We start from the raw sequence: 57,671 nt of genomic DNA, 5'->3' as shown, positions 1-57,671 counted from the left end.
TGCTATCTTCAGGGGGAAAAAATCATGAGCCGTCCAATTATTCTTGGTATTGTTGGTGACAGTGCTGCTGGTAAAACTACGTTGACAAGAGGGATTGCTCAAGTACTCGGCCCAGAAAATGTCACAATCATCTGTACAGATGATTACCATAAGTACGATCGCAAGCAACGTGCAGAAATTGGCATTACGGCTCTCCATCCCGACTGCAACTATCTAGATATCATGCAGCAGCACCTATCGCTGTTACGGACTGGGCAACCCATTCTTAAGCCAGTTTACAGCCATAAAACTGGTACTTTTGAAGCTCCAGTGTATATTAAACCCAATAAATTTGTAATTATCGAAGGATTACTCGGCTATTCTACCCGTGCTGCTCGCGATTGCTATGATGTGAAAGTTTACCTTGCACCCCCTGAATCACTACGCGCCAATTGGAAAGTCAAGCGAGATACCCAAAAGCGCGGTTATACAGAAGAACAAGTGTTGGCAGAACTAGAGAAACGAGAACCTGACTCAGAACTGTTTATCCGTCCGCAACGGCAATGGTCAGATATAGTAGTGAGTTTTTATCCACCTAGCGATGATGTTAATAACACCAATGGATATTTAAACGTGCGTTTGGTACTGCGTCCAACAATTCCTCATCCAGACTTTACCAAAATTCTTGATTTTTGTGATAATACTGTGTCTGCCATCCGTTTAGGACTAGACCGCGACATGGGTAAACCAGTTGATGTGCTAGAAGTAGACGGTCATGCAAATCTAGAACAAGTCAACAAACTCGAACATTTGATTTGTTCAGACATGCCTTATTTAAAGAACGTATGTAATCGCGAAGTTAATCCAGAGTTAGGCAAAGTAGCTGGTACTACTGGCGAAACAATCCAGAGTTACCCCCTAGCTATTACTCAGCTTCTCACTACCTACCACATACTAAAAGCAACACAGATTTATCAATAACTTGGTTGTTGGTTGTCAATCAGTTAACAGTGGACAGTGTAGACGCGCTCATAGGCTTCCCGTAGGGTACAGTTATCACCTTAGGAATTACCTGATAACTGATAACTGATAACTGATTGATGGTTGGTTGAGTGTCAATCCAAAATCCAAAATCTAAAAACTAAAATCAGATGACTTGTGCCAAACAACCAACTTTAACTTTAGACACCAAAATTTTGAAAATTTTATCAAAAAGACATAGATTTTGAGAGCTTACAGGGGATAACTAGAGTATATGTACTCCTTTGTTGTTATTTCCTTAAGCTATGACCTATTGCCTAAGAATTGCTGATATGCCAGAGACTGAGCGTCCACGAGAACGCTTGTTAACTCATGGTGCAAAAGTTCTATCTACAGCTGAATTAATAGCAATTCTGCTTGGCACTGGTCAAGGTCCAGGAAAACTTTCTGCGGTGGGTTTGGGACAATATATCTTACATGAATTGAGTAAATGCGATCGCGAACCTTTAGCAGTTCTACGAGATATTAGTGCTGCTGAACTCATGCAAATACCTGGTATTGGCCCAGCCAAAGCAACAACAATTTTAGCAGCCATTGAATTGGGTAAACGCGCCTTTCAATCGCGCCCTGCAGATCGTACAGTTATAGACAGTCCAGCAGCAGCAGCTGCTGCTCTCAGTCAGGACTTGATGTGGCAAAACCAAGAACGTTTTGCAGTTCTGTTATTAGATATCAAAAATCGTTTACTAGGAACGCAAGTCATTACTATAGGCACTGCTACCGAAACCCTTGCATCTCCCCGTGAGATTTTTCGAGAAGTGATTCGCCAAGGTGCAACACGGTTAATAGTTGCCCATAACCACCCTTCTGGTAACATTGAACCCAGTGGCGAAGATATCGAACTCACTCGCCAGTTACTAGCAGGAGCTAAATTTTTAGGTATTCCCTTGCTTGATCATTTAATTTTGGGAAATGGCAATCATCAGAGTTTGCGGGAAATTACAACTTTGTGGGAAGAGTGTCCCCAAGGAGATTAGACTTTTTGCACAAATATCTTTTGCCCCACCCTAACCTTCCCCGTTTGCGGAGAGAGAACAAGTGGTCTATGTCATTAGTTCTGAGGGGTTGCGAGGGGCCAGATCCCCAACTTTTAAAAAAAGTCGGGGATCTCACAGTCTATCAAAATCAATGTGGTTGAGAACTAAATTCAAATACTGAGTCAACGTAAATGCATCAACTCCTAATTCTGTGCGTTCTTGGGCTGCTAAAATTCCAGCTTGAGCGTGCCACCAAGCAGCAGCTGCTACCATATCTTCGGCAGGTATTTGATGGGTAACAGCCTGAGCAATTAATCCACCTATTAATCCAGTTAACACGTCACCACTACCACCCCGCGCCAAAGCAGGAGTACTTTCAGGAACAATCCACACTCTACCTTGGGGATTAGCGATCGCTGTTCTTGCTCCTTTCAACAATACTACTGCCCCGCTTTGTACTGCTGCTTCTCGCACTGCTTCGATTCTATTGTGTTTGGCATCTGGTAAATCAGGAAATAAGCGTTGGAATTCGCCTGCATGGGGTGTAAGTACTGTTAATGCTTGTCGTATTCCTCCGTTAGTAAGGGACACCCCCCCTTTCGTCCCCCCCTTAGTAAGGGGGGGATTAGGGGGGGTTGCTATTTCCGCCAAAATATTTAAACCATCAGCATCAAGAACTAAAGGGTTTGTGCTTTTTAACACCTGTTGAATAATTGGGCTAGCATCTTTGGTTAAACCGGGGCCACAGGCGATCGCATCAAAGGAATTTAAGTCTGTGTTTTCGGGTAATTGTAATTGAGCGATCGCACCTGTTTGTGTCTCTGGACATCCGACAATCAGCGCTTCTGGCAAATGACTCACCAAGATTGGTTTGAGAGATTCTGGCACAGCGATCGACAGCATACCAACTCCACTTGCCCTTGCTCCCAATCCAGTCAAAATTGCGCCTCCAGCATAGCGACGCGAACCGCAAATTAGCAGTAAATGGCCTTCTTTGTACTTATGGGTGACAGCAGGACGCGATAGAGGCAGAGTTGAAAACACACTATTTTTAGTGACACGTTTAATCCTGGGTGTCTGTTCTAATACTGCTTCCACATCCGCCAAAGGAATATCAAAATCTATTAACTCTGCTTTGCCCACATATTCTAAAGCCTGGTCTTGTAATAAACCTAATTTCCACAAACCCAAACAAAAAGTGTGGCTAGCACGGATAGCAGTTCCTAAAACTTCGCCAGTATCTGTATGCAAGCCAGACGGCATATCGATACTAATAATTGGTACAGACTTGTCATTTAACTGATTAATCGCACTAGCAACAGGATCTTTGAGTTCTCTTTCTAACCCAAATCCAAACAGCCCATCAACCAACAAATCACACTCCGGCAACTCCTCAATTGATTGATAACAGGGAATACCCAGACTCTGAGCATACTGTAAATGCTGTGCAGTTAATTCTTTGAGTTTGCCAAAAGGACTGTATATATAGACACTGTACTCGCGAAAGTGCAATTCACGGGCAACTACCAAAGCATCCCCACCATTATGACCGGGGCCGACGAGAATTCCGACTTTGTGTGGACGCACAGACACAGAGAAATTTTCTGTCTCCGCGTCTTCAGAAAGATAAAGCACCTGAATACGACGGGCAATCAGTCCTGCGACCTTTTCCATCAAAGCCGCTACAGGCATACCTGCTGCAAAGATACGCGCTTCAATCTCGCGCATCTGTTGTGCTGTCACTACAACTTGCGAAATTTGGATTCTTTGTTGGTTGTTGGGTGTTGGGTGTTGGGTGTTCATGGTTGATAGCTAGTCTTCTTATAACCATTAACCACTGTACAGCCACACAGTTGTACGCCCCTACGGATGTATTTGTATCATCGAAAAAGGGGAATGGGACGAGAAGTTTCTTGTTTGGGATGAGAAGTTTCTTGTTTCAAGTAAGAACATTTTCATTTCAAATGAGAACATTCCTGTTTCAAGTAAGAACTTTCTCATTTCAAGTAAGAACATTTTCATTTCAAATGAGAACATTCCTGTTTCAAGTAAGAACTTTCTCATTTCAAGTAAGAACTTTCCCGTTTCAAGTAAAAAAATTTTCAATTGTAGAGTGTGATACGCCGAAGGCTAACACATCATCCCATGATTTGCGGTGCGTTAGGACTAATGTCCATAACGCACGCTACCAAATTCAGTTAACTGTTCACTGTTAACTGTTAACTGTTTTTGACCAAATCCGAAAAATTGTAGCGGGAATTTGTATACAATCTCAGCAATCACCTCTTTCTGAGCCTGTTATGCGGCTAGATTACTCCGGTCAAAATCTCCGAGGTCGCTCTTTTAAAGGTCAAAACCTGACTGGGGCAGACTTCAGCGAGACAGATATTCGGGCAGTAAACTTCACCAATGCCAATCTCAAAACAGCAAAGTTTGTCGATACGAAAGCAGGGGTACCACCTTCCTGGAAACTTGGATTTGCCATCCTATCTTTTCTAGGATCAATCATTACCTTCATTGTTGCCTTCTCTTTGATTCATGGTGGATGGTTCCTCTGGCAAGCTAACCTGGAACTTAACTGGATAGCCATTGTCCTATTTGTTCTCGTTTCTGCTGTTATTGTTTATCAAGGCCTAGAGACAGGTTTTACCATAATCGCGATCGCGATCGCTGTTTCACTACTCCTAATGGGTCTTGCAGCGATCGCAGGAAACGAGGTCATCCCTTTCACAATTGTTGTAATATTGCCAGTCATTTTGTCTCTAGGCGGCTCTGATCTGGTTGCTGGTTCAATTGTTCTAGTAACAATTGAACTGGGGACAGTTGCTGGATTTCTGGTTGCACCTGCCTATGGAATCACCATGTTCGCTGGAGCCTTAGCTGGGAAACAGTATGGCAACACACCTAATCTTGAAAGTGTTCCCGGTAGTGTAGTTATCCCCTTGTTTACAGTTTGGATTGTGGCTCAAACCTTATTAGGTAGCTACATGGGGTGGCGAACCCTAAAACGTGATGAAAGATTTGCTTTGATTTACAAGATTGCTGTTAACTTTGCTGCTACAGGTGGAACTAGCTTTCGCAATGCCGACTTAACCAACGCTGATTTTACTGGCGCAACCCTCAAAAACACAGATTTCAGAAAAGCAAACCTGACACGCACTCGTTTTTATGAAGCCAAAAAACTTGACTTTGCCAGAGTCGGCGATACCATATTAGCTAAACGAAATATCCTCAATTTACTTGTCACTGGCAATGGTCGAGGAAAAAGTTACTTTGGTGCAAACCTCAAAGGTGCAAACCTTATCGGTGCTGATTTAAAAGAAGCAAATCTCAAAGATTCTGATATTAGTCAAGCTACCTTCCAAGGAGCAAATTTAGAATGGGCAAACCTAACTCTCACTCAAGCTGTGGGTACTGATTTTAGTAGCGCCCAAATGACTGGTGTTTGTGTAGAAGCGTGGAATATTGAAAGTACAACTAACTTAGATAACGTCGATTGTCGCTTTATTTATCTTCTCGAAAACCCCAAGCCTGGAACCGATGACAGAGAACGCCGTCCCGGCAGTGGCGAATTTCAACCAGGAGAATTTACTAAACTATTTGAAGAGGTTTTTAATACCGTTGATTTAATTTTCCGCAACGGCATTGATTGGAAAGCTTTTGTGGCAGCTTTCAAACAAGTGCAAGTCGAAAATGAAGACACAGAATTAGCTATCCAGAGTATTGAAAATAAAGGTGATGGCGTAGTTGTTGTTAAAGTTGCTGTGCCTGTTGATGCTGACAAAGAAAAGATTCATAGTGATTTCACACATAATTATCAACTAGCACTGCAAGCCGTAGAAGAAAAATATAAAGCCCAATTACAAGCAAAAGAGCATGAGATAGTCATCTACCGACAACAAAGTGCCGAGATGACTGAAATTGTGAAATTATTAGCTAATAAACCTATTAATGTTCAAGTAGATAACAAATTAGAAAATAAAAATATGACTAACAGTAATGATTCCAGCCGCAAAGTAGAAATTCACGCTAAAGATATTAATGCTAGCGGACAAGCTTTTAATTTAGGTGATATTAGCGGTACAGTGACAAATACGATCAACGAATTACCTGCTTCACCGGAACCAGATAAACCAGGAATCAAGGAATTATTAACAAAGTTGCAAGAGGCAATTGAAGCTGATGCTAATTTAAGCGAAGAAGACAAAGCCGAAGCGCTAGAACAAGTCAAAACCTTAGCTGAAGTTGGTCAAAATCCCCAAGAAGCAGGAAAGCAAAAAACAGGCAAAAAGGCAATCACAATGTTAAAAGGTTTAGTTTCTGGCTTACCTGCCACAGCCACATTAGTTGAAGCATGTAGTAAACTTTTACCATTGATTTCCAAGTTACTAGGTTTAGGCTAGTACAAAAAGGCTGAAGTATAAAGTATGAAGTATGAAGTATGAAATGAAGAAACCCGTACAGTCAGTATTTGAGCGATTTGCACTCGTTTAGTAAAAAAGATAAAGGATAAGGGTACGTTGTGAGATTAGTTCGACAAAAAAAACGGTCTCAGAGGCGACTACAGCGTTTACTCCCGAAAGTCCATATCAAAATCCAGGATGGACGGTTTGAAGTCTTGGGCATGAATGTTTGGTATTCCTACTGGCGTGATCCTTACCATTTGCTTTTGACAATTCCCTGGCCTGGCTTCTTGGGGTTAATTGCTCTATTTTATTTAACTACTAATGCCTTATTTGCCTTAGCATACCTCGCAGGGGGAGATTGTATTGCTAACGCTAGACCTGGGTCTTTTCTCGATGCCTTTTTCTTTAGCGTCCAAACTCTGGCTTCTATTGGCTACGGGGCAATGTTTCCTAAAACAACCTATGCCAATGTTGTTGTCACTATTGAAGCAATGATAGGTTTGGTGGGAATTGCGGTGCTGACTGGTTTAGCATTTGCCCGTTTCTCTCGACCTACGGCCCGTGTCATTTTTAGCCGGGTAGCAGTAATTGCACCTCACAATGGTGTACCTACTCTCATGTTTCGCGCAGCAAACAAGCGCCGCAACCAGATTTTGGAAGCGCAGTTACGGGTTTACTTGATGCGTGATGAAGTGACTACCGAAGGTCAATTTATACGTCGGTTTCACGAACTCAACTTGCTGAGGAATCAGACACCAAGTTTCACGCTAAGTTGGACAGCTATGCATCCAATTGATGAGTCAAGTCCTTTATATGGCATGACACCAGAATCTTTAATGGCAACAAAAACTTCGATTGTGGTTTCCCTCAGTGGAATTGATGAAACAGTCGTACAGGTTCTTCACGCCCGTCAAACCTACGCTGCTCATGAAATCTTATGGAATAACCAATTTGTAGATATTTTTTACCACACCTCTGATGGAAATCGCTACATCGACTACAACTACTTCCACGATGTCATGCCATTAGAGTAGCTGTTTTCACTACAACCCGACCATTTTCAACGACGGTGCATTTTTTAGAAGTTGTGCTTTGCTCACAGTTGACTGGGGTTTTAGCACACTGCTTGTGATGATGAATATTTTCCTCCTGTTGCTGTCTGAGAATCGCGGCACAACAGGCAGAAGTGGAGACTGACATAATTTTGGATACTCTTTGCTCTATTTCTATTATCTCTCGATTCAGAGATGGTGACGCAGCCAATACTTGTAATTTAATTTTTGATTTTTTTATGAGTTTTAATGATCTGCCCAATCTTTGGGTTCCTTTGGCACTGTTAGGTTTAATTATCATGGCTGCTGTATTTTTTAGCCGCAATAGCTGAGTTGTGACAAGCGATCGCGCACTCACCCGCCCTATCAGACACCCCTCTGGTGAACTCGCAAAGAGGGGCTGTTCTTGTGAGGTTTTTCATGGCATAGCTTGTGAAATCTTTTCATCGGGACTACCTTTTTTTATAGATGAAAATCCCTGCCCTTCACCCTTCACCCTTCTTTTATGACTTAATGACTAATTTCTCCCTTTGAAGGGTACAATAAATGCCGATTGTCTTCCAAACTTTGAAAGCTTCATGATCTCCAGTAACGACTTTCGACCTGGTGTCTCAATTGTTTTAGACGGATCTGTATGGCGGGTAGTGGAATTCCTCCACGTTAAGCCCGGAAAAGGTTCCGCTTTTGTACGCACAAAATTAAAAAATGTCCAGAGTGGAAGCGTGGTAGAAAGGACGTTCCGCGCCGGGGAAACTGTACCACAAGCGACTCTGGAAAAAAGCACGATGCAGCATACCTATAAAGACGGCGATGAATACGTTTTTATGGATATGGAAACCTATGAAGAAGGTAGATTAAGTGCAGCCCAAATTGGCGATCGCGTTAAATATCTCAAAGAAGGTATGGAAGCTAACGTCGTCCGTTGGGGTGAACAAGTACTAGAGGTAGAACTACCTAACTCTGTAGTATTAGAAGTGGTGCAAACTGACCCTGGTGTCAAAGGTGACACAGCTACTGGTGGCAGTAAACCTGCGACGCTAGAAACTGGTGCAGTTGTGATGGTTCCTCTGTTTATTAGTCAAGGAGAACGCATCCGTATTGACACCCGTAATGACACATATCTTGGCAGGGAGTAAATTATAACTCAGCAAAGATGGAAATCTATATTTCTATCCCTAGCGGGGATTTCCATCCCTGCCTCGCTTAATATTTATCTTTACCAAAAAGTCTATCTACCACTACACTCGTCATCAACTGCGTACACCACAACGCACGGAAAAGGTAATTGGTAATGGGTAATTGCTAATGGGTAATTGGTAATTGGAAATAAGTAATAAAAAATAATATTTATCTTATGAAATTTCTGCTGCCTTCTGCCCTGGTGCCTTCTGCCTTCTGCCCTCTTTAAAGCATTATGAGGTAATCAAAGCTGTGCCATTGGACTTTAATGAAATTCGTCAATTGTTAGAAACCATTGCTAAAACAGACATTGTAGAAGTAGCGCTCAAAAGCAACGATTTTGAAATCACAATACGTAAAGCTGTTAGCGCCACTCCTGGAGTGTTACCAGCAACCGTAGCGACTCCAAGCGTTGCTACTGGCGGCCCCGGATTACCGCTTGTAAGTGCAATGCCATCAGTAGCATCTACTCCGACAACAGATGCAACTACAAGCAGTACAGTTAATACTCCTATTAGTACAGGTGTAAAATCATCAGCTACTTCCTCAGCGCTTGAGCAAAAAAAATTTACAGATGTTACTTCCCCAATGGTGGGAACATTTTATCGTGCCCCTGCACCTAGTGAGCCACCATTTGTAGAAGTGGGCGATCGCATCCGTAGCGGTCAAACTGTGTGTATTATTGAAGCCATGAAGCTAATGAACGAAATTGAAGCGGAAGTATCCGGGCAAGTGGTCGAAATTCTGGTTCAAAATGGCGAACCTGTAGAATATGGCCAACCTTTGATGCGAATTAATCCAGATTAAGTATTAATCTATATAACTAATGTCTAAATTTGTAAAATTTCTCAGTTCAGTTCTTCCGGGACAATCCTGATGAAACAAACGTTGCCTGTACCGCCAGAAGTTGTGCAACAAGTAGCTGAATACTTCAGCCTGTTGAGTGAACCAATGCGCCTGCGATTGCTGCATTTATTGCGGGATGAAGAAAAATGCGTACAAGAGTTGGTAGAGGCAACCCAAACGTCACAAGCAAATGTGTCAAAGCACCTGAAGGTAATGTGGCAAGCGGGAATTCTTAGCCGTCGCAGCGAAGGAACTTGTGCCTACTACCGGGTGGAAGATGATATGATTTTTGAATTGTGTAACCAAGTTTGCGATCGCCTTGCCAGCAGGTTAGAACAACAAGCCCGGAGTTTTCGTGTATTGAATACTAAGTAATTTAGTCATTGGTCATTTGTCCTTAGTCATTAGTTATTAGTCCTTTGTCATTTGTTATTTGCTCTACCCAAAGCGAAGCTTAATCAAGAACGTTTATACTATTAAGATTTTATCAATGACCAATGACCAATAACCAATGACAAATGACCAATGACCAATGACCAATGACCACTGACTAAGGTTGAAAATTTTCATTAAAGTTTTGACGTGTGAGTGGCTGTTCCAACTCCAAACCTTCACCGCCTAACACATCTAGTTGCTTGCCATCTACATCAATGTATACTTTGGCGTTTGGATTTAAACTAGTGGCAGTGTAAACAATTTGACCCACACGCCCTTGCATAGAAGTGCTACCGCCGCCACTGGTAAATTCTCCAGATAAGTTGACACGGACAGTATCACCTTGAACATCTACACCCAGCACTTTTGTTCCTTGAGGAATTGTACTCGAACCACTACTTCCTTCTGTAGGTCCTTCTAACAAACGTTGGAATGCTGCTGTTAAAAACTGGTTGGGTTGGTTACGATTTGCTTGCACTTGGATTGATTGAGGAACCAATTTAAAATTTGTGCCAGTGTCTTGCAACCAATAAATTTGGGTAGTTTGTTCATTTCCTACCTGCGATGGATTCCCTGGTACAAGGCGTTCTGATGGTGTAGGATTGGTGTTCTGATTAGAATTCCAAGTTAACCAGCCTACCCCCCCTCCTACCAACACAACTGCTGCTGAAATAGCTGCTACTACACCAGAAGAAACCCGTTTAGATCCTTGTTGTTGACTCATATGCAAAACCTTCCTTAAGCTTTTGATGCTATCTGTATGAAGAGAAGTTTGGTTAACGACGAGACTTACTAACGACGAGTTTCCAAAAACTTAGAAGATGGTTCTAACTTTACAAATGCTGCCATTTCTAATTTCCCTGGTTTCATTTTCCATTTTAGAATTCGCATTTGCAGTCCGTCACCTTCCAAATTACGTAAATCTAATTGCTGATTTATGTTACTAATAATCATATTGAGAAATTCTGCTGGAAACTCTTGTCCGTCTAATGATACTTTTGGATCAACTAGTTGAAATTGTCTGCCACCAACTATATTTAACCCAGAATTGATTTTAATTAAAAGGGGTATTACCTCCTGGTCGTTTTGTAACTCTACCTGAAAACTAAAGCGATTATTGGGTAAAAATTCTACCTTAGGATTAGCGAAATTAGAGGCTTCGGTAAACTCAAGACCAGAAAAATTCCCTTTATTCAATTCTCGCAGTCGCTTCAGAAATTGTGGTGATTGTAAAAGTTTATTGATATCTTGCTCTGTTACAACTAACCGTACTCCAGCCTGTAAAGGTTGTTTTAATTTGGGTAAGTTTTGCCTCAAACTAGTTGGATCAAATTCTATTTCATCGGTCTCCAATTCTAAAACTGCAATGCGGAAATCTTGTTGTTTTAATTGCAAAGAACGCCCTGCAATTAACACTCTTTCCACCTTACCTTGGAGTAATTGATAACTAGGAGCATTATCCACTCTTACTTGTAGTTGTTCCACTGTTGAAAATTGTGAACGGATGGTATTTTCAGCAGTCTGATCAATTACTACTCCTACAGGAGCAACTACACCCAATAGGCTAGATATAAGGATTGCGAGAAATTCCATTTTATTTTGAAGGGAATTGGGAGGTGGGAGGTGGGGAGATGGGGAACTGGGGGTCCCCACTCCCCCAAGGGAGTGGGGATTAGGGGCAATGGGGAGATAGGGGGAGTGTGATATTTCCTTTGTCCTCCTTGTCCCTCTTGTCTTCCTTATCCCCTCTATCCCCTATCCCCGGTTCCTAAGTTACTGCTTGCGAGATCCACCCTTTAAGAGTAGATACAACTTCCGTGATCGGGATTTCGTGAGAATTGCGGCTTTTTCTTTCGACTACTTCGACTTTGCCATTGGCGATCGCTCTTCCTGTAACAATTCTATAGGGTATGCCAATCAAATCTGCATCCTTGAATTTTACTCCTGCTCGTTCGTTGCGGTCGTCGAGGAGGGTTTCAATTCCAGCTTGATTGAGTTGTGTGTAAAGTTGTTCGGCAATTTCTACTTGTTGCGCGTCGTTGATGTTAGGGATTGTAACGATGGCATGATATGGTGCGATCGCTACAGGCCAAATAATCCCGTCTTGATCGTAAGATTGCTCTACTGCTGCTTGTGCTAATCGTGACACTCCCACACCATAACAACCCATCACAAGTGGTTTTTCTTCTCCCTGTTCGTTGGTATAAGTTGCTCTCATTGCGATTGAGTATATTGTACCCAACTGGAAAATATGCCCGACTTCAATCCCCCGGGCGCTTTTTAAAGTTTGTTCGGGGTTATGCATGGCGCGATCGCCTGGTCTGGCTTTGCGTATATCTACTATTGTTTCTGGTAGTTTAAATTGCTTTTCCCAATTAGCACCTACTACGTGATAGCCAGACTCATTGGCACCCGTGACAAAGTTCTTTAAATCAAGGGCTGTTTTATCTACCAAACGCAAAAACTTCGGTGCAACATCTTTAGTAGATTGAATGTAATCATCAGCAATATCAGGCGCAATATAACCCAAAGGTAAAGTTTTCGCCGCCCATTTTTTCTGGGCGTCTGCATCAGGTACTGCTAACTTCAGAACCGCATTTCCACCATATTGAGAAGCTAGTTTTGTCAACTCATTATGTAACTTGACTTCGTTAACTTCCTGATCACCCCGAAGACTCACCAGTACCAAAACCGTTGTGCCGTTATCGTATAGTGCCTGGTAGAGGACATTTTTTACAACTTGAGTCGGAGAACATTTGAGGAAATCACAAAGTTTTTCAATTGTCTCAGTTCCCGGAGTTTCCCGTTTTTCATAACTTGTAAACGCCGAAGATTCCGCATCTACTGGTAGAGAAACAGCTTTTTCCACATTGGCAGCATACTTGCCATCTTCGGTGTAGAGGACTTCATCTTCGCCAGCTTCCGCCAAAACCATAAATTCCGTGGAACCAGTACCACCAATCGCCCCAGAGTCAGCATCTACAGCACGAAAAGCCAAACCAGAACGCCGCAGCATATTGCTATAGGCTTGGTACATATCCTGGTAAGTTTTTTTCAGGCTTTCTTCATCCGCATTAAAGGAATAAGCATCCTTCATAATGAATTCCCGTCCACGCATCAAACCAAAGCGGGGACGAATTTCATCGCGGAATTTAGTTTGAATTTGGTAGAGGTTCAGGGGTAGCTGTCGGTAAGAGCGAATCATATCACGAGCGATCGTCGTGATCACTTCCTCGTGAGTTGGACCTAATGCTAATTCTTGTTCGCGACGATCACTGAGGGCGAACATAATACCCTCAGCTTTGGTGTAAGTATCCCATCTGCCAGATTCACGCCATAGTTCTGCTGGTTGTAGTTGTGGTAAGAGACATTCTTGTGCGCCTGTGGCGTTCATTTCTTCCCGTACAATTTGAGAGACTTTTTGCAGTACCCGCCACATCAATGGCAAATATGCGTAAACACCGCTACCGATGCGACGAATGTAACCTGCGCGCAGTAGTAATTTATGACTGGGGATTTCAGCATCGGCCGGATCATCCCGCAGTGTAACGAATAACATTTGTGACAGTCGCATCGTTTGCCCCTTTTTCAGTGTTGCTAATCTCTAACTAAAGAAGTCTGAAGTATAAAGGATGAAGGATGAAGTGTATAGACCCTCCGTTAGGGGCTGAACTCAGGATAGGATAAAGGCTGAAAAGCAAGCTCAAACAAGTCTGAAAAAAAGGATAAAGAATCAAAAAATAAAATTTTATATTTGATACTTCATACTTCACCCTTCACCCTTCATACTTCATCTTTCATCCTTCATCATCGGAGAACATTACCTTGCCTGATGTTATTAATCAAGCACAGCCGCCCCTAGAATTTATTCCGCCAGCATTTAACCCCTCGGTTTTACGAGTTATTCAGCTAGGTTTACCCAGCTACTTACGCTGGAAAACAGCAATTAGCCAAATTGAAGCAGATAACGTAGAGGTTTTAGTAAATCTCTACCGCCAGTTTCAAGAGGGAAAGATTCGTTTTTTGATAGCATTTCGCCATCCTCAAGCTACAGATCCATTGTGTTTGGGCTACTTGCTTTCCCAACTCGTGCCAAGGGTAGCACGACAGCAGGGAATATCGCTACAGCATCCAATCCATGCTCATTTTATCTATGATCGCGGTATTACTCTATGGGCTGGTTCCCACGTCGCTTGGATTGCTTCTAAGTTGGGTGCAACACCCATTCAACGGGGTAAAGCTGACTGGACAGGTTTGCGTTCAGCACGGGATTTGTTTGCCAATGGGCGCTTTCCAATGGCTGCTGCACCAGAAGGTGCTACTAATGGGCTTTCAGAGGTTGTTAATCCCCTCGAACCTGGAATCGCCCAAATGGGCTTTTGGTGTGCTGAAGACTTGCACAAAGCTGGACGAGATGAACAGGTATTAATTGTACCAATAGGAATTCAATATAGTTATGTTGCAGATCCTTGGGGTGCGATCGCTAATTTATTAACTAAATTAGAAACTTACAGTGGTTTACCCCCCCATCACCCCAGTTCCCTTTACCCTCGCTTGTTACGATTAGCAGAACGTTTGCTCAGTTTAATGGAAGATTTTTATACACGGTTTTATCATCAAAAATTGCCAGAAATCCCAGCACAATCTGAAGAAATAAATATATTTATTGCTGCTCGTCTCAATGCACTTTTAAATATAGTTTTACAAGTAGCAGAACAGTATTTTGATTTGCAACCCAAAGGTAATTTTAATGATCGTTGTCGCCGAGTCGAACAGGCAGGTTGGAATTATATTTTTCGAGAAGAATATAAGGATATCAAAGCACTGTCATCTTTAGAAAGAGATTTAGGCGATCGCATTGCCGAAGAAGCAAATTTACGGATGTGGCACATGCGTTTGGTAGAAAGTTTGGTTGCTGTCACAGGTAATTATGTACACGAAAAACCTACCGCCGAACGCTTTGCTGAAACAACATTACTCATTTGGGATGTAGTCACTCGAATCAGAGGTGGTAATCCTTTCCAGCGACCGCTTTTGGGCAAACAGAGGGCGAAAATAACTGTGGGTGAACCGTTATCAATTTCAGAACGGTATCCGGTGTATAAGGAAAATCGTCAAGGTGCAAGACAAGCAGTTGCAGATTTTACCAAAGATTTGCAGCACGCTATGGAGGGTTTGATTGTGAAATAAGGGTGATTATGATCCTAATCAAGCACTTATTCAGCTTTAAAGAAATTTCTTAATTATATATGAGATTTTTTTGATGATTTTGGGAACTATATCGATAGCTAGAAATAAAAAATTTACAGCTGTGACTATAGTTCCAAATAATAGTGATGATAACGATCCAATTCAGAAATTGCTGCGTTGGATAGTTAACGTAGGAATCAACGGTTTTGGTGTTCTACCTTCAGCAAAAGATGTTGCAGAAAATCACCTAAAATCCTGTGGATATAAAACAGAAGAAGCAATAAAATCGGTAATTGCATGGAGAACTGCTTATGCTGCTGGTACAGGATTTATAACCGGATTGGGTGGTCTAGCAACTTTACCCATAGCAATTCCAGCAAGTTTAGCATCATCTTATGCTTTAGGAGCTAATACAGCTGCTGCCATAGCAATAATAAGAGGATATGATATTGATTCCGATCAAGTTCGTACTTTTGTACTATTGGCATTACTTGGGGACTCAGGATTAGAAGTCCTTAAGACTGTGGGTATTAATATAGGAACAAAATTAACTAAAACACTTATTAGTCAAATACCTGGAAAAGTACTAATAGAAATCAATAAGAAAGTAGGATTTAGACTAATTACAAAAGCTGGAGAGAAAGGTGTTGTTAATTTAATGAAGTTAGTTCCATTAGTAGGGGGTGTATTAGGAGCAGGGTTTGATAGTACTTTTGTAAATAAGTGTGGCAAAACAGCAAAGAATATATTTACTCAAATAGACTAAGAATGAGCTATAAGAAATGATTCTGTAACAATTGCTTCTAGATAGAATAAGTATACCTCCCAATTTTCACAGTTATAAGCAGTGTTATCTCAACGCTGCTAAACTTACATGGGCAATGCAAAATCTCTCTGAACAATAAGAATGTAAGAGCAGGTCAAAAAGTGTACATGACTCATGCTGAACGACAGAACATCTCGTTTAGGACAGGTGCTAGGAGTTGCATATTTACTACCAGTAAGTTCAAACACTACTTTGGAAAAACCTTTGATAAATCCAGAACTAAATCCGGAAAGCATGGTAGATAAACTGATTCATTCGATAGATAAATTATCTTTTTGCGATAACCAAATTTACCTTGAAAATCATGATAAGGATCGCTATAGCACTCTAAGTGATTTTCTACTAAATTAAAAATCCAATAATCAGCAATACCCGCTTCTGCATAAAGTGGTAATTTCACCTCTTGATCATATTTCAAAGAGGAATCAGCTATCTCAATTAACAGTAAAATATCATCTGGAGTGGGATGATTGCTGAGATAATCATCAGGGCGATTTTTGACAATTACCCGATCTGGTTCCGGTTCGCTGTAGTCAGAAATAATAATCGGTTGTTGTCCCCGTAGTGTCGCTCTTTCTCCCACTAGCTTAAATAATTCTCGCTCTAAGCGTGTTTCACATACAGAATGCGGTTTGCCTTTAGATACCATCGAAATGATTTCTCCCCTAATTAGCTCAACTCGGTCATCCTCACTGAAAAAACCGAGTTCTGCTAAACGATCGTATTCAGCTATAGTAAAGCGTTTAGTTAAGACTGTAGTCATAACATTTAAGATAGTGCAGGTCTACCTGCATGTTAACTCTTAACCCTTAACCATTGACTTTTAACTCTGTTCTTTCGCACCCAACATCTGCAAAATTTTATCTACATTATCCAAGTCGCCGACAATGCGCCGCACGGGGAGAGGCCAAACTTTCACAAGCGTGGGAGTTGCTGTCACTTGATTTGTTTCTGCTTGTTCTGGATGGCTGACAACATCAATGACTTTCAGGGTGTACGGTTGACCCAGGTATTGCTCTAATAGGTCGTGGAGACTCTCAAGTGTACGTTCAATACCGGGGCTATGTCCAGCAACAAACAGACGTAGAACATAGCCTTGGTTGTTTGGTTGTATCTGTAGTGTTGTTGCTTCTTGGTAGTATGGTACTGCTTCAAAAGGATCTAAACGTACGATTAAGTCGTGGTCTTCCCAAAGTTGCGGGAACGAAGAGCGATAACTATTTAATACCATGCGATCGCACAATCCTTCTTGCCAAGGTGCGCTTTGCCAAACAATGTCGCCTGTGCCAAAAATGGCATTTAGTAAGGCTTGATATCGCATCACAGCTGGATAAGCTTCGGCAAAAGTGCGTATTTTTTGGGTACGCGGATCTAACCAATAATCAATAGTAGCTGTATAGCAGGGGACTAAAAAATGAGGTGGTTCTGGCAAGTCTAGGATTTCTTGTAAAGTTGCACATAAATTCAAATGCCATCGACCTTGCTTACTGGGGTCGATACAGTAAATCAAATCTCCTGCGGGCGTAAACAGGGCAATGCCTTTAAATAACTGGGGTAGGATTAGTTTATCTGAAGTCAAGGTTCTTAATTTAAGGTTAGGGGTTGGAGGCTAGGAGCTAGAGGCTAGTGTAAAACTATTTTTTAATTGTCTATTTCCCAGTCCCCTATCCCCAATCCCTAATTCTTACACTCGACCTCGCAGCATCTGGGCCATTTCGTTGGGAGTCGGTGACATTTCCAAGGCTGTTTCTTCGGTAATCCGGCCTTCTTGGTAGAGGTTAAACAAAGACTGGTTCATAGTAATCATGCCATCAAAACCAGCTTGTTTCATTAATTCCGTAATTTCATCGTACTTCCCATCTTTGATCCAGTCTTTAACTGCATCTGTGTTTATGAGAATATCGTGAAAGGCAGCACGTTTCCCATCTGTTGTGCGACATAAACCTTGAGCAATCACTGCTACTAAAGATTCGGAAATTGCCACCCGCATGGCATCCTGTTCATCGCCTGAGTAAAGATTGAGAATACGTTCAATCGTTTTTACGGCGCTGTTAGTATGCAGGGTTCCCATAACTAAGTGACCAGTTTGAGCAGCTTTGAGGGCTGTATTCACAGTTTCTTTATCCCGCATTTCCCCTACAAGAATCAAGTCTGGGTCTTCCCGTAAAGCAGCTTTTAAGGCATTGTCAAATTTTCGGGTATGCATTCCCACTTCCCGTTGTTTGATCAAGGACTTTTGACTTTTGTGAACAAATTCGATGGGGTCTTCGATGGTGATGATATGTTTGGGCATCTCTTTGTTGATGTAGTCAATCATCGCTGCCATCGTGGTAGATTTACCAGAGCCAGTCGGGCCTGTCACTAAAATCAAGCCTTTGTGGTAATGGCAAATATCCCTGAAAACGGGGGGTAGGCGTAACTGGTCAATGGTTAATATTTTGAGCGGAATTAAGCGCATGACCATTGCATAACCTTTGAGAGAATCAAAGATATTGATCCGCACACGGGCAAATTCATATTGAGTTGCACCGTCAAATTCTAGGTATTCTTCAAACCGTTGAATTTCTGCCTCCGTCAATACTTCCCGCATCCAATTCATAAAAGTTTCTTTATCCGTTTCTGGATATTCTGTAGTCTGAATTTCGCCACGGTTACGGAAGCGCGGTGGTTCGCCTACACCCAAGTGAATATCAGATATGCCATTATCATAAGCTTCCCGTACCAACTGATTTAAAGTTGGGTGTAAACTATTGCTTTTGACACGGGCAGGACTGGGACTAGGCATTGGTGGTGGTGTCCCAGGACGATGACCACAAGCAGGAGTAGAAACAGGTGATGGGGTAGTACGACTTCTGTCAACTGGTATTTCTAAAGTTTGTGTAGACTGACGCTGTGTACTAATTGTTGGTGGTGGTGGGGGAAGCGGAGGCACACTACGAGCTACAGTTGGGGTCGAATTTAATGGATTTTGTGATTCTGACATATATCTTTACAAATGATTTTGTGTGAACTTATGTAAAAGGCAAAAAATAGGAGGCAGCTAAACATCATCTGCATTGCGATCGCTATAGTTGCGTGTTCAGTTGCCACTGAAACGAAATTATGATCAATTTCATCACTTGCTATTAAATGTATTTTTTTAACCTACTAATTCAATTATTTTTAGCCAAATATATTTATTTTTGCTAACTTTACTATGTTTAGCACAATAAACATATAATCCAACTACAGTAATTATATTTATAATTTTTAGTATAAAAAATAACTATGCTTATCCAATATAATTTTAAATTTAGGTGAACTACGTTGCCATCATCAACTGTGTAGACCAGAACGGATGAAAAAACTTTCCTTCTGTCCTCTAGCTCGAAAAAGGATGTAGGGGTGTGAGGGTTTAGGGAGGACTGGAGCCGGAGGAAACCTCCGGCTAAGGAAGTCCGTGGTGTAGGAGAATAATTTGGCGGTGAAACTTGTTTCTTTCATTTGCACTGCCCTCTGCCTTATTTTCAAGCTAGCTTCATGTTCATGCAGAGATATTTGATGAGATGTCTCTACAAATGTTGCTTGCACGCTACCCTAGTCACGTCTTAAAATTATGAGAATCAGCTATGCTTTTGATAAGAAATATTAAGAAGGCTAGAAGTGAATTTTTGACACACACAAAATCAGTGGGTAGCTTATAGCTTCTCTATCTAAGGATAGATGGCAAAAAGAAGTTTTCAGCGAAAATAAGCTATCAGCGTTTATTCATAATAATAAAATCTTAACTGTTAATTTTATTAAATAAATGCTCATCTTCTCAATTGGTTTTTATATACTGAACATCACTAATTGTTGATCCCTTTGTTTATTAACATCAAGGAAAGACTTCTGAATTCCAAACTGATTTGCGTATTTAGGAGATAAACTCATGGCTCTCTCACAAACAGCTAATTTAAGCAAGACTGATTCTTTGTTAATGGTTAAAAGCTTTTTAATATGGTCTTTCACATTGGCAGTATGCTTGCTGGTTGTCGGTTTTCCTTTGGTTGTTTTGATGGCTACGGTTGGATGTCTATTGTCTATTGTTCTGCAATCTCTGATGCCTGTTAGTGCGGTTTTACTAGTGGCAGGAGGTTTAATTCTGTTTAATGTTTTGGCTGTTGTTATTGGTGCAAGCGCGCTGACTGCTAAGGGTATTCATCCTAAAGAAGTGAAGTGGTTAAGCTGGTTGCATGGAGAAACAGAAGAAATGCAGAAGACCGTTTATGCTGCTTGCCCACTAACATGTGACATCAAACTGTAACCTATTGCTAAATTCGACAAACAGTGCATCCTGCCCGGTTTTACCGGGTTTTTTCATGCTTTTTTGTCATTTGTCATAATTTGAACTTAACAATTATTGACAATTGACCATTGACCATTGACCATTGACAATTGACCAATGATTAATGACTAATGATTAATAACAAACTCGTTTACATTATTTTAGGTACTCGTCCAGAAGCAATTAAACTAGCTCCCGTAATTCAAATTTTCCAAAACTTTCTAGGCTTTGAAACACAAGTTATTTTGACTGGACAGCATCGTGAAATGGTTGAACAAGTGATGCAGCTTTTCAACCTTAAGGCAGACCGTGACTTAGAAATTATGCAACGGCAACAATCTTTAACTGATATTACTTGCCGTAGCTTGCGAGGATTAGAAGAATTATTTCAAGAAAATAAACCAGATTTAATTTTGGTGCAAGGAGATACTACCACAGCATTTGCAGCGACATTGGCAGCTTTTTACCAAAAGATTCCTGTCGGTCATGTAGAAGCTGGGTTAAGAACAGATGACTTATTTAATCCTTTTCCAGAAGAAGCTAATAGAAGGTTAATTTCCCAACTAACTCAATTGCACTTTGCGCCAACACCTTTAGCTGTAGAAAACTTAAAAAATTCTGGTGTTTTAGGTCAAATTCATATGACTGGTAACACAGTGATTGACGCACTGTTAAATGTAGCAGCAAAAGAACCAGCCTGTAATATACCTGGTTTGGAATGGAATAAATATCGTGTTTTACTGGCGACTGTGCATCGACGAGAGAATTGGGGAGAACCACTGCAAGGAATCACCCAGGGATTTTTACAGATACTAGATAAGTTTCCTGATACAGCCTTACTATTGCCATTACATCGTAATCCTACAGTACGAGAACCATTGCAGGCAAGTTTAGGCAATCACCCTCGGATTTTTTTAACAGAACCTTTAGACTATAGTGAACTGGTAGGAGCAATTATGCGATCGCATCTTCTGCTCACTGACTCTGGTGGTTTGCAAGAAGAAGCCCCTAGTCTAGGTAAACCAGTTTTGGTTCTGCGAGAAACTACAGAAAGACCAGAAGCTGTCACAGCTGGTACAGCTAAACTTGTGGGTACTAAATCACAGACTATAGTTGCTAACGCTGTAGAATTGCTGAGTAACCCAGATGCTTATGCAGCAATGGCAAACGCCATCAATCCCTTTGGAGATGGTCATGCAGCAGAACGGATTTTACAGATAGTCCAGAATTATTTAGGGAATGGGGTGATGGGGTGATGGGGTGAAAGATTGCTTCCTTGTCCTCCTCGTCTTCTCCCAATCCCCGATCCCCAAATATGTTAAAATTAATCGGCTTTCAAAGCAGTAGCAAGTTTCTTGCAGAAATATGGTTCAGTACACTCTCGCTCAAAGCCCAGATATCATCCTCACTGTACCTGGTAAAGATTCAGCCAAAGCCCGCGAGAAAGCGATGGATCAGCTGATGCAACTCATGGATGAAGGTAAGTTACCTACCGAACTCGAAGACGGATTTAGTGCCAAACAATTAATAGAGGTAAAAGAAGTATCAATGGATACTACTAACGGTGAGGACGAAATTACTCAAGCTGTTCAAATTCTCAGTAATCTAGCTACACTAAAACTGAAAGTCCAAGACTCACGCGCCGAAGCGTTAGAAATTCGCAAACAGATTGATATCCTCTTCTCAGACAATTCTGTGACAGAAGAGGAAATTACTCGCCTCAAGGAAGGTTTTAAGGTTCTCAAAACTTTCGCCCAGGCGAATGTACGTTATCAGGAAGCTAAAGCGAAAGCAGAACAGGCTAGGCAAATACTAGATCGTGCTTTGAAATCGGCGGATAAGTAAGAGTTGGTAGTTAGTTATTAACCACTAACCACTAACCACTAATGTAGAGACGCGATGTTCCTCGCGTCTCTACCCACTAACCACTATCCCTTAATTTTTCTTACAGAAGAAGAGGTCGGTACAGAGTTATTTCTGATGTCTGTGTCATCATCATCACTAACACGTTCTACACTCATGCTCTGTCTGTAATACTGCTGATAGTAGGTATAGGAAGCAGGTACGGCATCTCTGGACTTATTGGCTACCAATCCCAAGATAGGTGTGCCAGATATTTGCAGCTCTTCTAATGCTTGTTGGAAGACGGTACGCTTTAACTTACCTAAACCAGCAACTAGTACCATACCATTGGTGTTAGCTGCCAATAAGGTTGCATCAGCAAATCCAACTAGAGGAGGCGTATCATAAATTACTAAATCAAAGCTACTATGTAGGTCTTGCATCAAGTCCTGCATTTTTTGAGATGCGAGTAACCTAATTGAGTCTGGGGGAACAGGGCCAGCAGAGAGGACATAGAGATTATCTTCTAGAGGCGATCGCTCAATCACGTTACTCCAGTCTAAGTCGGAAGAAATAACATCAGTCAATCCCTGAATATTCATTAACCCTACGCGTTGGTGGAGGCTGGGAGAACGTAAATTTGCATCTACAAGCAAAATTCGGTGTCCCATTGCAGCTGCTGCTAAGGCTAAATGTACAGCAACTGTTGATTTTCCATCTCCTTGTCCTGCGGAACTGATCACTAGTGAACGAATTGGTGCATCAGAACCTAAAAGCAAAATATTGGTGTAAAGAGAGCGAAATACTTCAAAAAATGAAGCGCGAGCTGCTTGCTGCAAACTACTAGAAGTATTACCTGCATTTGTGGAGAGGGCAATTTCTTTCCTGAGAGGAACTACTCCTAACAATGGCAGCCCTATAGTTTCCTTAAGTTCTTTGGAAGTGTAGAAGACATTGCTGAGTTTATCAACAACTAAAGCAGCTCCTACTCCCATCAACAAACCTAACATTCCTCCCAATATGAGATTTCTCTTAGCACTATCTGAGATAGCGTCAGGTTCACTCACTTTTGACAACTGAGGATCTAGTAATCTCCAAGGTTGTAATCTTTGAGCGTACTCGATTTGTAATGCTTGTTGCTTGGCTGTAAATTGGCTTAAGCCTTGGGTGGCAATTTCTAATTCTCGCTGAATGTTATCGTAATCACGACTAACTGCTGCTAAAGCTCGCAAATAGCCATTGAGATTATCTATTTTTTCACGAATAGCCAGATCACGTGCTTCCAATTCTCGAATGCGGCTTTGAAAATCTCTGTTCACCCGCCCTCTTTCTTCCTCCAACATTGAAATCATGGTGTCTCTCCGTTCGGAAAGGCGTACCATGCCTTCTTCTTCTTCGGTGAAGATAGATCCTCTTTGAGCTATTTCCGCATTCGTTTGCTGAAGCAGATCAAGAATTTTTTGGTAACGAGGGTTATCACTGAGTAGTGAATTGCTAGCTAATGCACCTGGTTGTTGCAAGAACTCTTTTTGCAAGTCCTGATACTTGGCTCGCATTTGTTCTAGCATCACACGATTTTCTAGTTGCTGCTGTGTCAATGTAGCAACATGAGTGGATACTTCCTGTGCTTTCTGGGCTGGTTCGACTAAATTATTCTTCTGTCTGATTGTTCGCAGTCGTTCTTGCCAGTCTTTGACTCGTTGTTCTAATGGTTTTCTTTGTTTTTCTACAAATTTCAGTGCCTGCTCTACGTCGTTACGACGTTCTGCCAAACTATATTGCAGATAAGCATCTTTAATACTATTTAGCAAATCTGTAACTAGCTGCTGATCTGCATCGGTATATTGAACTTCTAAAATGTGTCGCTGTTTTGACTCAATCTCTAAGTTCTCAATTACATAGTCGTATTCTATTTCTGGGTACTTAGTCTGAAGCTTTTTGATGACGGGCTCTAGTATTCTGCGACTTTGTAAAACTTTTATTGTTGTCTTGACTTCTTCGGTAGTTTCTGGAGCTGCGATCGCGTCTTTGCCATCTCCTATAGTTTGAGGAACATTAGCTATAACCTTACCCTCACCAGTCACAGGTTTGGTTAATATTTCAAAACTGCCTTGGTATACTGGTGGATCTGTTTCTGCTTTTAATACCCCTGCGGTTGCTACTACACCTGTGAGACCAGCTATTAATAGCGCTCGCCGACGAAGAGCCGCTCCCACTTGACCTAAATTTAATCCGCCTTCATCAGCATCATTTAATTGAGCAGAGTTAGCTGTTAACAACGGGTGATGAGTTTTGTCTGATTTCAGCATAACCTTAGTAAATTTAACTACATTTCTGATCGAAATAATCAGATATTCAGAATTCAGAATTAATAAAGTCAAAAGTAAAAGCCCGCAGTTCGATCATATGTAGATCAAAAAATTATTTTCTTTGTCTGGGGTTCCCAACTTTAATTGTGGGGTAATTCTAAATACTGAACTCCTTGTTTTGACTTCATTGTCACCCTGTTTTAAGTCTTGAAAATGCCCGTTAATTTGGAGCGATGCACTATACATACAGTAACATTACGTAAGGTAGATTGGTAGCTTAACTTAGACGGTTAATCAAGCTGTATGTATAGATTTTTTATACTGTGCATCTGGCCATTAGTATAAAGATAATTTACATAAGTCACACAAAATCGGCACTAAGCCTCCGAAGCGTAGTCGGAGTAAGAGGAACGACAGCACCCGCCAATGCATGGTAATGGACACTCTTACTAATTATCAGTTACCAACTACCGCACATTATATTTTGCAAAATAGTGATCGCCACTACAATTTTGGTAAAATTGCTGTTAAACCTCGTTGACAGCAACTAATAATGAACTGTTCCTAGCCAAATGCTTCTTTATTTACTTCTTTGATTAACTGGGGCGCTAGGATTCGAACCTAGGAATGGCGGGACCAAAACCCGCTGCCTTACCGCTTGGCTACGCCCCATTGCGTTTTCGCTGTTTAACAATATAGCAGTTTTAACTATGGTTGTGTCAAGTACTTTAAACCAGAAATTTTGACTGTATATTGGACGCAGTGAGAGTACTGGGGAGGTGGGGTGATAGGGTGATGGGGGACTCATCGGTCCCCCATGAGCGATCGCCGTAGACGCGCTTTACTCGGCTTCTGTAAAGTAAGGGTCCCCCGGCATAAAGAAAGAGGCGTTGGGGATTAGGGGCAGTAGGGGATGTGTAGACGCGCTCATAGCCTTAAGGTAAGGGTGGAGTGTGAGGAGTGTAGGTCAGTTATCAGTTATGAGTTATGAGTTATCAGTTATCAAATTCAATTACTCACTGTTAACTGTAGCCTGCGGCAAGCCGCTACGCGTCTACACTGATTCCTAAGCACTAACAACCACCAACCAACAACTAACAACCACCACTAACAAGTGACATCAAACCAATGCCTTGACTTGTGCCAGTAGTATTACAGTTGACATTATTTTAATCTGACTGCAATCTAAATGTGTGCATCCAGCTATTTTGGCTAGTTCAAGTGTAATCAGCAAGGGGAGAACTAAAAATATCAAGTCAACATCAAAAGTTCTTGATTGCTTGTAGCTTGAGATTAGTTGTCAGTTGAATGACTACTCTGTGAACAGTATTAATTTGAGACAAATTTTATTTATAGACAAATATTATGCCTTTTATTAGGTCAGGGATTAGCATTAGTGTTATTTATGACTTAGTAGTGCAATTCATTTTTACTATACCGACGTTCCAAAAACATAAAATACATGACTTTCGGGGATTGATTTATGGGCGCGACTATATATTTGAGCCTATAGAAGGTTTAAAAAAAGGTTATATGACCGCGCAGTGTAAAGGTGTCAAGCGTGGTGACTGGATTATTTTAGAAGATGATAGTCGCTCTTATCGGTATCAAGTTGAGCAGATTGATTACTACTCAGAACCATCAGACATGTGGATAGCTTTACTTAATCAAGCAATGGTTGAGGAAACTTAAATTTAGTTCAATATTACAGGTTTATACCCCTACTTTCAAAAAACAAGGCAGCTATGCTGAGCAGACGTGGGTTGCAAAGCTAGCTGCGGTTCGCGTTCAAAGAACGCTGTGGCAGAAGGGAAGAAGATCTGAGATTTGCCTTGTTTGTTTCATTTGAGGAGCGGCTGGCGCTTACGCAGCGTGCCGGAGACATTCGCCGCCAGTCGGGCGCTCAGATCAAATTTTATTCAAGATTAACCTAATTATGTTTTTTTGATGAACTTTACGTACACAATTAGTTTATGTATGTATACTTGTAGCTTAGAAAAGCTACGTAAGCATCTTCCACATCCAGGGTTGTTAATTTCTCAGAAATCTACCTCTGCAACAATTAGAGACGCAGTTTTACGGTAAAAGTTTCACATATTTATACCAGGGTTGAGATCAAAAGTAAAACTTCGTTAGTCAGAGAAATTGTCAGAAAAGATACTTAAAACTAAAAGTATTGATATGGGGTTATACATTAATTTTTCCAAGGGGAGTACGGATATTTGCTGGGTGCAAAGAATAGAAACGAAGTAAGTCTATAGTTGTTGGGTGCAAATTTTGGAAAATGTTCTTCGCTTTTTTTACCTGAGTATCCGGATAAGCACTGAGAAAACTAGTTAAAGTATGAACAGGAGCCCATGTATAGCCAAAATAGAATAGCCTAAGGAAATTGAGTAAACATGAAATCAAAAACAGTAGAAGGTAAAATCTCAGAAAATACAATTGTTGTGGCATCTGTTGAGCAAATTTCCTCTGATTTGGGAGGTGAAGCAGTAATTCTCAATATTAAATCTGGTACATATCACGGTTTGAATGAAGTAGGAACACTGATCTGGAATTTAATTCAAACACCTAAAACTGTAGAGGATATTAAAGCAGCTATCTTGGCAGAGTACGAGGTCGAAGCCGAACAGTGCGATCGCGATTTGGTCAATTTACTTGAAGATCTTTTAGCTGCGGAACTAATAAATATTCAAAATGACGCTACTGTTTAAGTTTTTGAGTTTTAATGCAGGCGATCGCCACTTATTAATCACGACCTTGATTTTACTAGCAGCTATGCGCCTGGGGTTGTGGTTGCTGCCGTTTCGCACTCTTTTAAAACTATTAGCAAAAATCAGTCAACCAGTCACACAAACTACAAACCAAGTATCCATCCGCAAAATTGTCTGGGCTGTAGAGGTAGCTAGTCGTTATATGCCTGGTGTCAAGTGCTTGGCTCGTGCCTTGACTACGCAAGTCCTGATGAATCGGTACAGTCACCCTTGTCAACTCCGCATCGGTGTCGCCAAAGACAAGACAGGAATCCTAGAGGCTCATGCTTGGATAGAACATCAAGGAAAGATCGTGATTGGGAATCTCGCAGACCTTTCTCGCTTTATTCCCCTACCAACGCTAGAAGGAGTCAAGTTATGAGTGGGATGATGGGAATTTACTATCTTGACGGGCGTTCTGTAGACAAGCAAGACTTAGAAAAGATGGTAAATACTCTAGCTCACCGTGGCCCTGATGGTGCAGATATCTGGCATGATGGAAATCTGGGTTTTGGCCATAGAATGCTGTGGACTACCCCCGAATCTCTACTAGAAAAGTTACCTCTAGTTAATGAAACTGGTGATTTAGTCATTACATCCGACGCTCGCATTGACAATCGGGAAGAATTATTATTTATATTACAAATAAATGATTGTCCGCTCGAAAAAATAACGGACACTCAGCTAATATTAGCTGCTTATCAAAAATGGGGAGAGCTATGTGCAGAGCATCTACTAGGTGATTTTGCCTTTGCCATTTGGGATAGAAAAAAGCAAACACTTTTCTGTGCTAGAGACCATTTTGGAGTCAAGCCTTTTTACTATTACCATCAACCAAATCAACAATTCATATTTGCTTCAGAAATCAAAGCAATCCTATGTTTGCCACACGTTCCATGTCGCCTGAATGAAGTTAGGATTGGCGACTACTTGGCATTGATGATGGAAGACCAAAAGATTACCACCTATAAAAATATTCTGCGACTTCCTCCTGCTCACAGCATGGTGGTCAGTCAATCAGGAATACAACAATGGTCTTACTGGTCACTAGACCCTGAGCGGGAGATTCATTTAGCTGATAACGAAGCTTATGCTCAAGAATTTCGGCAGATATTCACCCAAGCAGTGAAGTGTCGCTTGCGTACCGCCTTTCCAATGTTTAGCCAACTGAGTGGTGGCTTGGATTCTTCTGCTGTGAGTTGTGTAGCACGGAATCTACTTGCGGAAGTCGGGAAATCCCCACTACACACCATCTCAAGTATTTTTGACAAAGTTACTGAATGTGATGAACGCCCTTTTATCAATGCTGTACTAGAACAGGGAGGATTCATTCCCCACTATATTCATGGTGATGAGTTTGGCCCTTTGTCTAATCTAGATAGCATTTTTCAGTACGAAGATGAAGCTTTATTGGGTCCAAGTCATTTCTATCCTTGGATGGTTTATCGCGCTGCCAAAGAACTAGGAATGCGGATTTCCCTGGATGGCTTTGATGGTGATACTACGGTGAGCCACGGTATAGCTAGACTCACTGAATTGGGACGTCAAGGTAAGTGGAAAACCCTCATCCAGGAAGCTAAAGCGATCGCGGCACATCACAATGTTTCACCATACGTAGTTTTTAGAAGTCATGGATTACCATATCTCCAGGATTTGGTCAAGAAGTGGCAATGGATAGAGTTTGTTAAAACCGTGCAACTGATTCATCAACATTTTGGTGTTTCCCGGAAATTGTTAATTATCTATCACGGAATTAAACCTTTGTGGGAACAAATACGGCTATTTTGGAGGGGACAACCCAGACAAAAAACATCTCCGGCTTCGGCTTTGCCTAAGACTCCTTTAGTTAACCGTAACTTTGCACAACGTATTCGTCTGGATGAACGGATACAAACGTTAGACCCTCCACAGGAAACGCCCCTGACTTTAAGACAGGAGCATTGGCGTAGTTTAACTCAAGGAATACTAGCCTACACCCTAGAACAGATGGATCAATATGCAGCAATGTTTTCTTTGGAAGTTCGTCATCCTTTCATGGATAAGCGACTCGTAGAATTCTGTTTAGCATTGCCTTCTGAACAAAAACTATATCAAGGATGGGGACGGATGATCATGCGTCGTGCTTTAGAGGGTATCCTTCCAGAAAGCATTCAGTGGCGTGGTGGAAAAGCAGACTTGTCACCAAACTTTAACAATGGGTTGCTCAAGCGCGATCGCCAAATTCTCGATCAGGTGATGTCCCAAAAAATCAAACATCTGGAAAAATACATTAACTTAGATTTTCTGCAAACAGCTTATCAGCGCATACTTTCCGCAGACAACCAAGCTAGCAATGATGATTGGATGGCAGTTTGGCAGGCAGTCATCTTAGCATCATGGCTGGACTTTAAGGGATTAGTACCGTAATTTTCAAAACTTGGCAAATGTGGATTTACAAGCACTTTTAACATTATAGCCACTGTAAATCCAATTAGCCGGGTGTATCACCACAAGTTTGAAGAAAATAGGTCAAACACCAAAGGAGTTACAGCAATGAAGAAAACGTACAGTACACCAATGCTGATTGCACACGGTAGTGTCGGAGATATTACACAGGCATTTGGCAACAAACAATTGACTGATTTTCTGTTTTTTAACGGTTCAAACATTCCAGATACTGATGGAACAGATGACGGTGGTACACCTGCTCAAGGATCTATAGACGGGATTATTCACCCTGTACACAAGTAGAGTTTGAGCTAACTAAGCTGCTGATTCAAATCTTAATGATTACCGCTTGAAATCAGACAGGCACAGCTAACAAAACGCTGATTACTTCTACAAGCAGGTGATGCTCTAAGTTTTACTTCTTGTAAAAGCAGGTGATCATATAAGTTCTAATTCTTGGCAGGTTGTAGCTTAGGGATTATGGTACACATCGCCCTCGACAATACCGTAAATCCAACCTCTTGGCAGGTTGTGGTCATAGAACTGTCGTATCTATGACCACTAAGCTACACCGTAAGTCCAAATCTGGGGCACTACCTTTTACTTCTAGCAAAGACTATCTATCTACACTCACAGATTAGGAGACAGATCATGAAGAATGCGTACAGCATTCCTAAACTAACCGTTTACGGTGATGTTGCTGAAATTACACAAATTCTTGGTAGTTCAAGCAGAACAGACTTTCTCTTTTTCAATGGCAATTCTATATCTGGCGGTGATGATCAGGGTTCAAGAGATCTAAACTGCACTAGAAAAGGTAAGAATTTAAATTGCGAAATTAAGTAGTTTTACCAGCAAAATATTTTCAAGCTGTAGAAACTATTTGATCAGATGCACGCACAAACAACATTAAGTTTGGTTTTTTTGTTAAGCAATTAAGCTGAACTAATGTAAAAAAACCTAAATTTTGCTGTTGCAGTTAATAGATAACTCACTAAGAGTAAATTTTTTCCTTTTTAGGAAAAGCACAATTTTGTAGGTTGGTTGAGGTTGCGAAACCCAACCATTTTTGATTGAGTTTTAATACCGTCAACTTCAACCTACTACATATTTCTTATCTAGGAGTGTAATTGCCCAGATACATATGCTTGATAATTTTGTATGAAATATCTTTTTTGATTGCATTTGATAAAACCAATGAAATTTTTTAAAGTTTATAACTTGTGCATTGCTTCTGAATTTCCACTTCCCGAACTGATTGAAACTGAGGGTGAACCAGATGTAATTGTGCGGTTTGGCAAAATAGATGATGTAACTGCAATACAACATGATGGCGGTAAAAATTTTGTTGGAGAAATACCAGAAGTAGCTAAGTGTTTTATTAAAGACGGACGAGAAATTATTATTAATCCTTTACCGAATGTGGATGAAGCTCTGCTTCGCACTGTACTTTTGGGTCCTATGTTGTGTGTACTCCTGCGACAAAGGGGTTTGTTAGTTCTACATGCTAGTTGTATTAGCATCAATCACAAATGTGTGGCCTTTATGGGTGGTTCTGGGTGGGGAAAATCTACTTTGGCAGCTGCTTTTCATAAAAAAGGCTACGATGTTTTAACTGATGATGTTATGCCGATCCAAATTGCAGTAGGGCAAGTATTGGTATTACCTGCCTATCCTCAATTTAAAGTGTTTCCAGAAGCTTTAATTTCTCTAGGACACGAGACTAAAAACTTATCGCCAATTTATCAAAATGCATCAAAACTATCCTATAAATTTGCTCATGGTTTTCAGCAAAATCCGCTACCGCTACAACGGATTTATGTTTTGGATAAGGGAAGTGAACATATAATTACCAAAATGGAACTCCAAGAAGCTTTTTTAGAATTGGTACGTCATACTCGTGCTATTAATTTACTCACAGAAAAAGAATTTGTTACTAGTCATTTACATCTTTGTAGCGAGTTAATTAAAAGTGTGAGTTTCTGTCGTTTTACTCGCAAACCTTCCTTGGAAGATTTACCAAATTTAGTGAAGTTAGTTGAGGATGATATTGCCCTGCTGACAGCACAACATGATAGTAGTAATACTCTTCAAACTTCCTCGGATTATTTATTAGCTACCAAATCTTGAATTTACAGGGTTTTGATATTTTGAAGCGCAAATTTCATAGTGTAAATACTATACTCACTCATCTAATTAAAACTCTAAGTCTTGTCTGGGCTGCGTCTCGCTACTGGACTTTAGCTTGGATGGTAATGTTATTAGTGCAAGGATTACTGCCAGCTATTTCCCTTACTTTCACTCGTCAAGTAGTTGATAATTTAGTAGTAGTTGCCGGCAATGGTATTTCTGCGGCAAGTATTCAGCAGATTTTGATTCCAGTAGCATTGATGGCGGGTATCATGCTGTTGGGAGAGATTTTAAATAGTTCTGGTGAATGGATTCGCACTGCTCAATCAGAATTAGTAAATGACCATATCACAGCTTTGATTCATAAACAGTCAGTGGCTGTAGATTATGGTTTTTATGAATACTCAGAATATAATGACAAACTTAATCGCGCTAGAGAAGGAGCAAGTGGGCGATCGCTAGCATTATTAGAAAGCATTGGTAGTTTGTTACAAAACAGTGTCACATTGTTGGCGATGGCAACAATCTTAATTCCTTACGGTCTTTGGCTACCGACAATTTTAATTATCAGTGCTTTTCCTGCGTTCTATGTATTAATGTATCTCAGCAAAATTCAATATCAATGGTCACAGCGAACAACAACTGACCGTCGCTGGCTAATGTATTATGACTATCTGCTGACAAACAGTTCCACCGCCGCAGAAGTACGATTATTTGACTTTGCTAATCATTTCCAGTCTGCTTATCAGAGTCTGCGTCGGCGACTTGTTAAAGAACAATTCCATTTATTAAAACTGCAAACTTTAGGTCGCTTTGTTGCTGCCATCATTGCACTGACAATTACTGGTGGCGCCCTGGCTTGGATGGGACGGCAAGTATTATTAGGTATTTTAACATTAGGAGATTTAGCTTTATTTTTTCAGGTATTTAATCAGGGACAAGGTATTGTTAAAGACTTATTAAGTAATATTGGAAAAATTTATCGTAATAGCTTATTTATTGGTAATTTATTTGAGTTTTTACAAATCCAGCCCACAATTGTAGACCCGGAAAATCCAGTTACTATACCTATAAAACCTCAAAAAGAAATTCGATTTCGACAGGTTACTTTCCGCTATCCTGGTGCTACAGAAGCTGTATTAGAAAATTTTAACTTGACGATTCCAGCTAGTAAAGTTGTAGCGATCGTTGGTGACAATGGCGCAGGCAAAAGTACTCTAATTAAGCTTTTATGCCGTTTTTATGATCCAGATTCGGGAAGGATTGAATTAGATGGCATAGACTTGCGTGAGTTTGCTGTCAAAGAATTCCGTCGATTAATTACTGTTTTGTTCCAATCTCCAATTCCTTACTACACCACAGCAGGTGACAATATTGCATTGGGAGATATCACAGCACTATCAAATCAGGCAGAGATTGAATCGGCAGCTAAAGCATCGGGTATTCACGAAAAGATTATGCGCTTACCCTTGGGTTACAACACGATGCTGGGTAAGTTGTTTCCTGATGGAACCGATTTAAGTGGGGGTCAGTGGCAACGTTTGGCACTAGCACGAGCATTTTTTAGACGCGCTCAAATTATTATTTTAGATGAACCAACCAGTGCTATGGACCCCTGGGCTGAATACGATTGGTTAGAACGTTTCCGCACATTAGCAGAAGGTCGTACTGCTGTTGTGATTACTCACCGTTTCACTCTTGCTATGCAAGCAGACATAATTCACGTAATGCGTGCCGGTCGTATTGTAGAGTCAGGGAATCATGGCGAACTCTTAGCTTTAGGTGGACTTTATGCCCAGTCTTGGAAAGCACAAATGGAGTCTAGTTCGAGTCAGAAACTTAAAAATGGGATTGCTTAACAAACTGAAAATCATTGAAGAAGGCAGATGGTAGAAGAAAAGTATGGAGATTCAAATCTCAAGCAATTATAGACGTGTAAACGACGGGACTTGAGACCAAATTGGGCTTTTTAAGAAGGCTTAATATAAAAGATTCAAACCTTGTTGCCTCCTGCCTTGCCCCAAGGGCGATAAATCATAGACTTCTAAAAAGTGAAGTAAAAAAATGCAAACTCTACCAAAGTTAAATACTAAGATTTTAAACGTCAATGTTCCTGCGGAAATACAGCTACTTCTTGGTTGTGCTTCTACCAAAATAGATGGTGCTAAAACCGAACAAATAAAAAGTTTGATTCAACAAACAGATTTAGACTGGCAAGAGATTACCAGTAGTGCATGGAAACAGGGTTTGATACCACTTTTGTATACTAATATAAATGCGATCGCATCAGATACTGTTCCTAAAGATGTTCTCGAACAACTTCGCAAGATTTTCTACACAAATGCTCAACGCAGTTTACATTTGACTGGAGAGCTTGTACAACTCCTGCGCCTATTGCAAGAAAATAGAATTTTGGCTATTCCTTATAAAGGCCCTGTTTTAGCAAACTTATTATATGGAAATATCGCACTACGCCAGTTCTGTGATTTAGATATATTAGTGCAACCACAAGATGTTTTAAAGTTCAAAGATCTGCTAATTTCTCAAGGATATAGACCACAAATTGAATTAACAAAAACAGAAGAAGCCGCTTACTTAAAAGATAAAAGTAAGCATACTTATAACTTTATTAATGATAACAAGAGAATAATGGTGGAGGTTCATTGGCGAATTACACCACGATACACATCTTCAATAGAAGTCAAGTATATTTGGAAAAATCTCCTGTCATCTAGTTTTGGTGGCATGAAAATCTATAGTTTATCGCCAGAAAATTGGTTACTATTACTGAGTTCACATGCATCTCGACATCGCTGGGAAAAACTTAGTTGGTTAGCTGATATTGCAGAATTAATCGGACGCAACCCAGAGATTAATTGGCAAATGTTAATTCAACAAGCTAGCGAGTTTGATTGTAGACGAATGGTTTTTATTGGTCTTTTCTTAACTTATAATATTATAGGCATTACCCTACCAAATGAAGTTTTACAAGCCATAGAAGCTGATCCAGAGGTTGTTTCTCTCTCCTCAGATATATGCAGGCAACTATTAACTGGTAATACCGACCACCACAAATTTATGCAAAATACTTTTTACCAAATTAGAGTGAGAGAAGGCTTGCAGAATAAGCTTCTGTATTTTGAATTATTTTTGCGTTGGTTGATGAGAGATAAAAATATTTTACTAGATGAATAATAGGCTAAAATTTAATCATCTAATTTGTGCGATGAACCAATTTAAAACCTTTTTTGCTTCTGGATAATTTCATTTATTCACTACTTGCTTATCTTGGAAAGTGACAGAAGAGGAATACTAACTCTAATAAAATATGAGTACTATAAAAGCTCTGATTATAAAATAAAATCAAGACTTTTTCTCATTTATTTAGTCACCGAATTTCTGCTAATTCCAGTACCTGAGAAAGCGAGTTTAAATTAATTAAAATATTATCATTATTGGCATAGGGATCAATCGGCTCAGGTGGTACTTCTCCTTCACCAAGAAGATAGTAATAATCTAGACCTACCTGATTACTTAAAGACCAATACATGAAATTCACTGCTTTAGGTGATAGCAATTCAATGACTTTTGTACCCTGTTGGCAAAAGACAATGTTACTTAACCCGGCCCCATGAGGTACAACTACGACTTCAGCCGCCGCCATCAACTCAATTTGTTCTGCAACTGATAGGGTTTCTAAGGAAAGATTGCGAAATCCTAATCTATTCAAAAACTCAATAACTTCTGATTCATTCTCTACTTTGCGGTGAACGACCTGTGTGCGATTTAAGTAGAGGCGAAGTGATTGTTTGTTTTGTTTTGTTTTGTCACCAAGAAAATTGTCCCTCAAGAAATCGCAAGCCCACTTAGGCATATGACTCGTTTCTCCAACTAAAGCAGGAACTACAAGTTGTTCAGCTTCAATGTGTGGATTCCAATGATTTTCAATTATTTTGCTACGCGGGATGCCTAAAGTATTTAATGTTTCTATCTGAAATCGAGAAATATATCTATTAACTAAAAACTTATCAATCTCTTCAAATGCAATCTCTGCTTTTTGTAGTAATGCTAAGCGTGGCAAGATATCAAAGAGCCAGTGATAGTAGCCTGTTCCCCCAGCAGATGAGAGAACTGCCACACTACCCGATATTTTTTGTAGAGGCGGCAGTTTTCCCTGGGAGAAAATGGGATGCTTGGCTGAATCGGCGATGTATTCTCCTTTACCTATGACTTTGGAAACTTCTGCTAGAAGTTGGTTGTCAGGTGTAATGACGTTACCATCACCCCAAACTCTACCATTAGGGATAGTGGCAATAAATGCATCTGGTAGTTGCCGTTGTTGGTTAATCCGAAATTTCCAATGTATGCTTGCATCTATGGTTTTTGGTAACGCTCTAGTAACTGTGTGACTAGGGTAGATGACTTGGTAGCTGGCTGGCTTTTGGTTTGTGGAAGTAGGATAGATATTTACCCAATCTTGAACTGACTGGCAAATTCCGCTTGGTGGAGGTAAAAATTTGGAACGATGAGATAAACTACGTATCCACACAGCAACATTTGATAAGAATTGCCAAATCGGCATCACCAAATTTTTTAGCCTGCGATCGCGTTTGATGATTGCATAGAGTTGAGGTGTGATTTGATCGAGAATTTGCATAGAAAAATATTTAAGTAAGTCGGCACAACTAAAGCTAACTGGTTATGGTCGTCATTTATCATTGGTCATTTGTCAAACTAAATATCGCTTGGCAATCTGCACCTCATGCCATCGCAGACCAATCAAACAAGCCACACAGAGCATATATCCAGGCTCTTCCATCTGAGTGAAAATAAAACCAAAAATCATCACAGTCAGCATCTGAAATTTAGAATAGTCATCCAAACAAAGCCGACGCCATACAATAGAAGCAAGATATAGGTAAGCTCCCAAACCTAAAAATCCCAAATCTCCCCAAATCCCTGCCCAACCCCAAAATGGAGCAAAAAAGCTAGAGTCTAACCAAGACAGTTCACTCCAAGCATCCCAAACAGCCTGACTGGCGGGATGAATAGTAGCACCCAATGGACTTAACAAAGCTGAATAGTCTTTTAACATCCACCCTCCTAATCGTCCAATAGTATGACCCGGTCCAAGACCAAATAACCAATTTAAGGGTGATTTATAGAATGAGGGAATAATTTTCAATGGTTCTGTCTTCAGTTGAGTAGCTAAACCGTCAGGACCGTAAAGTTCTGGTCTCATCCAAACTTTGAAAGCACTAAAGATTTCTAGATTTTGTAAGCACCAATTTAGGGCATAACCAATTAAGATTGCGGCTATTAAATACTGTATGGTAGCTTTAATATCGTTTAATTTAATAAATATCAATAGTACCCAGGCCATGAGCCATACGAGCAGTACCTGTTTGGCATCCGCAATTAAAAGGTGATAAAAAGCAGCAAAGAAAACAGAAATTCGCAGCCACATAGGAGCAGTCTTGGCACTGACGAAATAATATAGACCAAATGCCATAGACACAGAAACACCCACAACATGACCAGAACCTGAGACAAAAAACACTCCTTGGATACTGTCTGGTCCTGCTATAACGATACGTGCAGGTAAAGGTCTGCCAATACTGAGAAGAAAATACTGAAGAAAAGCCAAAAATAGGTGTACAAAGGCAAACCTTAATATCCAAGTTCTAATTCTTTTGAGAGTTTCCGGAGAATTAGTAATACAAGTTATTGCCAGTAGCAGTAAAAAAGGCTCGCCAAGCAACATCAATGAGAGAAAAACGTTAATCACTCCAGCCCGATTAAGAAGGGCACTAGCAGTCATGACTCCTAGTAAGATGAAAAGAGCAACTATGAGAGTTTGAGAAAGAGAAATTTGCTTTTTATCTTTAATTTTTGTTTTTATTATGATAATGCCGCAAGCCAGTGGAACTATGAAAAAGTGAAAAAAATTGATAAATGAGGGAAAACCTAAAGAATAGAGAATCCGGGGGAAAAAAGCGGTAGCAAATGCAAATGGTATGAGTAAAGAATTTTTAATGTACGCTGCTTTTTTTCTATAAATTCCTATCCCGGCGTTCATCTATCCCCCTAAGTTTTGATTTGATGATTCAATGATGTCGTAATTTATTATTCGGAACAAGTTTTTGCATCTTAGTATAAATTTCCATTAGTTTTTGATAATTTTGCTCTGCGGTGTATTTAGCTTCAAACTCTGCCCGTGCTTCCTGGCGCATGGAAGCAAGCTTGACTGGGTTGGCTAACATCCACTCTACTTTAGCTGTTAAGTCATCTGGATCACCTGGACGGAAATGCAGGCCAGTTCGACCGGAATCTACTAACTCTGCGATCGCACCGATATTAGCAGCAATGACTGGAGTTCCTTTTGCAAATGCCTCAACTGCAACCCGACCAAAAGTTTCATACCACTTTGAGGGAAAAACCAAAAACCTCGCTTCTCCCATCAAATCATGTACTTGTGACATTGGTTTGCGTCCCAGCCATTCCACACCAGAATGTCGTTTTGCAGCTTCTACCACTTGCTCAGCTAAAGGGCCATCACCTACAATTTTCAGAGGAATTTGTGGACTGAGATGTTCCCAAGCTTTTAAGAGAGTATCTATACCCTTTTCCACAGAAAGTCTACCTACATAAAGGGCGTAGCCACCACTGCCGTTGCCAACAGCAGGTTCGGGACTGACAAAGTTTGGTTTAACTACAATTTTCTCTGCTGGCAGACCACCAGCAATAAATTTCTGTCGGGCAAACTCAGTCAAAGCGATGTATATATCTACCATTTTTGTCCAGGTATTTATTGCCCAATGCACCGCCAGCATCGTTGCTACACCTCCACTTGCAACTTGGCTGTTGCGGTAACAACCATGCAACACTCCTGGATAAGGTATAACTTGTCCCAAGCAGTCTTCACAAATGTTTCCATTACGGAAAAATAAAGCGTTGGGACACAAAAGACGGTAATTGTGTAAGGTCTGGACTACAGGTACTCCTTCTGCTTTTGCTGCATAGTACACTGATGGAGAAATTAGGGGAAAAAAGTTCTGTACATGCACCACATCATAAGGTTGTTCCTTTAATAGATGCTTGAGTGTTTGATAAGTTTCCTGAGACCAAATTGTTTTCGTAACCTTGCTGAAGTTACTCAAGGCTGCCATATGATCATTATTTTCCTCATGCACTTCAACATGATGCCCTCTCTCGCGTAATAGTCTTACTTCAGCTTCATGACACTCATCCTCCCCTCCTCGAATCTGATAGTAGTTATGAATAGTTAAGATATGCATTATCTAAGTACCAAACACATATTTAGCAATAAATTTGTTTTTGACCATGAGATATACAGCTATCCAGCTTAATAAAAAGCTGCAAATAGAAATCATTAGTATGGAAAATACCGTTACTTGATTCATCAAAACTGGTAGATTTTTCCCTATTATTATTTGAAATATGTTTATAAATATTGTATGGATTAAGTAAATCCCAAAAGAACAGAATCCCAAGCTAGTAATTAAATTATTATTTTTAATATACTTTGATAAATAAATACCCAAAATTAGGAGTGAATATCCTAAGAATAATTCCTGTACGGCAATAGGTAAGAATAGTTTACCATAACTACAAACAACAATAAAAAAAACAAATAAACAGAGGGTTAGAAAGTTAATATGTTTAGTATATTCTTTTCTGGTAATTAATGGCTGAAAAACCATTGCAATGAAAAGGTATGGAAGACATCTGATGAGAAATGCTATTTGAACAAATATGATTCTCAAAAGAGGAATTTCATTCGCATTAGGTGCTATTAATTTAACTATATTTTGAAAAGCGACGTTAGGGCCCAGCTGAAAATCATTTCCAGACACTAAAAATAAATTGTAAATAAACGTACTGACAATACTCAATAAAGCTAGTACACTAACTCTAGTGTGCCGCTTAACTAAATACTCTGCAATTATTAATGAACAAGTACCTACTATCAAAATAGGTAAGTAGTATAATTGCAGCGATGCTCCTCCAAAAAAAATAATTGAAACTGGGTCTAAAAATATTTCTTTAATTTTATCTGGTTGTTTGTTGATAGTAAATATTAGTATTTTAGAAAATAAATAAAATATTGTCCAGATAATGTATGGCATGATAATACGCTGAAATCTTTGCTTCCAAAAATTAACAGTCAATCCTGTATATACTTTGCCCATTGAGAAATGAAAAGATGTAGCTAAGAAAAAGGGAACTGCAAAATAAAAGAAGCTTCTAAATTCTGATGCTAAAGGGCTGATATAACCCCAACTTTGATCACCAGAATGTAATAAAACAACAGCATACGCTGCAATTCCTCGACATAGGTCTACACCCACCAATCTTGGTTTTTGCATATTCTCTGTTTATAAAAATACTGCCAATGTATTGATAAAGTTCATCAAAGTTAAGCTGTTCTCGCAGTCTTACTTAGCTTTTCACTTAGCAATACGTTATTATACCTCTATATCTCTCTGTGTAGAGAATAATCTTGAAATCTTGTTTGCACTTAACTTTCGCAACTAACAAAGTTTAAATGATAAAGCAGAAATGTGTTAGCAAAGTTCTTCCCTTTGGGAGAATTGCACAATCAAAATCAAGATATTTTCTGAGGTTTTGAGTAGGGTTAGTATTTTTATTTCTCCAGAGTTATGCAAGAAGACTAGTTTGAGTGAAGCAACATCGGCTTAGACTGATTGCTATTTGGTGCTGCGATTTCCTCATAAAGTTGAGCCAAAGCTAAACCCATAACTTCTCGGTCAAAGACTTCTCTAACTCTTGTTTGTGCTGCTTTGCCCATGTGGGTTCTCAGTTCTGAGTCTTCTGCTAAGCGGGTCATTGCTATAGCTAAATCCTCTACTGCTTGTTGGGGTGTATGGGCAGAAACTTTAAAACCAGTTTCAGATGTTACCTGGACTGCGGGTCCTCCTAAATCAAGGCACAGTACTGGACGACCTGCTGCCATAGCTTCCAGACAAACCCAACCACCAGAGTCATGGAGGCTGGGATGAACCAGTGCGATACACTTACTTAATTTTTCTAAGCTTTGCTCTCTTGGTAGCCTACCCCAAAATTTCACCTTTTCTGCAACTCCTAGTTCTTCAGCCAGATTTTGCAGCCTTTGGCGTTCAGGTCCATCACCTAAAATCCAGTACTCGGAATTTGGCAGATTAGCTTTAGCAAAGGCACGTATTCCCAGGTGAAAACCTTTCCAATGTAGTAGCCTACCCATACTAATAAACCTAACGGTAGAGTCGGTAGGCATTGAACATTGAGCAAGACTAAGAATTTCTTCCTTGGGTAAACCTGATTCGCAAATCACCTCTACCTGATTGACACCCATTTTGCGAATGCGCTTAGCTGTATCCTCTGTTGTAGCTCTAACTATGGCACTTTTTTTGGCAGTCATGTGGACAAATGGATCAAGTTCACCTAGCCAACGAACCAAGCTGCGTGCAGTTTCGTAAGCTTTGGCACGCCAACTAAAATCTTGCCAAAAGGCTTTTGGTGCAGATTCTCCGCCACCAACCGGACCCCAAATAAAAGGAACAGGTAACAACGAAAGGAAACTAGGATTGGAATATTTCACAAAAGTAACATGGTGAATCGCATCAAAGCCAATCTGACGATGCAGGCGACGGGCAACAAAATATGCTTGAATTTGCCAAAGATAGTAGTGAATTTGCATCGCCCCTGATTGGTTCCAACGCCAGAGGCTACCCAAGAAGGGTAAATTGAAATACACAAAGTGCAAGTTGGGGACTGGATTGCGAGCTAATTCTGCTTCAATAATTTCACTACTTTCATCAGGTCTAGTTAATACCCAGACCTCATGGTATTTTGCGACTTCTCGCGCTACGTTCCAGCCCACACCAGGTTCAGAACCCCTGCCTGGTTCACAGGAGTAGGCGGATATGAGGATTTTCATCTTGGACATTGGTAATTGGTAATTGGTAATTGGTAATTGGTAATTGGTAATGGGTAATTAAGATAGTGATAATTTTCCCATTCCCAATGCCCAGCTTATTTTGTTCCTTCAGCATAGCTGCCTTCTGCCCTCTGCCTTTGTTTGTACTAATTCCTCATATTTTTGAGCAATTTGCTCTGCGGTTTTTTCCCAGGTAAAATATTTTACTCTCGCTAAACCTTTTTCAGCTAATTTTTGATAAGATATAGGGTCAGTGTAGAGATGACACACTGCTTGTGCTATTTCCTCAGCATTGTTTGGATCAACCAGAACTCCTGCATCTCCTACTACTTCGGGCATAGCTGACACATTTGAGGTAATTACTGGTGTTTTACACGCCATTGCTTCTAGGATTGTGATTCCAAAGCCCTCATGGAATGAGGGTGCTATTAAAATATCAGCAGCATTATAAATTTTGACTAAAGTTTGTTTATCTGGTTTTCCAAGATAGCTGATATACTGTTCAAGTCCGTGAGTTTGGATAAATTTTTGATTATCATCTGTAAGTGGCGAACCTGCTTTCCAAAAATGTATAGGTAGCCCTTTTTCTTTTAAGATTTTTATGACTTTAAGAATAGTAGAAATATTTTTACGTGGATGGTCATTCCCGACATTAAGCAGACAAAATTTTTCGGATGAAATCCCATATTTTTGACGCAAGTCATCATACTGATTTTCTGACAACGGCTGAAATATAGGTTCAACAGCGTTAGGAATTACACTAATACGTTTTGGCTCAATATTTAGTATTTTATTTGTATCTTTGGCTGTTACAGAGGAAACAGTAATAATGTGGTTGGCGTGCTGCATAGCTTGCACGGAGCGCAGCCAAAGGTTACTACTAACGATAGGTACTTGCACTGCACCACGCAGATTATCTTGATAGAAATAATTAATTAAATCGTGACAAGTAACTACTATAGGTTTGTTCTGATTTTTTAACCAATTAACAATATGACCTTCGCTATGGTCAATGATATGAAATATGTCTACTGTTTGAGATTTGACAAAATTAGGGAAGCGCCAGAAACGCTCATAGTATTTTCTAGCTCTGAGAAATAAAGAGGGGTTATTTCTATCTATAGGACGAGGTGCGAGTTCAACTATTTCCCAATGCGATCGCACATTTCTCAATCCTGAAATTACACCATCCGCATAAACATCCATACTAAAATTGGGCATTGAACGCACAATCGCTACACGCATTGTTACCTCATTTGTGCATTACAGAGCTTGACTAAAAGTTGAGCTGAACGGTTGATCATAATTAGCTATCTACGCTCAAGGCATACTCTTCTGTTTTCTGATTCAGAACTATGTTCCAAAGGTTGATTAAGCGTTCGGCAATTCGTTCGTGGGTATAATTTTGAGCTACTCTGGTGATGCAGTAGCATCCTAACTCTTGCCTCCAGCTTGGTTCAGTGATCATTCGCTCTAGGATAGCTGCTAAAGCTAGTGCATCTGCTTCTGGAAAAACTAAATCAGTACGCCCTATAACGTTAGGAATTTCTCCACTGTTAGAGCCAACTACCGGAACTCCCATTGCCATTGCTTCTATCAGTACATGACCAAATTGCTCTTTCCAAGTATCTGTGGTACGTGAGGGCAGAACCAATACATCAAAGTTGCTAATTTCCTCAGGCGCTTGGTTGTGACGTACTGACCCCCGCCAGATTACTGAATCAGCTATTTGCTGCTGGTGAGCCTCTTGTCGCAGCGCTTCTTCATGGGAACCTGAACCACAAAGAACAACCTGACAGTTAAGTCCGCGTTCTCGAAGTAAGCGAGCGGCTGCCAGTATAGTGTCAATACCTTTTTCTGGTACTAATCTTCCTAGAAAACCGATGCGAAACTCTTCATTTTTGCGTTCCTGGGATAATCGCGGACTGAATAAATGAGTATCTACTCCCATTTGTGGCATGACCTCCATCAATCCGGTGTAACCCCAGTGCTGGAGTAAATCAGCTCCGTCTTGATTACCAGGAAGCATGAGTTGTGCTGTGTTCAAGACAAATTTACGTACCCAACTACGTGGCATTGGTAAGATTCTATTCATGTTCTCCCAACCAAATACCACTAGTGGCTTACCTGTGAGTCGACTCCAAACTGCAAGTTCTAAGGCACAAACAGAGAATACTTCTTCCTCAACCTGCACCAAATCAGGTTTAAAGTCATTGACTACTTGCCAGATTTTCCAAGGTGCATAGATGTAAGCGCCACCTCTACCTGTAAACAACACAGGCGCTGTATAAACTTTAATTGTGGGGTAGGGTGTTTCTACTTCAAACAGGCGATTCCACTCCAGAGCTTTCCAGTTACTAGGAGTTAGCAAGCCTACTTCTACTTTGCCAGTTTCTGCGATCGCATTTAATTTTCCCTGATTCACTCCTACTACATAGGTGTGACTGATAAAAAGTACGCGTAGGTGTGAGTTCGCCATGAATTTGTTGTTTTATACAATACTACGGCTACATATAGCTGAAAATTGTTTCGGCATACTTTTCAGCAGAGTGTTGTCGGGCAAACTTTCTAGCACTAATCGAATCGAAAAATTTTTCTGGCAACTCCTGCAAAAACCGAGTTAAACCTTGGGCAATTTCACTTACTACTGTCGAATTTACACTTAGACCTAATTTGTAGTGGCGTGTCCACTCACCCATCAGTCCGTAATCACTACATAAAACAGGTTTTTGAGCAGCAGCAGCCCGAATCAGAGTATTGCTTGTCCCTACATGACGTTGATGGGTAGTCAATACAACATCTGATATACGGAAATAAGACTGAATTTCCCTCTCCATCACAAACCGATCGCGAGTGATGACTTGTACTGATTGAAGCTGAGAGAGTTTAATGATTTGAGCTTTTACCTTTGGTTTGTCGGCGCTACTGATACAACCAACTAGCAGCAAACAAAGTTTCTGGCACAGATGTGGCGGTAGCATAGCAATTGCATCTAGAATTTGATGAATGCCTTTGCGCTCATCTATAATGCCAAACATCAGAAATACCAGGCGACCTGGTTCAATTCCTAAATTCGCTTTGAGAGAATTAGCCTGAAATTTACTATCGGGATAAGTTTGTACTGGATCGGGTAAATAGACTACTTGAGTGTTGCTACTAGATTGGTTGAGGAGCTTGACTGAAAACTGATCTAGGCTAAATAGAGTTTTAAATTGGGGATGGCGCAGAGCTAAAGAAATGTGAACACGTTCTTGCAAATGGCGGATGCGCTCTTTTTGCGAAAGAGTAATTGCTTGAAAATCTCCATAGTGAAATCTTGGTCGGAAGTAGATACCAGAAAAAGTACAAGGGAGCTTGCGACCTAACACGACTGATAACTGAAAGGTATCAAAATACATTAACAAGCATTCTGTAGTACCTAGTTTTTTGGCATACCGACTCATTAAACTCCACTCACGCAAAGCACGCATTTTACGTCGCGCAAAGGTAGAGCAGGGAGCCAGTTCAGCCTCTTCTTCGGTAGTAATCGGGACAAAACGCAGGCGATCGCTTCTATAAGTTGCAGCTAAATCCACTACGTCTTGATGTTGCTTTATAAACTGGGGCATAACTACAATATCCATGTATCCTGGTAAGTCATGTTCACCCCAGTAGCGAATCAAATGTTGGATGAAAGCACCATGATGACCACCACAAGACATATCAAACAGCATTATCCGACGGCTATTGAGTGCTTTGTGCTGCAACTGTGGCTCTGTTAGCTTATAAGATGTTGTCATCTTTTATCCTCTTGAGCGACTGCTTTGAGCTAAATTGCGCTTGTGGCGATCGCATTTAGCTAACTAAATATATAAAAAGGTTGGCTGGTATTTACTTTCTTCTGTCAAGATGTCAAAGTTTCGTTTGTAGTATTTCGCATTACACAAAGTAAATGCTAGCTAGAGTTTGTTATTTTGTTTGCATCAACAACTGCCCTTGTGTGTATTGTGTTGTGAGTCTTCGCGCCAGCAGGTTCCTTGCCCAACGTTTAAGTCTACCAGAACCGTAAACAAATTTGAATATAAGGGGAAAAAGAGGATCTGGTATATACTCACCCCACTGCAAAAACCACTTTTGATGGGGAGTGCTATTACAGGTATAAAATTGTGGATGATTCACCAGCTGACGATGAAGTTCTTTTGTCTGTGCCTTTGGTAGACCTTTGAGACGGGCAATCAAGTAGCGATCGTGGCAGCATAGTAAGTTGCAGCTCAAATTTGTTAGTCTTTGGGCAACTACCTCACCATAAATACGTCTTAAAAACTGTTTTTGTTCTTTGTGAATTGCTTCACCAACACTTTGCCCCCTTTCTAGAGTATCTACTGTCAAATTTACCTGACTGGTTGTATTTCCTCCATGAAAGCGAAATTGACTTAACGCTTCTGGGATAGATTTAATTACAGTAATAAATGGTGCTAAAAAGGAGACTAAACTATCTGCATTACGCCGAAACGTTTCATTGAGAGGAAAAATAAATTCAGCGACTTCTCGCCGCACACTTAATGCAGATGCTGGAGGTACATCTTGCGGAAAACCACCATTTTCTAAAGCATGAAGTGCAACCCACCCCGAAGATAAATGCTTAAACATAGGAGTCGGTCTGAGAAAGTTTCCTTGCCCATCAATTTGCATGACATTGTGAATGACAAAGCCATATTGAGGATCGGACTTAAAAGCCTCCACAACCTTTTCTAACTTCCTATCCATCCAGACATCATCTGCATCTAGTAAGCAAATGATTTGACCTTGACTCTTCTGGTAGGCTGCATTTAAAGCGCTAGCAACACCGCCATTTTGTTTGCTGATTAGTTTAATCCTAGAGTCCTTACGAACGTAGTTGGCAATGACGTCACAGGAGTTATCAGTGGAACCATCATCACAAACAATGATTTCAAAGTTTTGATATGACTGACTAAGGACACTTTCTAAAGTCTCACTGATGTATCTGTCATAGTTGTAGTTGGCAACTAATACAGAAACTAGTGGGCTGTCAGGAAGCCGGGACATTTGAATTGGTTGCAGTGTCTCAGTTTGCAGTTCTTGCATGAGTTTATCCTTGCAGTTATATTTACCATTTACCTGTGTACAGATTGTTCTACTTGTTCATTAAGCTTGAGATATTTATTCCAGAAATTAACAGAGGTGAGATGATTAAAGGCGTTTCTCCATTCTGCTTTTACAGATGACCATCTAGTAGCACTCTTTATAACGACTTTGAACCATCTTATTAGAAGTTCAAAAACTACTTGCCGATTCATCTCGTGTTCATACATAGAACTATTTCCATCTCTATAAATTACAATTCGCTTTTTCGTAAACGCCTTAGTCCATGACTCACCATAGCCAAGTCCCATCTTCAATAATGCATCATCCTTACTCAAGAAGAAATCTGGAAGCAGATGACCATTGAGAGTGAAGGCCTTGATTAATTTATTTAAAATTGAATTACCTGATTTTTGCGATAATTGATGATTATTAAAATGATTATGATGATAAGGTTTTATACTTTGACTTTTGTAGCTTTTGCTAAGTGAAACGATACTATTATGGAGTTCCTCTGGATCGATGTTTTCTATAAACGATGGTCCTTTCATGTAATCTTCAAAGCCTTCTATTAACATTCTGGCAGTATTATAGTCAAAGAAGAATATACACTGTAGTAAACCTTTAGTTACGAACTTAATAACATCTGTATACTTCAATGAACCATGAATAGAATGTGTAACTAAATTGTTTCTGGTTCCATAATATGCATCCCAAAATGGATTTTTTGAATAAAAGGGTTCATGCCAAACGGCTATTCCCGGAAAAACTACTAAACCCAAATTGTCTTTAATTCTAAGACAAAATTCAATATCGTCTCCTTTAATGAAAAAAGGCATTATTAAACCTATTTCTTCAAGAATATTTTTAGAAAATGCAAAAAACCAAAATCCTCCATAATCAGGTTTTTCATCTAATAGTAAACTATTTATAGAATTAGAATTTTCTAGGTTTAAGTTGTGCTTCAAAGAGGCAATTGTAAATGGATTGAAGTGGTATTTGCCCTGATCATCTCGGTACTTACTATAAAGTGCTCCTGCTTCATGAACTATATGCTTTTTATAAAGATCTAACATACTGCTAGCCACGGCAAATTCATGATGTGTATACTCATATAAAGCAAATAATCTGTAAATAGATTCGCTATCTATCTCAATATCATCATCCATGAACAGAAAGTGTGTATGAGCATTATCCTGAAGAGCTGCGATTAATCCTCGAGTAAATCCACCAGAACCACCTACATTCCTATTAGGAATTAATTCAACTCTTGGATGATCTAATTCATCCTTTTTTAGTGTTTTCCCATTATCAACAACAAATATTTTCAAATTATTGTCTTGCAAAAACTCATCTTTTAAAATGGAGTTTACTGTGTTTTTTACATAAGCTTCCTTCTTGAAAGTGCAAGTAACAATACCCAAAGAGACTTCCCTTATTTTAGGTTGTTCAGTTGCAATCAATCCTCCTAAGAATAAACCATGCTCACTTAAGCATGTTAATTCTAGATAACTTCTGCCTGCATCTTCACTGTGCCAAGAATCTGGTAGTGATATTTGTACAGGTTCTGATGGTTGACATCTATTAAAGTTTTTAATGTAGATTATTTCTCTACCATCTTTTTGATAATGCTCTCTATAAAGAGATACTTGAAAATCACCCTCAAGTTTTAACAAGTAATACAACGAGGAAAGATTAGTATATTTAGTATAGAACTTTTCATAAAACGAATTAAAGTAAGTGTTAAAGGACAAAACACCATTTTTTTTGAGAACAACCTCTACATTTTGTGGATTTAAATTTAAGGATGCATTCTCATTACATTTAATGTACAAGCTAGAGGTTTCTAGTGTACTAGGAAATCGAATTCTGCTTATTACATTCATCTGGTTACTACTGTTGAGTTTTTACTTGATTTCTTTTTTTTGGTAGATGTAGCACTTATATACAATAAAGTTTTGACTTTCAGACATTCATTCAGACAATAGAAGGCTATTACCTTGCTATATCTGAATATTATTTATTATTTTTACATTGAATTAGCTATCTCTTTTTCAAAAATACCTAGCGCTCGTACCACCGCTTGATCCATATCGTAGTACTTATAATCTGCAAGCCTTCCTGCAAAAATTACTGTTCCGTTTAATTTCTCTACTTCTTTAAGGTAAAGGTCGAGGCGCTCACGATTTTCTTCGTTAAGAATAGGATAATAAGGGTCATTTTTTCCAGGTATATAAGCTTGAGGATATTCCATCACCAAGGTAGTTTTAGGTGAGGTTTGTCCTGACAAATATTTCTGTTCGGTAATGCGGGTGATATCGTAGTCGTTGGGGTAATTGACTGTTCCAACTTCTTGATACCACTCCTGGTCTAATGTCTGAAACTCGAAATGTATGCTACGGTATGGCAATTCACCATACATATAATCAAAGAATGTATCAATTGGACCAGTGCAGATTATCCGATTGAATTGAACGTCGTTGATAATTTCGCGGTAATCTGTGTTGAGAAGTACCTTGATGTTGGGATGAGCTAACATTCGGCGAAACATCTCAGTGTAGCCAAGCTTGGGCATAGCTTGATAGGGGTCTTGAAAATAACGATTATCCCGACTGATATAGACTGGAACACGTCCTGTAACTCCCCGATCAAGTTCTTCTGGTTTGACTCCCCACTGCTTCATTGTGTAGCGAAGGAAGACATTTTCATAGATGTAGTTAGCTAAGAAAGTCAGGTCTCCACTAGCGCTTTCACGTAGTTTGAGAATGGGTACTTTGACTCCAAAACCAAAGTTTTCTAGAAGCAAGTTTTCCAACTTTTCTGCATATTTTGGTGGGAAAAGAGCATAGAGGGAGTTTAGATTAAAAGGGATAGGGACTTTTTTACCTTCTAACACTCCAAGCACATGGTGATAATAATGTCTCCACTCTGTAAATTGAGACAGATAATCCCAAACTTTTTTAGATTTGGTGTGAAAAATATGGGGGCCGTATTTATGTACTAAAATGCCATGTTCATTGTAGTAATCATAGGCATTACCACCAATGTGATCTCGTCGTTCGACAATCAACACTCTTTGTGCAAGTTGAGTGGCAATTCTCTCAGCCAGCACACAGGCAGAATATCCAGCCCCTATTATTAACCAATCAAATTTCACAGAATTTCTCCTTGCTTGAGACTAAGAGGTTGTGAACTTTCACACTCAACTAAAGATTGTGTATTTTTTTCAATTTCTAACTCAGTAAAAGTGTTTTCTGCTAAATTTTCTAGTAGAGATTGCAATTTCAGACGATGAATGTATGGCCAACCACCTTCCTCCTCAATATTTTTCAAAAGGGTGTAAAGAGCCTGACGGTTGCTTGGTAAAGATTCCAGAAATAGACTATCTCGAATTTCTCGATGTAAACCCTCTAGCAACCGTAGCAATGCAAGTAGTGCTAAACTATTGCCCTGGCAATTTTTTGCTTCTGAATAAACTTTCAGTGCAATAGTTTCTAACCTCAAATTATTTCCTTGTTGTTTCAGCTCTGTATTGATGTACATGCTGTATGCTCTTAAGAACTAAGGTGGGGTAGATTGATGTCTAGAGAAAACGATAGTCAAAGCTGAGTTTAAGTAGGTTGACTGATTTGTTCTGTTGAATTAGTGAGCTTCGGCTTGATAAATTTCCTCCTAATTTGACGAATTTTGTTCACAATCTTTACTCCAAGGACACTTCCCATAATCGGGTTAGCTCTGGCAACTGAGGCAGGAAACCAAGCATCTACATGCGGATGCTTGCTAGAAACCAGCAGTCGCCACCAATCAACTAAACTGTAAATTGGTGCTAGTTCATAGAAAGAATTTTCAGTTATATCCCCAGATATAAGGAAAGATCCAAATACTTTTGCTTCCTGATATGAAGGATGTAAAACAAATTCTCGTGATAAAATTTCAGTCGCCTCAACTAAAAGATTAGTTGTACATTCTTGCGCGCTCAGATTGGTAGTAAATTGCTTTGCAAATTCAACCGCAGCATTTTGTAATACGTGTAACCCCCAAGCAATTGCTTCTTCGTTTTTTTGCCGACGAAGAACTGGGATATACTTGTTATCATGTGAATCGTAGCACTTAGTGCTACCGTGATCTGCTGCCATGAAAAGTTCAAACAAGCATCTATACTTGCAGAGAAAATAGCGATCGCTACGTTTTTCCTCTACATCATAAAAATAAGCAAACAATTTATCATCCTTAAATGGTTTAACCCGGTTTTCTAATGCAAAGTAAAAACCATAAACGCCAGATTCAGGATAAATACCAGCGATGTTCAATAAATTACTAAAAGATGATTGTGTTTTTCCACTCCAGCCAACATCTACTAAAGCAAAAGGAACTCCATCACCTATACCTTCTTGATGAAAATAGCCAATAGCTTTCTCGCGATAGTGAGCAGCATTGGCGATTATCAGTTCAGTAACTTCTTTCTCAGTAAAAATCTGCTTCAATAATTTACGTTCGTGCTGCTGAAGGTTGAGATCCCATTTTTTGGCTGGAAAACCATAGCGGCTGAGTACATCTTGAATTTGTTCTGGTAATATGTGAACCCGATCACAGATAGAACGAATTGATGTAAACTGAGTGAGAACCTCAGTCTGAAGCAAAATCCAATCAAATTCAGATTCACTAATACCTTGAGTAGCAGGCATATGCCATGCTTGACGCGAACCATATAAGTAGCGGCAATCGATGGCAAATCCCCAATTTTGACAGATCACCTGAGCAATTTTATGTAAGATCTGCCCATCTCTAGCGACAAAGTATAGTCTTTGAATTCCTTTTTTTTGCGCTTCGACTAAGCACCAGTAAACGAAACCGAACAACATTGGAGCGATCGCACTTGCTGTCGTCTCCCAAATAACTTTTTTATGAGGACTTGTTTCTTGAGACTGCAAACGAGTCAGCCTACTTGCACCAGCAAGTAGGGATCTAAACTTTAAAGGAAATTGAGTTGCTTCAGCAATTTTTTGTTCATAACGATTAAGATGAGTCTGAGTAAAAAATTCAACTGGAATACCAAGTTTTTTTGGAACTTTTACATCTGCATCTCGGTTATCTCCGACATGTTTCAGTTGCGATCGCTTGACTGCTTCTTGTGCTAAACAGTATTTAAATAACTCACCACTTCCTTTATTAATTCTTGTTTCCGATGAAACGTATAAAGTACTGCCTGGAGTCCACACTTTGTTTTCTTTTAAGAAATTCCGAATAACTTCTTCCGGCAGATACATATCCGAAATATAAATTACTCGTTCATTTGCTTGATAGAGCGACTGAATGCGCTTTTGGATGGTAGGTACTGGACGCAAACTCAATAGCTCAATTTCTATTTCTTTTTGTTTTGCTCTTTCGACTTCATCGGTTGACCAGTTTAAGGAACGAGCGATGTGTTCATATATTTCGTCTAGTTTGACTTCATAAACAGGCCCTGTTTCTCTGACAATTCTTTCAGCCTCCATTCTCAGGTGAGACCAAGATTCAGGTGAAATTTGAATTAAATTTTCTTGTCGGAGTTGATCACCTAATTCCCAGAATAGATCAGTTGGTTTTGCCCAAATCCGGGTTATGGATGTATCAAACACGTCAAAGGAGTAAACAATCTTTTTCATGGGAGTCTCACCAATGCTGCTAAAGGATTCAACAAAAAATACAAGGCTTGACTTATAGATTTATTGCAGGTTCTTTTAAGATGAAGAACTGTTGGTCAATTTTCGACAAAAAAATGCTCAAAATTCTGATAAAGTTGCAGATGCTTTTCCAGAAAAACAGTTCTTGAAAATTTATTTTCAACATCCCTTCTTGCTTGCTGACCAATTGCTTCTAAATCAGAAGCCAATAATACTTGGCGTAAGGCTTGATTTAGGGCTTGCTGATTAGTAGGTTCAACCAAAATACCGTTGTGTCCATTTTGGATGATCTCTGGTACACCTCCTGTAGAAAAACCAACAACTGGAGTAGATGCAGCCATTGCTTCTAGAACAGTAAGTGGTAGGTTATCAGCAAGGGTACAAAAAAGCATAACGTCTGCTGCTGAGTAGACTTTTGCTAATAAGTGAGGGTCGGAAATATAACCCATCTCTTTGTATTCAAGTCCCTTAAGTGAGTGCTTTAACTCATCGTTACAAAGTCCGACAACTATTACAAATGGAGATAAATCACCTATACTTTGAAGTGCTGCGATCGCATACTTCACACCTTTACGAGGATCATCAAGAACATGGGCAGAAATTGCAACTACTCGGCGATTTTCTGGAATGCCTAAACTAATTTTTGCTTCTACTTTTTTCACTATCGGGAAAAAACTTAAATCCAGACCATTAGGGATGACCACAGGTAAAGATTGAAACTTGAGAGCTTTTTGAGCCTCCTGAAGCATCCAGTGGCTGGGAAAGATATAGCGAATATTAAATTTTCCCGCAACCCATCTTTTGATTGCTTGAACTTCTCGTGTGCGATCGCACAGTTGATTCTTCCATCCATCTTGAGGTAATTGGGGGCAATTGTGACAGTAGCTAATAAATTTTTCACACCCCATTGGGTATAGACAACCGCCAGTAAATGCAGAACAATCATGTACCGTAAAAAATGTCGGTTTACGTCGAGAAGCTAGAGCTAAAGTAACTGGAGATATAGCAGTATATAAATCATGAAAATGGACTATATCGTAATCATCAACAATTGTGTTGAGGTTAAACCAGTACTCAACAGGCAGTAACTCTCGAAAACCATATCCATTCGTTTTTTTATGAATAGTTTTACATAATTTGAATTTAAGACCTTCTCCGTAAAGACGGTATTGGAATGAAAGAGGTTCTTGGAAATTAAAGGCAATAAAATGATCGGTTGGATGCCCCACATCGTTTAACCAAATTGCGAGATCCTCAGCAACTCTGCTTGCCCCACCTCCTTTTCTATCAGATTTGCTAATAATAGCTACTTTCATATATTAGGAATAGTTGTTACTATATTTAAATTAAACTTATCTAGCTCGCAGTAGGTATATCTTTTTTAAGTTTGAGTAATTGTTTGTCAAAATTAAAAGTTCCATATAATATATACCTAGCCGCAGCAGTTAAATAAACTTTAAGGGCATTTTTACTAGGAGATAATTTAAGATTCCAGCCAGCATGAATTAAACTACTTTTCCATATTTCTTTCTTGGCTAACTCTGAGTAGAAGTAATGAGCTAAACCTGCAATATGAGAATATTTGTTTTTAAAAATTTCTGCGCGAACTTTCTCAGGTAATTGATATATACACATATCAACTGTATATTTGGCTTCCCAAATATTTTTACCTGTAAGTGCTAAACGGCTTGTATCACTTCCTGAATGAACACGATAATAAGCAACCTGCCTATCTAAAGTAACCGCCTTACCATAAAGACCTGCTCTAAAAAACATTTCCCAATCAGCAGTATGGCTAAGTGGCAAATAATAACCACCAATTTCCTCGTAAACTCTGCGAGGTACAACCGCAGTGGGTGTATGAATTGTATTTTTAACAGCTTGTATTTTTGGAAAGTCTATTATGACTCCATTTTTATTTGCCAATGGCGACTCAATATGGATGTGACGATTATTTTCATCAATAGAAATAGAAGGGCTAATTATTAAGGTTGCGTCTGGGTGTAACTGCAAAACCTCTGCGTAGGACGAGTAAAAACCCGGTGCAACAAAATCATCACCATGAAGGATATGGACAAACTGACCTACACTACGCTGAACACACGTATTAAAGTTACGAATTGCGCCTACATTTTGAGGTTGACGATAGAAAGATACTCGTCCTTTACCAATTTCTCTAACTACTGCTTCTGGGTCATCTTTTGTTGAGCAATCATCCACAATCTCAATCTGCATGTGTTCTGGGCCAGGGTCTTGGGACAGAACACTCTCAAGAGTTTGGGCAAGGTAATTAGCGCAATTGTAAGTGGGAATCATTACTGACCAGAAAGGTCTATGAACTCCTTCGGGTACAGGAGTAATTTGAGGGTATTCTATTTTTTGGGAGAGTTTTGACTTCATAGCATTTAATAATTAGAAGGACAGCACAATTTTTTTTACTTGATTGGGTATTCTTAAGATTCGGTTTATTGATTTAGACAGAATTGATGGACTAGTTGGAATTTTTGGGATTGCCTCTTCATTTATGACATATTTTCCATCATGAGCATCATACAAGAATTTAGATGCTTCGACTACTCTTTCTTTCCAAGATTGCGGAATATAATCTTTATCATAGGAAAAATTTTTAACATCAATATCTATACAATTCTCTATCTTTCCTTTCCAATTTTTCTGCTTTTCATGAAGGAAAGATCCATTTTTCATTGCCTCAATTCGAGTATCTATTCTTTTTTGTATTTGTTGCGGTGAACGATATTGAAAGTGTTTTAGCCTTATCCTTTTGTTATAAGATTCACCGCTTCCAGATGGCATTGGTGCTTCATTTTTTGCTAGACTTTTTTCCCACACTAAGCTTTCTTTATATCTAAAAAACCGTGGTTCAGACCAGTTATTTATGTAATAGCGGCATTTCTCTTCCACGGGTACATCATCTGCATATAAGGACGGATTCTGCTCATACAGAGCTAAATCTTTATCTGTAAAATAATATTCAAAACTCGCAGCCCAAACAACTTCGTATTTTTTTGGGATCTTCGATAAAAATACTCGTGGATTGTCAATATATATTTCATCAGCGTCTAACTTACACCACCAATCTCCTTGAACACTTTTTGCTCGATAATAGTTAAAAGGTTCACTGCGAAGACTGTCTGCGAATGGCTGATTGTCCTGCTTATAAGGAATTATTTGTTTATAGTCTTTAGCCAGTTCTATAACCTTTTCCCAGGTTCCGTCGGTGCTACCGTTGTCATAAACATAGATAAAGTCAGACCACCTTACAGCAGATTTTAATGTCTGAGCAATAATATCAGATTCATTTTTAACCAAGCATATACTGTGAATCTTCATCATTACACTCCTAATATAAAGTTAAGTTGAAAGCGCCTTGTCTGCCTTTAAATTTTTGTCATAGTTTATAAGATAAATAGTAGATGGATACATCTATAGTCTGTTCGCTAGTCGCTGTAAGTGCTGCTCAATTCGGTCAACAAATGGTTGATATACTGCTTTAGGGGAAAGTTTCTCTGTCACATACTTATGAGCTTGCGCTTCCATCCATTGGCGCTTTTCTGAATTATTTAGGAGTGTATAAATTGCTGCTGCAAAATCTTCAGCAGTGTCCGCTACAAGCACAGCACTACCTACAATCTCGCACAGTCCTTGAACGCCTACACTGGTTGAAACACAAGCACGACCGTAGGACATAGCCTCCACAAGCTTGATTTTAAGCCCACTACCTGCCAACAAAGGAATCAAACAAACTTGAGCTGCGCTATATTCAGGTTGCAAATCATCAACTCTGCCTAGAAAATGAACATTCGGAAAGTCTCCTTTAATCCAATCACAAACACTACCGCATACGTGGAGGCTACAGCCTGGACTTTGCTGTATTATAAGTCTTGACCAAACATTATCTAGAAACCACTGTAAACCGTAGTAGTTATGATTTGTGCCACTACCGACGAACAAGCAACGACCAGGTACTGGCTTAACAGTATGAGAATGACACACGGCAGATATGGGCATGCAAATCACTTCACACTTAGGTGCCATTTCCTTAAAGACCTTAGCATCCTCTTGCTGAATAGCTAACAGAACCTGTGCTTTGCAGAGCATTTTGCTTTCGTTCTCCCAAGTCCAGTCAGTTTCATATGAGCCAGCACCTATTTTTCTGAGATGAGCAGTTCTTTGATGACATACATCATGAGTAAGAATAACTTTTAAAACAGTTCCATTGTTAGGAAGAGCATCTAAAATATTCGCTAAATAGGCATAATTAACAATCACAATATCTGGTTTGAACTTATGAAATAGAGTTTTAGCAAAAGCTATTTCTTCTGGTGTTGCTAGAATTGCTCTTAGATCTTGAACAGAGGTATTTGTAGTAACCTGTTTTTCATGCCTTTTTTTTGTTGTTAACTTTAGATACGCAATATTTTTTAGCTGTTGGGTGATATGGGAAAGATAAACAGTTCGTAGATGCTGAGGCAACAGATAATAAATCAGACGAAGTAATATAGTAAGCCAATTTGATAATGGCTTAAATCTAAATAGTACAGAATCAACGCGCAAGTTATTGCGAACTTGTATGTTAGCAAGGGCATTCAATGTAGGCGGAATCACGCACCAAGGAAATTTGGTATTAGGTGATGGATCAAGCGATACGTACTCAACCTCACAGCCGAATTGCCGTAAATAGCTAAGAAAATCAAGCACATATGCATCACAACCAATTTGATTTATTGGGAGCTTCCTACTAATAATTTGGATTTTGATTGAATTATGTATCATTATCTTGATTTAATTTTGAGTTTAATACATTTATTTTTTCTATTATTTGCTCATTAAGTTATTAAAATAGCACTGCAAAAAGCGAGCTATCAAAGACTATATAATATGTGACTCTTGCAATTGTTTTCTAAGTGTTACTATAACTGGCAACCGACAGGCACCATAACCTCTATCACCAACTAAATCAGTAGCTCCTGAACTAACCTCCCAAGTCAACATACCGGGAATAAAATCTAAAAGAAAGGTATTTGAAAGTATAGCTGTAGATATTGAATATAGACCCGGACTAAGTGGATTTCTGTCTAAATAAAAATCGATTTCATGAATACCGATTGGCATCTGTAAGGGTGGTTGATCATGGTCTGAATCAAGTGTCATAACTCGATTACCATCTAATGTTTCAAAGCCAATACCAACTGATAAATCTGCTATTTTGTGAAAACATTGAATAGTAAAGGTTAATTTCAAGGGTT

Annotated in this window: 49 protein-coding genes and 1 tRNA gene (1 of these 50 cut by a window edge); 21 read left to right on the top strand and 29 right to left on the bottom strand. The window is 39.7% G+C overall.

The features are described from left to right. The first annotated feature begins 24 nt into the window (after nucleotides 1-24). Nucleotides 25-960, top strand: coding sequence for a phosphoribulokinase (locus RS893_RS18795; protein ID WP_315786805.1), 936 nt, complete (start codon nucleotides 25-27; stop codon nucleotides 958-960). Between the two features lie 305 nt (nucleotides 961-1,265). Beyond that, on the top strand, nucleotides 1,266-1,997 hold the full coding sequence (gene radC, locus RS893_RS18790; protein ID WP_315786803.1) for a RadC family protein: 732 nt from the start codon (nucleotides 1,266-1,268) through the stop codon (nucleotides 1,995-1,997). A 132-nt stretch (nucleotides 1,998-2,129) separates the two neighbouring features. On the opposite strand, the gene RS893_RS18785 is transcribed toward radC, so the two are convergent. Further along, nucleotides 2,130-3,800, bottom strand: a complete 1,671-nt coding sequence (locus RS893_RS18785) for an NAD(P)H-hydrate dehydratase (RefSeq protein ID WP_315786800.1) — start codon at nucleotides 3,798-3,800, stop codon at nucleotides 2,130-2,132. 497 nt (nucleotides 3,801-4,297) lie between these two features. Here RS893_RS18785 and RS893_RS18780 point away from each other — a divergent pair, with 497 nt between their 5' ends. Together RS893_RS18780 and RS893_RS18775 are read left to right on the top strand one after the other, a co-directional pair. Then, nucleotides 4,298-6,400 carry a pentapeptide repeat-containing protein gene (locus RS893_RS18780; RefSeq protein ID WP_315786797.1) on the top strand — a complete coding sequence of 701 codons (2,103 nt, stop codon included), beginning with the start codon at nucleotides 4,298-4,300 and terminating at the stop codon, nucleotides 6,398-6,400. Between the two features lie 119 nt (nucleotides 6,401-6,519). Further along, a complete protein-coding gene (locus tag RS893_RS18775) occupies nucleotides 6,520-7,437 on the top strand; it encodes an ion channel (protein WP_315786794.1) in 918 nt (305 codons plus the stop codon). Here RS893_RS18775 and RS893_RS18770 read toward each other — a convergent pair. After that, nucleotides 7,421-7,813 (bottom strand): hypothetical protein, encoded by a 393-nt coding sequence (locus RS893_RS18770; protein WP_315786792.1) that lies wholly within the window; start codon nucleotides 7,811-7,813, stop codon nucleotides 7,421-7,423. The two genes, RS893_RS18775 and RS893_RS18770, sit on opposite strands and share 17 nt — an antisense overlap. Before the next feature lie 220 nt (nucleotides 7,814-8,033). On the opposite strand from RS893_RS18770, the gene efp reads away from it, so the two are divergent. From efp to RS893_RS18755, 3 genes are all read left to right on the top strand, one after another. Next, the gene (efp, locus tag RS893_RS18765) at nucleotides 8,034-8,591 is read left to right on the top strand and encodes an elongation factor P (protein ID WP_016869692.1); all 558 of its coding nucleotides are present in this window, start codon (nucleotides 8,034-8,036) and stop codon (nucleotides 8,589-8,591) included. 295 nt (nucleotides 8,592-8,886) lie between these two features. Then, nucleotides 8,887-9,441, top strand: coding sequence for an acetyl-CoA carboxylase biotin carboxyl carrier protein (gene accB, locus RS893_RS18760; protein WP_315786786.1), 555 nt, complete (start codon nucleotides 8,887-8,889; stop codon nucleotides 9,439-9,441). Nucleotides 9,442-9,510: 69 nt separating this feature from the next. Next, entirely contained in the window at nucleotides 9,511-9,855 is a 345-nt protein-coding gene (locus tag RS893_RS18755) for a metalloregulator ArsR/SmtB family transcription factor (RefSeq protein ID WP_315786783.1), read from the top strand. Nucleotides 9,856-10,030: 175 nt separating this feature from the next. Here RS893_RS18755 and RS893_RS18750 read toward each other — a convergent pair whose 3' ends face one another. The 3 genes from RS893_RS18750 to RS893_RS18740 all read right to left on the bottom strand — a co-directional run bounded on the left by RS893_RS18750 (nucleotide 10,031) and on the right by RS893_RS18740 (nucleotide 13,489). Continuing rightward, the gene (locus RS893_RS18750; RefSeq protein ID WP_315786780.1) at nucleotides 10,031-10,639 is read right to left on the bottom strand and encodes a GerMN domain-containing protein; all 609 of its coding nucleotides are present in this window, start codon (nucleotides 10,637-10,639) and stop codon (nucleotides 10,031-10,033) included. Between the two features lie 68 nt (nucleotides 10,640-10,707). Next, complete coding sequence (locus RS893_RS18745) at nucleotides 10,708-11,508, bottom strand: DUF2993 domain-containing protein (RefSeq protein WP_315786777.1); 801 nt, start codon at nucleotides 11,506-11,508, stop codon at nucleotides 10,708-10,710. 175 nt (nucleotides 11,509-11,683) lie between these two features. Continuing rightward, nucleotides 11,684-13,489 carry a proline--tRNA ligase gene (locus RS893_RS18740; protein ID WP_315786774.1) on the bottom strand — a complete coding sequence of 602 codons (1,806 nt, stop codon included), beginning with the start codon at nucleotides 13,487-13,489 and terminating at the stop codon, nucleotides 11,684-11,686. Between the two features lie 251 nt (nucleotides 13,490-13,740). Between RS893_RS18740 and RS893_RS18735 the strand changes: the two genes are divergently transcribed. Beyond that, nucleotides 13,741-15,105 (top strand): 1-acyl-sn-glycerol-3-phosphate acyltransferase, encoded by a 1,365-nt coding sequence (locus RS893_RS18735; RefSeq protein ID WP_315786772.1) that lies wholly within the window; start codon nucleotides 13,741-13,743, stop codon nucleotides 15,103-15,105. A 73-nt stretch (nucleotides 15,106-15,178) separates the two neighbouring features. Beyond that, a complete protein-coding gene (locus RS893_RS18730) occupies nucleotides 15,179-15,871 on the top strand; it encodes an EcsC family protein (protein ID WP_315786768.1) in 693 nt (230 codons plus the stop codon). Between the two features lie 247 nt (nucleotides 15,872-16,118). Here RS893_RS18730 and RS893_RS18725 read toward each other — a convergent pair whose 3' ends face one another. From RS893_RS18725 to RS893_RS18715, 3 genes are all read right to left on the bottom strand, one after another. Then, nucleotides 16,119-16,694 carry a Uma2 family endonuclease gene (locus RS893_RS18725; RefSeq protein WP_315786766.1) on the bottom strand — a complete coding sequence of 192 codons (576 nt, stop codon included), beginning with the start codon at nucleotides 16,692-16,694 and terminating at the stop codon, nucleotides 16,119-16,121. Nucleotides 16,695-16,754: 60 nt separating this feature from the next. After that, the gene (locus tag RS893_RS18720) at nucleotides 16,755-17,510 is read right to left on the bottom strand and encodes a circadian clock KaiB family protein (RefSeq protein WP_315786763.1); all 756 of its coding nucleotides are present in this window, start codon (nucleotides 17,508-17,510) and stop codon (nucleotides 16,755-16,757) included. Nucleotides 17,511-17,615: 105 nt separating this feature from the next. Next, nucleotides 17,616-18,914 (bottom strand): type IV pilus twitching motility protein PilT, encoded by a 1,299-nt coding sequence (locus RS893_RS18715; protein WP_315786760.1) that lies wholly within the window; start codon nucleotides 18,912-18,914, stop codon nucleotides 17,616-17,618. Between the two features lie 927 nt (nucleotides 18,915-19,841). Between RS893_RS18715 and RS893_RS18710 the strand changes: the two genes are divergently transcribed. The 3 genes from RS893_RS18710 (at nucleotide 19,842) to RS893_RS18700 (ending at nucleotide 22,082) form a co-directional block, all read left to right on the top strand. Beyond that, nucleotides 19,842-20,216: a hypothetical protein gene (locus RS893_RS18710; protein WP_315786757.1), complete on the top strand. Its 375-nt coding sequence runs from the start codon at nucleotides 19,842-19,844 to the stop codon at nucleotides 20,214-20,216. Between the two features lie 152 nt (nucleotides 20,217-20,368). Then, nucleotides 20,369-21,493 carry a non-hydrolyzing UDP-N-acetylglucosamine 2-epimerase gene (gene wecB / locus RS893_RS18705; RefSeq protein ID WP_315786753.1) on the top strand — a complete coding sequence of 375 codons (1,125 nt, stop codon included), beginning with the start codon at nucleotides 20,369-20,371 and terminating at the stop codon, nucleotides 21,491-21,493. A 109-nt stretch (nucleotides 21,494-21,602) separates the two neighbouring features. Next, nucleotides 21,603-22,082 (top strand): hypothetical protein, encoded by a 480-nt coding sequence (locus tag RS893_RS18700; protein ID WP_315786750.1) that lies wholly within the window; start codon nucleotides 21,603-21,605, stop codon nucleotides 22,080-22,082. A gap of 83 nt (nucleotides 22,083-22,165) precedes the next feature. Here the strand turns inward: RS893_RS18700 and RS893_RS18695 are convergent, their stop codons facing one another. After that, complete coding sequence (locus RS893_RS18695; RefSeq protein WP_315786748.1) at nucleotides 22,166-24,388, bottom strand: GumC family protein; 2,223 nt, start codon at nucleotides 24,386-24,388, stop codon at nucleotides 22,166-22,168. Nucleotides 24,389-24,988: 600 nt separating this feature from the next. Next, nucleotides 24,989-25,060, bottom strand: a tRNA-Gln gene (locus tag RS893_RS18690). Nucleotides 25,061-25,753: 693 nt separating this feature from the next. Here RS893_RS18690 and RS893_RS18685 point away from each other — a divergent pair. The 9 genes from RS893_RS18685 (at nucleotide 25,754) to RS893_RS18645 (ending at nucleotide 34,893) form a co-directional block, all read left to right on the top strand. Next, nucleotides 25,754-26,080: a hypothetical protein gene (locus tag RS893_RS18685; protein ID WP_315786745.1), complete on the top strand. Its 327-nt coding sequence runs from the start codon at nucleotides 25,754-25,756 to the stop codon at nucleotides 26,078-26,080. A 707-nt stretch (nucleotides 26,081-26,787) separates the two neighbouring features. Further along, nucleotides 26,788-27,102: a lasso peptide biosynthesis PqqD family chaperone gene (locus RS893_RS18680; protein ID WP_315786742.1), complete on the top strand. Its 315-nt coding sequence runs from the start codon at nucleotides 26,788-26,790 to the stop codon at nucleotides 27,100-27,102. Beyond that, on the top strand, nucleotides 27,086-27,523 hold the full coding sequence (locus RS893_RS18675; protein WP_315786739.1) for a lasso peptide biosynthesis B2 protein: 438 nt from the start codon (nucleotides 27,086-27,088) through the stop codon (nucleotides 27,521-27,523). The genes RS893_RS18680 and RS893_RS18675 overlap by 17 nt, the downstream gene beginning before the upstream one ends. Next, nucleotides 27,520-29,547, top strand: a complete 2,028-nt coding sequence (locus tag RS893_RS18670; RefSeq protein ID WP_315786736.1) for a lasso peptide isopeptide bond-forming cyclase — start codon at nucleotides 27,520-27,522, stop codon at nucleotides 29,545-29,547. The genes RS893_RS18675 and RS893_RS18670 overlap by 4 nt, the downstream gene beginning before the upstream one ends. Before the next feature lie 126 nt (nucleotides 29,548-29,673). Then, the gene (locus tag RS893_RS18665; protein WP_315786733.1) at nucleotides 29,674-29,871 is read left to right on the top strand and encodes a lasso peptide; all 198 of its coding nucleotides are present in this window, start codon (nucleotides 29,674-29,676) and stop codon (nucleotides 29,869-29,871) included. Between the two features lie 348 nt (nucleotides 29,872-30,219). Then, the gene (locus RS893_RS18660; RefSeq protein WP_315786731.1) at nucleotides 30,220-30,414 is read left to right on the top strand and encodes a lasso peptide; all 195 of its coding nucleotides are present in this window, start codon (nucleotides 30,220-30,222) and stop codon (nucleotides 30,412-30,414) included. 351 nt (nucleotides 30,415-30,765) lie between these two features. Continuing rightward, nucleotides 30,766-31,698 (top strand): hypothetical protein, encoded by a 933-nt coding sequence (locus RS893_RS18655; protein WP_315786727.1) that lies wholly within the window; start codon nucleotides 30,766-30,768, stop codon nucleotides 31,696-31,698. Further along, nucleotides 31,695-33,557: an ABC transporter ATP-binding protein gene (locus tag RS893_RS18650; protein ID WP_315786724.1), complete on the top strand. Its 1,863-nt coding sequence runs from the start codon at nucleotides 31,695-31,697 to the stop codon at nucleotides 33,555-33,557. The genes RS893_RS18655 and RS893_RS18650 overlap by 4 nt, the downstream gene beginning before the upstream one ends. Before the next feature lie 205 nt (nucleotides 33,558-33,762). Continuing rightward, nucleotides 33,763-34,893 (top strand): nucleotidyltransferase family protein, encoded by a 1,131-nt coding sequence (locus RS893_RS18645; protein ID WP_315786721.1) that lies wholly within the window; start codon nucleotides 33,763-33,765, stop codon nucleotides 34,891-34,893. A gap of 193 nt (nucleotides 34,894-35,086) precedes the next feature. On the opposite strand, the gene RS893_RS18640 is transcribed toward RS893_RS18645, so the two are convergent. From RS893_RS18640 to RS893_RS18550, 19 genes are all read right to left on the bottom strand, one after another. Beyond that, nucleotides 35,087-36,355 (bottom strand): glycosyltransferase family 61 protein, encoded by a 1,269-nt coding sequence (locus tag RS893_RS18640; protein WP_315786719.1) that lies wholly within the window; start codon nucleotides 36,353-36,355, stop codon nucleotides 35,087-35,089. A 72-nt stretch (nucleotides 36,356-36,427) separates the two neighbouring features. Continuing rightward, nucleotides 36,428-37,777 (bottom strand): hypothetical protein, encoded by a 1,350-nt coding sequence (locus tag RS893_RS18635; RefSeq protein WP_315786716.1) that lies wholly within the window; start codon nucleotides 37,775-37,777, stop codon nucleotides 36,428-36,430. Between the two features lie 28 nt (nucleotides 37,778-37,805). Next, nucleotides 37,806-38,996, bottom strand: coding sequence for a glycosyltransferase family 4 protein (locus RS893_RS18630; RefSeq protein WP_315786713.1), 1,191 nt, complete (start codon nucleotides 38,994-38,996; stop codon nucleotides 37,806-37,808). Between the two features lie 3 nt (nucleotides 38,997-38,999). After that, a complete protein-coding gene (locus RS893_RS18625) occupies nucleotides 39,000-40,088 on the bottom strand; it encodes an acyltransferase family protein (RefSeq protein ID WP_315786711.1) in 1,089 nt (362 codons plus the stop codon). A 305-nt stretch (nucleotides 40,089-40,393) separates the two neighbouring features. After that, entirely contained in the window at nucleotides 40,394-41,659 is a 1,266-nt protein-coding gene (locus RS893_RS18620; protein WP_315786708.1) for a glycosyltransferase, read from the bottom strand. Further along, the gene (locus tag RS893_RS18615) at nucleotides 41,628-41,774 is read right to left on the bottom strand and encodes a hypothetical protein (protein ID WP_315786707.1); all 147 of its coding nucleotides are present in this window, start codon (nucleotides 41,772-41,774) and stop codon (nucleotides 41,628-41,630) included. Before RS893_RS18615 ends, RS893_RS18620 begins: the two co-directional genes overlap by 32 nt. After that, a complete protein-coding gene (locus RS893_RS18610) occupies nucleotides 41,768-42,904 on the bottom strand; it encodes a glycosyltransferase family 1 protein (RefSeq protein WP_315786704.1) in 1,137 nt (378 codons plus the stop codon). Before RS893_RS18610 ends, RS893_RS18615 begins: the two co-directional genes overlap by 7 nt. A 61-nt stretch (nucleotides 42,905-42,965) precedes the next feature. Next, nucleotides 42,966-44,138, bottom strand: coding sequence for a glycosyltransferase (locus tag RS893_RS18605; RefSeq protein WP_315786701.1), 1,173 nt, complete (start codon nucleotides 44,136-44,138; stop codon nucleotides 42,966-42,968). A gap of 28 nt (nucleotides 44,139-44,166) precedes the next feature. After that, nucleotides 44,167-45,438, bottom strand: coding sequence for a glycosyltransferase (locus tag RS893_RS18600; protein WP_315786697.1), 1,272 nt, complete (start codon nucleotides 45,436-45,438; stop codon nucleotides 44,167-44,169). A 169-nt stretch (nucleotides 45,439-45,607) separates the two neighbouring features. Then, entirely contained in the window at nucleotides 45,608-46,744 is a 1,137-nt protein-coding gene (locus tag RS893_RS18595; protein ID WP_315786694.1) for a glycosyltransferase family 2 protein, read from the bottom strand. Between the two features lie 29 nt (nucleotides 46,745-46,773). Further along, complete coding sequence (locus tag RS893_RS18590; protein WP_315786691.1) at nucleotides 46,774-48,627, bottom strand: glycosyltransferase family 2 protein; 1,854 nt, start codon at nucleotides 48,625-48,627, stop codon at nucleotides 46,774-46,776. A 143-nt stretch (nucleotides 48,628-48,770) separates the two neighbouring features. Next, nucleotides 48,771-49,898 (bottom strand): UDP-galactopyranose mutase, encoded by a 1,128-nt coding sequence (glf, locus tag RS893_RS18585; protein WP_315786688.1) that lies wholly within the window; start codon nucleotides 49,896-49,898, stop codon nucleotides 48,771-48,773. Then, nucleotides 49,895-50,284, bottom strand: a complete 390-nt coding sequence (locus RS893_RS18580) for a hypothetical protein (RefSeq protein ID WP_315786686.1) — start codon at nucleotides 50,282-50,284, stop codon at nucleotides 49,895-49,897. Before RS893_RS18580 ends, glf begins: the two co-directional genes overlap by 4 nt. Before the next feature lie 68 nt (nucleotides 50,285-50,352). Further along, nucleotides 50,353-52,386: a hypothetical protein gene (locus RS893_RS18575; protein ID WP_315786683.1), complete on the bottom strand. Its 2,034-nt coding sequence runs from the start codon at nucleotides 52,384-52,386 to the stop codon at nucleotides 50,353-50,355. Nucleotides 52,387-52,481: 95 nt separating this feature from the next. Further along, nucleotides 52,482-53,720 (bottom strand): glycosyltransferase, encoded by a 1,239-nt coding sequence (locus RS893_RS18570; RefSeq protein WP_315786682.1) that lies wholly within the window; start codon nucleotides 53,718-53,720, stop codon nucleotides 52,482-52,484. Between the two features lie 40 nt (nucleotides 53,721-53,760). Continuing rightward, on the bottom strand, nucleotides 53,761-54,720 hold the full coding sequence (locus tag RS893_RS18565; protein ID WP_315792022.1) for a glycosyltransferase: 960 nt from the start codon (nucleotides 54,718-54,720) through the stop codon (nucleotides 53,761-53,763). A 96-nt stretch (nucleotides 54,721-54,816) separates the two neighbouring features. Then, the gene (locus RS893_RS18560; RefSeq protein WP_315786679.1) at nucleotides 54,817-55,734 is read right to left on the bottom strand and encodes a glycosyltransferase family 2 protein; all 918 of its coding nucleotides are present in this window, start codon (nucleotides 55,732-55,734) and stop codon (nucleotides 54,817-54,819) included. A gap of 114 nt (nucleotides 55,735-55,848) precedes the next feature. After that, nucleotides 55,849-57,123, bottom strand: coding sequence for a glycosyltransferase (locus RS893_RS18555; protein ID WP_315786675.1), 1,275 nt, complete (start codon nucleotides 57,121-57,123; stop codon nucleotides 55,849-55,851). A 171-nt stretch (nucleotides 57,124-57,294) separates the two neighbouring features. After that, on the bottom strand, nucleotides 57,295-57,671 hold the end of the coding sequence (locus RS893_RS18550) for an ABC transporter ATP-binding protein (protein ID WP_315786672.1). 904 nt of this gene lie beyond the right edge of the window; the window shows 377 of its 1,281 coding nt (coding positions 905-1,281); its start codon lies beyond the right edge, outside the window — the gene reads right to left on this strand; it ends in the stop codon at nucleotides 57,295-57,297.

This window comes from Fischerella sp. JS2 (assembly GCF_032393985.1).
GTDB lineage: Bacteria > Cyanobacteriota > Cyanobacteriia > Cyanobacteriales > Nostocaceae > Fischerella.
The sequence above is the reverse complement of the archived record's forward strand: the minus strand, read 5'-3'. Positions and strand labels throughout refer to the sequence as shown.

Bases quoted from the DNA above. Each gene is read 5' to 3' on its own strand.
- RS893_RS18795 (WP_315786805.1), top strand. From the start codon at position 25: ATGAGCCGTCCAATTATTCTTGGTATTGTTGGTGACAGTGCTGCTGGT.
- radC (WP_315786803.1), top strand. From the start codon at position 1,266: ATGACCTATTGCCTAAGAATTGCTGATATGCCAGAGACTGAGCGTCCA.
- RS893_RS18785 (WP_315786800.1), bottom strand. From the start codon at position 3,800: ATGAACACCCAACACCCAACACCCAACAACCAACAAAGAATCCAAATT.
- RS893_RS18780 (WP_315786797.1), top strand. From the start codon at position 4,298: ATGCGGCTAGATTACTCCGGTCAAAATCTCCGAGGTCGCTCTTTTAAA.
- efp (WP_016869692.1), top strand. From the start codon at position 8,034: ATGATCTCCAGTAACGACTTTCGACCTGGTGTCTCAATTGTTTTAGAC.
- RS893_RS18755 (WP_315786783.1), top strand. From the start codon at position 9,511: ATGAAACAAACGTTGCCTGTACCGCCAGAAGTTGTGCAACAAGTAGCT.
- RS893_RS18750 (WP_315786780.1), bottom strand. From the start codon at position 10,639: ATGAGTCAACAACAAGGATCTAAACGGGTTTCTTCTGGTGTAGTAGCA.
- RS893_RS18745 (WP_315786777.1), bottom strand. From the start codon at position 11,508: ATGGAATTTCTCGCAATCCTTATATCTAGCCTATTGGGTGTAGTTGCT.
- RS893_RS18740 (WP_315786774.1), bottom strand. From the start codon at position 13,489: ATGCGACTGTCACAAATGTTATTCGTTACACTGCGGGATGATCCGGCC.
- RS893_RS18730 (WP_315786768.1), top strand. From the start codon at position 15,179: ATGATTTTGGGAACTATATCGATAGCTAGAAATAAAAAATTTACAGCT.
- RS893_RS18725 (WP_315786766.1), bottom strand. From the start codon at position 16,694: ATGACTACAGTCTTAACTAAACGCTTTACTATAGCTGAATACGATCGT.
- RS893_RS18715 (WP_315786760.1), bottom strand. From the start codon at position 18,914: ATGTCAGAATCACAAAATCCATTAAATTCGACCCCAACTGTAGCTCGT.
- RS893_RS18710 (WP_315786757.1), top strand. From the start codon at position 19,842: ATGGCTCTCTCACAAACAGCTAATTTAAGCAAGACTGATTCTTTGTTA.
- wecB (WP_315786753.1), top strand. From the start codon at position 20,369: ATGATTAATAACAAACTCGTTTACATTATTTTAGGTACTCGTCCAGAA.
- RS893_RS18700 (WP_315786750.1), top strand. From the start codon at position 21,603: ATGGTTCAGTACACTCTCGCTCAAAGCCCAGATATCATCCTCACTGTA.
- RS893_RS18695 (WP_315786748.1), bottom strand. From the start codon at position 24,388: ATGCTGAAATCAGACAAAACTCATCACCCGTTGTTAACAGCTAACTCT.
- RS893_RS18685 (WP_315786745.1), top strand. From the start codon at position 25,754: ATGCCTTTTATTAGGTCAGGGATTAGCATTAGTGTTATTTATGACTTA.
- RS893_RS18680 (WP_315786742.1), top strand. From the start codon at position 26,788: ATGAAATCAAAAACAGTAGAAGGTAAAATCTCAGAAAATACAATTGTT.
- RS893_RS18675 (WP_315786739.1), top strand. From the start codon at position 27,086: ATGACGCTACTGTTTAAGTTTTTGAGTTTTAATGCAGGCGATCGCCAC.
- RS893_RS18670 (WP_315786736.1), top strand. From the start codon at position 27,520: ATGAGTGGGATGATGGGAATTTACTATCTTGACGGGCGTTCTGTAGAC.
- RS893_RS18665 (WP_315786733.1), top strand. From the start codon at position 29,674: ATGAAGAAAACGTACAGTACACCAATGCTGATTGCACACGGTAGTGTC.
- RS893_RS18660 (WP_315786731.1), top strand. From the start codon at position 30,220: ATGAAGAATGCGTACAGCATTCCTAAACTAACCGTTTACGGTGATGTT.
- RS893_RS18655 (WP_315786727.1), top strand. From the start codon at position 30,766: ATGAAATTTTTTAAAGTTTATAACTTGTGCATTGCTTCTGAATTTCCA.
- RS893_RS18645 (WP_315786721.1), top strand. From the start codon at position 33,763: ATGCAAACTCTACCAAAGTTAAATACTAAGATTTTAAACGTCAATGTT.
- RS893_RS18640 (WP_315786719.1), bottom strand. From the start codon at position 36,355: ATGCAAATTCTCGATCAAATCACACCTCAACTCTATGCAATCATCAAA.
- RS893_RS18635 (WP_315786716.1), bottom strand. From the start codon at position 37,777: ATGAACGCCGGGATAGGAATTTATAGAAAAAAAGCAGCGTACATTAAA.
- RS893_RS18630 (WP_315786713.1), bottom strand. From the start codon at position 38,996: ATGCATATCTTAACTATTCATAACTACTATCAGATTCGAGGAGGGGAG.
- RS893_RS18625 (WP_315786711.1), bottom strand. From the start codon at position 40,088: ATGCAAAAACCAAGATTGGTGGGTGTAGACCTATGTCGAGGAATTGCA.
- RS893_RS18620 (WP_315786708.1), bottom strand. From the start codon at position 41,659: ATGAAAATCCTCATATCCGCCTACTCCTGTGAACCAGGCAGGGGTTCT.
- RS893_RS18615 (WP_315786707.1), bottom strand. From the start codon at position 41,774: ATGCTGAAGGAACAAAATAAGCTGGGCATTGGGAATGGGAAAATTATC.
- RS893_RS18610 (WP_315786704.1), bottom strand. From the start codon at position 42,904: ATGCGTGTAGCGATTGTGCGTTCAATGCCCAATTTTAGTATGGATGTT.
- RS893_RS18605 (WP_315786701.1), bottom strand. From the start codon at position 44,138: ATGGCGAACTCACACCTACGCGTACTTTTTATCAGTCACACCTATGTA.
- RS893_RS18600 (WP_315786697.1), bottom strand. From the start codon at position 45,438: ATGACAACATCTTATAAGCTAACAGAGCCACAGTTGCAGCACAAAGCA.
- RS893_RS18595 (WP_315786694.1), bottom strand. From the start codon at position 46,744: ATGCAAGAACTGCAAACTGAGACACTGCAACCAATTCAAATGTCCCGG.
- RS893_RS18590 (WP_315786691.1), bottom strand. From the start codon at position 48,627: ATGAATGTAATAAGCAGAATTCGATTTCCTAGTACACTAGAAACCTCT.
- RS893_RS18580 (WP_315786686.1), bottom strand. From the start codon at position 50,284: ATGTACATCAATACAGAGCTGAAACAACAAGGAAATAATTTGAGGTTA.
- RS893_RS18575 (WP_315786683.1), bottom strand. From the start codon at position 52,386: ATGAAAAAGATTGTTTACTCCTTTGACGTGTTTGATACATCCATAACC.
- RS893_RS18570 (WP_315786682.1), bottom strand. From the start codon at position 53,720: ATGAAAGTAGCTATTATTAGCAAATCTGATAGAAAAGGAGGTGGGGCA.
- RS893_RS18565 (WP_315792022.1), bottom strand. From the start codon at position 54,720: ATGATTCCCACTTACAATTGCGCTAATTACCTTGCCCAAACTCTTGAG.